General features: G+C 63.5%; 50 protein-coding genes (2 of these 50 only partly in view). 29 read left to right on the forward strand and 21 right to left on the reverse strand.

What is annotated here, in order from left to right; all coding sequences use genetic code 11:
* Nucleotides 1-164, forward strand: the 3' end of a protein-coding gene (locus A6B35_RS06430) for an ABC transporter ATP-binding protein (protein WP_006205286.1). The gene continues 904 nt to the left of window position 1, outside the view; only the last 164 of its 1,068 coding nucleotides appear in the window; the start codon falls outside the window, past its left edge; its stop codon occupies nt 162-164.
* Between the two features lies 1 nt (nt 165).
* On the opposite strand, the gene A6B35_RS06435 is transcribed toward A6B35_RS06430, so the two are convergent.
* Entirely contained in the window at nt 166-1,017 is an 852-nt protein-coding gene (locus A6B35_RS06435) for a TIGR01459 family HAD-type hydrolase (protein ID WP_006205284.1), read from the reverse strand.
* Complete coding sequence (locus tag A6B35_RS06440; protein WP_040583730.1) at nt 1,014-2,288, reverse strand: FGGY-family carbohydrate kinase; 1,275 nt, start codon at nt 2,286-2,288, stop codon at nt 1,014-1,016. The genes A6B35_RS06435 and A6B35_RS06440 overlap by 4 nt, the downstream gene beginning before the upstream one ends.
* Before the next feature lie 194 nt (nt 2,289-2,482).
* On the opposite strand from A6B35_RS06440, the gene A6B35_RS06445 reads away from it, so the two are divergent.
* The 5 genes from A6B35_RS06445 (at nt 2,483) to A6B35_RS06465 (ending at nt 7,408) form a co-directional block, all read left to right on the forward strand.
* Nucleotides 2,483-3,259 carry a DeoR/GlpR family DNA-binding transcription regulator gene (locus A6B35_RS06445; RefSeq protein ID WP_006205281.1) on the forward strand — a complete coding sequence of 259 codons (777 nt, stop codon included), beginning with the start codon at nt 2,483-2,485 and terminating at the stop codon, nt 3,257-3,259.
* On the forward strand, nt 3,256-4,596 hold the full coding sequence (locus A6B35_RS06450; RefSeq protein ID WP_006205280.1) for an FGGY-family carbohydrate kinase: 1,341 nt from the start codon (nt 3,256-3,258) through the stop codon (nt 4,594-4,596). The genes A6B35_RS06445 and A6B35_RS06450 overlap by 4 nt, the downstream gene beginning before the upstream one ends.
* Nucleotides 4,597-4,677: 81 nt before the next feature.
* A complete protein-coding gene (locus A6B35_RS06455; protein WP_006205279.1) occupies nt 4,678-5,163 on the forward strand; it encodes a hypothetical protein in 486 nt (161 codons plus the stop codon).
* Nucleotides 5,164-5,371: 208 nt separating this feature from the next.
* Nucleotides 5,372-6,811, forward strand: coding sequence for an aldehyde dehydrogenase family protein (locus tag A6B35_RS06460; protein WP_006205278.1), 1,440 nt, complete (start codon nt 5,372-5,374; stop codon nt 6,809-6,811).
* 15 nt (nt 6,812-6,826) lie between these two features.
* Nucleotides 6,827-7,408, forward strand: coding sequence for a DUF1349 domain-containing protein (locus tag A6B35_RS06465; RefSeq protein ID WP_006205277.1), 582 nt, complete (start codon nt 6,827-6,829; stop codon nt 7,406-7,408).
* Nucleotides 7,409-7,497: 89 nt separating this feature from the next.
* Here A6B35_RS06465 and A6B35_RS06470 read toward each other — a convergent pair whose 3' ends face one another.
* The 5 genes from A6B35_RS06470 to A6B35_RS06490 form a co-directional block, all read right to left on the reverse strand.
* Nucleotides 7,498-9,066, reverse strand: a complete 1,569-nt coding sequence (locus A6B35_RS06470; RefSeq protein WP_006205276.1) for a glycosyltransferase — start codon at nt 9,064-9,066, stop codon at nt 7,498-7,500.
* Nucleotides 9,067-9,207: 141 nt separating this feature from the next.
* Nucleotides 9,208-10,353 (reverse strand): glycosyltransferase family 4 protein, encoded by a 1,146-nt coding sequence (locus tag A6B35_RS06475; protein WP_006205275.1) that lies wholly within the window; start codon nt 10,351-10,353, stop codon nt 9,208-9,210.
* A gap of 277 nt (nt 10,354-10,630) precedes the next feature.
* On the reverse strand, nt 10,631-11,383 hold the full coding sequence (locus A6B35_RS06480; RefSeq protein ID WP_040583717.1) for an SDR family NAD(P)-dependent oxidoreductase: 753 nt from the start codon (nt 11,381-11,383) through the stop codon (nt 10,631-10,633).
* A gap of 107 nt (nt 11,384-11,490) precedes the next feature.
* On the reverse strand, nt 11,491-12,420 hold the full coding sequence (locus A6B35_RS06485) for a TIR domain-containing protein (protein WP_006205273.1): 930 nt from the start codon (nt 12,418-12,420) through the stop codon (nt 11,491-11,493).
* 118 nt (nt 12,421-12,538) lie between these two features.
* Nucleotides 12,539-13,321, reverse strand: a complete 783-nt coding sequence (locus A6B35_RS06490; RefSeq protein WP_006205272.1) for a helix-turn-helix transcriptional regulator — start codon at nt 13,319-13,321, stop codon at nt 12,539-12,541.
* A 184-nt stretch (nt 13,322-13,505) separates the two neighbouring features.
* Here A6B35_RS06490 and A6B35_RS06495 point away from each other — a divergent pair, with 184 nt between their 5' ends.
* The 5 genes from A6B35_RS06495 to A6B35_RS06515 all read left to right on the forward strand — a co-directional run bounded on the left by A6B35_RS06495 (nt 13,506) and on the right by A6B35_RS06515 (nt 20,723).
* Nucleotides 13,506-15,593 (forward strand): hydantoinase/oxoprolinase family protein, encoded by a 2,088-nt coding sequence (locus tag A6B35_RS06495; RefSeq protein ID WP_050900859.1) that lies wholly within the window; start codon nt 13,506-13,508, stop codon nt 15,591-15,593.
* Between the two features lie 13 nt (nt 15,594-15,606).
* Nucleotides 15,607-17,811, forward strand: coding sequence for a hydantoinase B/oxoprolinase family protein (locus A6B35_RS06500; protein ID WP_006205270.1), 2,205 nt, complete (start codon nt 15,607-15,609; stop codon nt 17,809-17,811).
* Nucleotides 17,808-18,299 carry an acetone carboxylase subunit gamma gene (locus tag A6B35_RS06505; RefSeq protein ID WP_006205269.1) on the forward strand — a complete coding sequence of 164 codons (492 nt, stop codon included), beginning with the start codon at nt 17,808-17,810 and terminating at the stop codon, nt 18,297-18,299. Before A6B35_RS06500 ends, A6B35_RS06505 begins: the two co-directional genes overlap by 4 nt.
* A 64-nt stretch (nt 18,300-18,363) precedes the next feature.
* The gene (locus tag A6B35_RS06510; RefSeq protein WP_006205268.1) at nt 18,364-19,191 is read left to right on the forward strand and encodes an SDR family NAD(P)-dependent oxidoreductase; all 828 of its coding nucleotides are present in this window, start codon (nt 18,364-18,366) and stop codon (nt 19,189-19,191) included.
* A gap of 248 nt (nt 19,192-19,439) precedes the next feature.
* Entirely contained in the window at nt 19,440-20,723 is a 1,284-nt protein-coding gene (locus tag A6B35_RS06515; RefSeq protein ID WP_006205267.1) for an O-antigen ligase family protein, read from the forward strand.
* Nucleotides 20,724-20,811: 88 nt separating this feature from the next.
* On the opposite strand, the gene A6B35_RS06520 is transcribed toward A6B35_RS06515, so the two are convergent.
* The 3 genes from A6B35_RS06520 to A6B35_RS06530 all read right to left on the reverse strand — a co-directional run bounded on the left by A6B35_RS06520 (nt 20,812) and on the right by A6B35_RS06530 (nt 24,127).
* Nucleotides 20,812-21,900: an acyltransferase family protein gene (locus tag A6B35_RS06520; protein WP_006205266.1), complete on the reverse strand. Its 1,089-nt coding sequence runs from the start codon at nt 21,898-21,900 to the stop codon at nt 20,812-20,814.
* Nucleotides 21,901-22,091: 191 nt separating this feature from the next.
* Complete coding sequence (locus A6B35_RS06525) at nt 22,092-23,255, reverse strand: polysaccharide biosynthesis/export family protein (protein ID WP_100084835.1); 1,164 nt, start codon at nt 23,253-23,255, stop codon at nt 22,092-22,094.
* A gap of 194 nt (nt 23,256-23,449) precedes the next feature.
* Nucleotides 23,450-24,127, reverse strand: a complete 678-nt coding sequence (locus A6B35_RS06530) for a sugar transferase (protein WP_006205264.1) — start codon at nt 24,125-24,127, stop codon at nt 23,450-23,452.
* A 608-nt stretch (nt 24,128-24,735) separates the two neighbouring features.
* On the opposite strand from A6B35_RS06530, the gene A6B35_RS06535 reads away from it, so the two are divergent.
* Nucleotides 24,736-25,008, forward strand: coding sequence for an exopolysaccharide production repressor protein (locus A6B35_RS06535; RefSeq protein ID WP_040583724.1), 273 nt, complete (start codon nt 24,736-24,738; stop codon nt 25,006-25,008).
* A gap of 50 nt (nt 25,009-25,058) precedes the next feature.
* Here A6B35_RS06535 and A6B35_RS06540 read toward each other — a convergent pair whose 3' ends face one another.
* The 6 genes from A6B35_RS06540 to A6B35_RS34290 form a co-directional block, all read right to left on the reverse strand.
* A complete protein-coding gene (locus A6B35_RS06540) occupies nt 25,059-26,930 on the reverse strand; it encodes an ABC transporter ATP-binding protein (protein WP_006205262.1) in 1,872 nt (623 codons plus the stop codon).
* 8 nt (nt 26,931-26,938) lie between these two features.
* Nucleotides 26,939-27,931 carry a phosphoenolpyruvate carboxykinase (ATP) gene (locus A6B35_RS06545; protein ID WP_006205261.1) on the reverse strand — a complete coding sequence of 331 codons (993 nt, stop codon included), beginning with the start codon at nt 27,929-27,931 and terminating at the stop codon, nt 26,939-26,941.
* Nucleotides 27,928-29,859 (reverse strand): lasso peptide isopeptide bond-forming cyclase, encoded by a 1,932-nt coding sequence (locus A6B35_RS06550; protein WP_006205260.1) that lies wholly within the window; start codon nt 29,857-29,859, stop codon nt 27,928-27,930. The genes A6B35_RS06545 and A6B35_RS06550 overlap by 4 nt, the downstream gene beginning before the upstream one ends.
* 3 nt (nt 29,860-29,862) lie before the next feature.
* Complete coding sequence (locus A6B35_RS06555) at nt 29,863-30,279, reverse strand: lasso peptide biosynthesis B2 protein (protein WP_063825595.1); 417 nt, start codon at nt 30,277-30,279, stop codon at nt 29,863-29,865.
* The gene (locus tag A6B35_RS06560; protein WP_006205258.1) at nt 30,263-30,562 is read right to left on the reverse strand and encodes a PqqD family protein; all 300 of its coding nucleotides are present in this window, start codon (nt 30,560-30,562) and stop codon (nt 30,263-30,265) included. Before A6B35_RS06560 ends, A6B35_RS06555 begins: the two co-directional genes overlap by 17 nt.
* A 134-nt stretch (nt 30,563-30,696) precedes the next feature.
* On the reverse strand, nt 30,697-30,849 hold the full coding sequence (locus A6B35_RS34290; RefSeq protein WP_006205257.1) for a lasso peptide: 153 nt from the start codon (nt 30,847-30,849) through the stop codon (nt 30,697-30,699).
* A gap of 509 nt (nt 30,850-31,358) precedes the next feature.
* Here A6B35_RS34290 and A6B35_RS06565 point away from each other — a divergent pair.
* The 8 genes from A6B35_RS06565 (at nt 31,359) to A6B35_RS06600 (ending at nt 39,678) form a co-directional block, all read left to right on the forward strand.
* Nucleotides 31,359-32,507, forward strand: coding sequence for a nucleotidyltransferase family protein (locus A6B35_RS06565; protein ID WP_006205256.1), 1,149 nt, complete (start codon nt 31,359-31,361; stop codon nt 32,505-32,507).
* Nucleotides 32,508-32,576: 69 nt separating this feature from the next.
* Entirely contained in the window at nt 32,577-33,599 is a 1,023-nt protein-coding gene (locus A6B35_RS06570) for a glycosyltransferase family 2 protein (protein ID WP_006205255.1), read from the forward strand.
* A 125-nt stretch (nt 33,600-33,724) separates the two neighbouring features.
* Nucleotides 33,725-34,108 (forward strand): hypothetical protein, encoded by a 384-nt coding sequence (locus A6B35_RS06575; protein ID WP_006205254.1) that lies wholly within the window; start codon nt 33,725-33,727, stop codon nt 34,106-34,108.
* Between the two features lie 97 nt (nt 34,109-34,205).
* Nucleotides 34,206-35,072 (forward strand): endo-1,3-1,4-beta-glycanase ExoK, encoded by an 867-nt coding sequence (exoK, locus tag A6B35_RS06580; RefSeq protein ID WP_006205253.1) that lies wholly within the window; start codon nt 34,206-34,208, stop codon nt 35,070-35,072.
* Nucleotides 35,073-35,205: 133 nt separating this feature from the next.
* Nucleotides 35,206-36,537, forward strand: coding sequence for a UDP-glucose dehydrogenase family protein (locus A6B35_RS06585; RefSeq protein WP_006205252.1), 1,332 nt, complete (start codon nt 35,206-35,208; stop codon nt 36,535-36,537).
* An 81-nt stretch (nt 36,538-36,618) separates the two neighbouring features.
* Nucleotides 36,619-38,061, forward strand: a complete 1,443-nt coding sequence (locus tag A6B35_RS06590; protein WP_006205251.1) for a GMC oxidoreductase — start codon at nt 36,619-36,621, stop codon at nt 38,059-38,061.
* A 13-nt stretch (nt 38,062-38,074) separates the two neighbouring features.
* Nucleotides 38,075-38,524, forward strand: coding sequence for a hypothetical protein (locus A6B35_RS06595; RefSeq protein WP_006205250.1), 450 nt, complete (start codon nt 38,075-38,077; stop codon nt 38,522-38,524).
* 71 nt (nt 38,525-38,595) lie between these two features.
* Nucleotides 38,596-39,678, forward strand: coding sequence for a glycosyltransferase (locus A6B35_RS06600; protein ID WP_006205249.1), 1,083 nt, complete (start codon nt 38,596-38,598; stop codon nt 39,676-39,678).
* A 60-nt stretch (nt 39,679-39,738) separates the two neighbouring features.
* On the opposite strand, the gene A6B35_RS06605 is transcribed toward A6B35_RS06600, so the two are convergent.
* Together A6B35_RS06605 and A6B35_RS06610 are read right to left on the reverse strand one after the other, a co-directional pair.
* Nucleotides 39,739-40,761, reverse strand: a complete 1,023-nt coding sequence (locus tag A6B35_RS06605; RefSeq protein WP_040583719.1) for a phosphoribosyltransferase — start codon at nt 40,759-40,761, stop codon at nt 39,739-39,741.
* 31 nt (nt 40,762-40,792) lie between these two features.
* The gene (locus tag A6B35_RS06610; protein WP_006205247.1) at nt 40,793-42,289 is read right to left on the reverse strand and encodes a lipopolysaccharide biosynthesis protein; all 1,497 of its coding nucleotides are present in this window, start codon (nt 42,287-42,289) and stop codon (nt 40,793-40,795) included.
* Between the two features lie 191 nt (nt 42,290-42,480).
* Here A6B35_RS06610 and A6B35_RS06615 point away from each other — a divergent pair, with 191 nt between their 5' ends.
* The 6 genes from A6B35_RS06615 (at nt 42,481) to A6B35_RS06640 (ending at nt 50,091) form a co-directional block, all read left to right on the forward strand.
* Nucleotides 42,481-43,653, forward strand: a complete 1,173-nt coding sequence (locus A6B35_RS06615; protein ID WP_040583714.1) for a glycosyltransferase family protein — start codon at nt 42,481-42,483, stop codon at nt 43,651-43,653.
* Between the two features lie 37 nt (nt 43,654-43,690).
* Nucleotides 43,691-44,692 (forward strand): glycosyltransferase family 2 protein, encoded by a 1,002-nt coding sequence (locus tag A6B35_RS06620; RefSeq protein ID WP_006205245.1) that lies wholly within the window; start codon nt 43,691-43,693, stop codon nt 44,690-44,692.
* Nucleotides 44,692-45,633, forward strand: a complete 942-nt coding sequence (locus A6B35_RS06625) for a glycosyltransferase family 2 protein (protein WP_006205244.1) — start codon at nt 44,692-44,694, stop codon at nt 45,631-45,633. Before A6B35_RS06620 ends, A6B35_RS06625 begins: the two co-directional genes overlap by 1 nt.
* Entirely contained in the window at nt 45,623-46,573 is a 951-nt protein-coding gene (locus A6B35_RS06630; RefSeq protein WP_006205243.1) for a glycosyltransferase family 2 protein, read from the forward strand. The genes A6B35_RS06625 and A6B35_RS06630 overlap by 11 nt, the downstream gene beginning before the upstream one ends.
* 72 nt (nt 46,574-46,645) lie before the next feature.
* Complete coding sequence (gene galU, locus A6B35_RS06635) at nt 46,646-47,542, forward strand: UTP--glucose-1-phosphate uridylyltransferase GalU (protein WP_006205242.1); 897 nt, start codon at nt 46,646-46,648, stop codon at nt 47,540-47,542.
* A 164-nt stretch (nt 47,543-47,706) separates the two neighbouring features.
* Nucleotides 47,707-50,091, forward strand: coding sequence for a polysaccharide biosynthesis tyrosine autokinase (locus A6B35_RS06640; protein WP_065518158.1), 2,385 nt, complete (start codon nt 47,707-47,709; stop codon nt 50,089-50,091).
* Between the two features lie 122 nt (nt 50,092-50,213).
* Here the strand turns inward: A6B35_RS06640 and A6B35_RS06645 are convergent, their stop codons facing one another.
* The 3 genes from A6B35_RS06645 to A6B35_RS06655 all read right to left on the reverse strand — a co-directional run bounded on the left by A6B35_RS06645 (nt 50,214) and on the right by A6B35_RS06655 (nt 54,301).
* Nucleotides 50,214-50,978, reverse strand: coding sequence for a metallophosphoesterase family protein (locus A6B35_RS06645; RefSeq protein ID WP_006206924.1), 765 nt, complete (start codon nt 50,976-50,978; stop codon nt 50,214-50,216).
* Between the two features lie 151 nt (nt 50,979-51,129).
* Nucleotides 51,130-52,209: an acyltransferase family protein gene (locus tag A6B35_RS06650; RefSeq protein WP_006206923.1), complete on the reverse strand. Its 1,080-nt coding sequence runs from the start codon at nt 52,207-52,209 to the stop codon at nt 51,130-51,132.
* 184 nt (nt 52,210-52,393) lie between these two features.
* Entirely contained in the window at nt 52,394-54,301 is a 1,908-nt protein-coding gene (locus A6B35_RS06655; RefSeq protein WP_006206922.1) for a propionyl-CoA synthetase, read from the reverse strand.
* A gap of 804 nt (nt 54,302-55,105) precedes the next feature.
* On the opposite strand from A6B35_RS06655, the gene A6B35_RS06660 reads away from it, so the two are divergent.
* The 3 genes in view from A6B35_RS06660 to A6B35_RS06670 are tightly spaced (each overlapping or abutting the next) and all read left to right on the forward strand, a layout consistent with a single transcriptional unit that may run on beyond the window.
* Complete coding sequence (locus A6B35_RS06660) at nt 55,106-55,393, forward strand: PqqD family protein (protein WP_006206920.1); 288 nt, start codon at nt 55,106-55,108, stop codon at nt 55,391-55,393.
* Complete coding sequence (locus A6B35_RS06665) at nt 55,393-55,818, forward strand: lasso peptide biosynthesis B2 protein (protein ID WP_040584357.1); 426 nt, start codon at nt 55,393-55,395, stop codon at nt 55,816-55,818. Before A6B35_RS06660 ends, A6B35_RS06665 begins: the two co-directional genes overlap by 1 nt.
* A protein-coding gene (locus tag A6B35_RS06670; protein WP_006206918.1) for a phosphoenolpyruvate carboxykinase (ATP) crosses the window boundary here: on the forward strand, nt 55,815-56,781 show its 5' portion. Its footprint extends 20 nt past the window's final position; only the first 967 of its 987 coding nucleotides appear in the window; the start codon lies at nt 55,815-55,817; its stop codon lies beyond the right edge, outside the window. The genes A6B35_RS06665 and A6B35_RS06670 overlap by 4 nt, the downstream gene beginning before the upstream one ends.

Genomic DNA, 56,781 nt, shown 5'->3' on the forward strand with positions numbered 1-56,781 from the left:
CGCTCGGCCTGTCGACACAGTTCTATGTCAAGCTCGCCAACCAGCAGGTCTGCGTGTTCGTCATGGGGCGCAGCAATGTCCGGCCAGGCGACATGGTGCGGCTTGGCGCCGATCCGACGGCGCTGCATCTCTTCGATCCCGCAAGCGGCAATCGCATAGGATAGGTCAGCGCAGGCGGAACGCGTTTAGCGTGTAATCCGGATAGGCGCCTTCCCGGTCGAAAACCCCGGCCAGGTCGGCGATGTCAGCCAGTATGCCCGACAACACCAGCGCGGTGGCGACGTCCACGCCGCTGCCGCCGGCGATATCATGCTCGACGCTGTCGCCGACGCAGACCACGCTGGCTCGGTCCGGATTGCCGGCCAGCGCCAGCGCCGCATCGTAGATCGCGGGATAGGGCTTGCCGATGCGGGTGACGCTGCCGCCGAGGCCCTCGTAAAGATCGGCAAGCTCGCCGGCGCCGAAGCGCGGTCCGACCGCCGTCAGCATGATCCTGTCGGGATTGGTGCAGAAACACGTCACCTGTTTCGCCGCCGCCGGGCCGAGCAGCTTCCGATAGTGGTCGAGATCGTAGCGGTCGCCTTCGCTGGCCGAGATCAGCACCAGTTCGGCATCGTCGCCGCTGTCGGTCAGGGTCAGGGGCAGGCCGTCGATCGCCGAGCGGTCGCTATCGCGGCTGATCAGCAGGCATCTCGTGCCTGGGCGCAGTTTTCCGGATGCGGCCATGGCGTGAAAGGCGCGCCACGCCACCTCGCCAGATGAGACAAAATGATCCCAGCTTCCTGCTTCGAAGCCGAGTTTCAGTAGGCGCCGCTCGTTGGGTTCCGCCCGTTTGCCGGAATTCGAGATCAGGACCACTGTCTTGCCGACGCGCTTCAGCGCCGACAGCGCTTCCACAGCGCCCGAATAGGGTTGCTGGCCATCATGCAGCACACCGAACTGGTCGAGCAGGAACACCTCGTAGCGCTCGGCCAGCGCTCCGATCCCGTCGAGGTGTTTTGCCTGTTTTGTGCTCACAACAACCCCGCCTCGCTTGCGCCCATCAGCGCCAGCCGCGCCGTGCCGGCGGCGGCCTCGTCGGAAAACGCGGCTAATAAATCGACCCCGAGTTTGCGCTGGCGGATCGCCGTCCAGGCGGCATTGGCGGCACCACCGCCGACGCTTCGGACCGAGGTCAGTTTCGGCGCGCCGAGCTCGGCAAGCCTCTGATAGCCGAGCGCCTCGATTGCCGCGATGCCTTCCAGCATGGCCTTCAGATAGTCGGCTTCGGACTGAGGTCGCGGTTCGAGGCGCGGCGGCAGCGCCGGATCGGCGATCGGAAAACGTTCGCCGGCCGTGCCGAGCGGATAGTAGTCGAGGCCGGTATCCGTCATCGGGTCGATCGCTGCACTCAGTTCGATGATGCGCGCGAGCGAAAAATGCTTGGCCAGAACCTTGCCGCCGGAATTCGACGCACCGCCGGCTAGCCAGGCATCGCCCAGCCGATGGCTGTAGATGCCGTAGCGCGGCGCCGAGATCGGCCGGTCGGACAGGATCTTGATGGTCAGCGACGAGCCGAGCGCCGTGACTCCGTCCCCGGCTTCGATGGCGCCCGTGGCCAGGAACGAGGCGCAGCCATCAGTCGTTCCGGCAACCACGGCCACGTCAGGCGACAGACCGAACAGGTCGGCGGCGCTTGGCGTGAGCCTGCCAGTCACGCTGCCTGGCGCGACGACATCAGGCAGCTGCTCCATGCGCATGCCGGTGGCCGCGATCCAGTCCGGCCAGCGGCGGGCCTCGACGTCGTAGCCGGTTTTCAACGCATTGTTCTCATCGCTGATGTCGAAGCGGCCGGAAAACTGTCCGGCGATCCAGTCGGCCTGGTGCAGCATTCGAGCGACGCCGGGCAGGCGCTGAAACCACAGCGCCTTGGCGAGGCCCGATGTGGCGCCGTGCGCGGCGCTCGTCTCCGGTGCCTCGCGGGCGACCGCGGCGAGGATGGTGTCGTCCGAAACCTTGTCGTGGTACATCAGCGGCTCGGCCTGTGGCCGCCCCGCACTGTCGACCGGCAGCAGCGTGCCCGACGTGCCGTCGACGGCGATCGAGCGCACCGCCGCGCGATCGATCCCCGCCAGCAGTTCCGCCAGCGCTGACGCGACCGCTTCCCACCACACGGCAGGGTCGCGGCCGTTCGCGCCAAAGCGTTCGAGGGCAACGGTGGACTGCGCTGCAATGGAAAAATCCGGACGCATGGCGACGGCACGCGCACCGGAGGTGCCGATGTCGATGCCTATGGCAAGTGGCATCATGTCATCCGTCCCTTGCTTGCTGCCGACCACGGTCGGGTCGCCCAAATCCCGTCGCTGGCACCTGTGCTGATATCGCAGACGCGAGCGATCTACGTCAACAGTGATCTATCGTCGTCAAATCGACTTTGAAATCCGACTTATTTTGAGTAAGTTAGACCAAATATCGTGCCGGGATGGCATCCCAGGAGCAAAAATTGAGCGACTCCGGCCGCCAGCGTCAGATCGTCGAGTTGTTGCGGGATCGCCCGTTCGCCTCGGTGCGCGAGTTGCAGGAGCGGCTTGGCGTATCGGCCGCGACGGTCAGGCGCGACATAGACAAGATCGCTGAAGCCGGCGAGGCGCGGAAGGTCTATGGCGGCATCTCGGCGCTCGATGGCGTTGCGCAGGCCGGCGTTGCCTACGCCAGGCCTTACGATGAAAACCGGGATCTCGCGGTCGAGGCCAAGCGGCGGATCGCCGCCCTTGCCGCGACCATGGTGAGCGATGGCGACGCGGTCATCGTCCATGGTGGCTCGACCTGCTTCCATCTCGGCGTCAAGCTCGCCGATCGCAACATCCGCCTCTACACCAACTCGATGCCTTTGGCGGCCTATCTCAGCGACCATGGCCATTGCAGCTTGACGATTGCCGGCGGCGACCTGCACCGCGAACCCGGCATCATTCATTCGCTCACCCAGGCCGTGCCCTTCTATGCCTCCAAATTCTTCATCGGCGCGCAAGGCCTCTGCCAGGAAGGCGTGCTGGAATCGCATCCGCTGCTGGTGCGTTCCATCGTCGACCTCAGCCCCTGCGCCGACCAGATCGTGGTGTTGGCCGACAGCCGCAAGCTGTCGATCCACGCGCGCAACGTGGCGCTGCCGCTGTCGCGCATCGGCACGCTGGTGACCGATGACGGCCTCTCCGACGCGGATGCACGCATGCTGGAGGACGCCGGCGTGATGGTGCGGATCGCCCCGGGAGCCATCCAGTGAAGGTGGCGGTGCTCGACTTCGGCAAGACCAATTCCAAGCTGTTCGTCTTCGATCAGGATGGACGAATTCTCGACGAACGCAGGACCAAGCCGGCCTGGGCGCGCAAGGGCGGTTTCAGCGTGCTCGATGAGGCGGCGTTGCATGACTGGGCGGTTCGTGCACTTGCCGACGCTGTCGATCACCACCGCGTCGAGGGGCTGATGGTCTCGGGCCATGGCTGCACCTTCGCTTTGGTCAACGAGACGGCGCTGACGCATCCGATCCTCGACTACGAGCAGGAACCGCCGGCCGACATCGCCGCGCAAATCGATCGCAGCATCCCGGATTTCGCCGAGACCTTCTCGCCGCGCCTGCCGCTCGGCTTCAACTTCGGCCGTCATATGCTGTGGCTGAAGGCGGTCGAGCCGCGCGCCTTCGCGGCCGCGACATCGATCCTCGGCTATCCGCAACATTGGAGCTGGCGCTTCGGCGGCCGGGCGGTCTCGGAAGTCTCCTATCTCGGCTGCCATTCGCATCTGTGGGCGCCGCGCCAGCGCGACTTCTCATCGCTGGTCGACGCCGAAGGCTGGCGCGGCCGGATGCCGGCCTTCGCGCGCGCCGGCACCGTTATCGGCGAGCAGCGGTTCGGCGAAGCCGCGCGGCCGATCGCCATCCACAATGGTGTCCATGACTCGAATGCCGCGCTCCATGCCTATCGACGGCAGCAGCTCGGACCGCTCACCGTCGTATCGACCGGCACCTGGGTCGTCGTGCTCAATCCGGATTGCCCGCTCGAGGTGCTCGACCGTGACCGTGACATGTTGGTCAATGTCGATGTCGATGGCGGCCCGGTGCCGACCATCCGTTTCATGGGCGGACGCGAATTCGCTGTCATCAGCGGCGGCTGGCAAGGCGCGATCTCATCTGGGTCGATCCAGCGGGTAATTGACGCCGGCACCATGGCATTGCCGAGCTTCGCGCCGGGCGGGCCGATGCCCGGTCGTATCGGCGAAGTGATTGGCGGCACGCCGGGCGCCGAGGACCGCGCGGCTGTGGCGCTGCTCTATGTGGCGCTGATGGTCGACCTCTGCCTCGACCTGATCCATTCGAAAAACACCGTCATCGTCGATGGCGGGCTGAACACTGGCGGCCTGCTCGCCAGCGTGTTGGCACAACTGCGTCCCGGCCAGGCCTTCCTGCAAGGCGCGACGCTCGAAGGCAGCGCCACGGGTGCCGCGGCGCTCGCCTTCGAGAGCGCCGGGCGCGACTTTGCCGCGGAAGCGCCGGAACCGGTTCGCGCCTCGCGTTTCGCAGGGCTGGCGGGTTATCGGGACGACTGGCGTGGTCGCGTGACCTGAAGCCTGCGGCCAATTTCAAAACCGTGCGCTAAAATCGTCCTTGTTGATTCGCCCGGATCGGGCTCTTGAACAAGGAACGGCATGAGCAAGGCACTCACCACATTCGCACTGGTCGCGGTGCTCACCGCTCTGCTCATGGCGTTAAGCCTTGCGGTGGCCAGACACGGCTATCCCTACGGCGCGATCGGCGTGAAGCGCCTCGACGGCATTGCCGATGCCGGTTCGTTTCTGCCTTTGGCCGCCGTCTATTTCTTCAGCGCGCTCTTGATGATGATCCTGCCCATCCGCGCCGCCAGCATTGTGCTGACCAATGCCGCCGATGCCCTGTTCTGGGCAGCGATCGCGCTGTTTGCGACCATAGTCGGCTGCCTCGTCGCCCGATGGGCCTTCGGCCAGGGCGGCGTGCTGTGGGCTCTCGTCAACTGGCGGTTCCTGTTTGTTGCGGCCATCGTCGCCGCCCATTTCACCATGAACGAGCTTCGCCGCAACGTCCTGCTGAGAAGCCTGTTCTTCGTCGTATTTGCCGCGGCGACGCTGGCCTGCCTGTTCTGGTCCTTCGCAGTCTGACCGGAACCGATCGCGTTCCTTCCCTCTACGGCGACACGCGCGGGCTTTCCCCGGCGCGCCTCATCGGCTATCGAGGGTCCGATTTGAAACGCCCTCACTCTGTCGCTATTTGTCTGATAAATGACTTGGGCGATGGATGACTGGGTGGTAGATAGGCCGGCAAACGGCCCCACCAGCGAATCTCACTGAATCTCACTAAGGAAAGACCATGACCCTGTTCCGCAAAAACCTCATCGACGGCGAGTGGCTGGGCGAGGCCGGCTCCCGCAACATCAATCCTTCGAACACGGGTGATGTGGTCGGTGAATACGCTTCCGCCGGTCCGGAGCAGGCCAAACAGGCGATTGCCGCGGCGAAAGCCGCCTTTCCGGCCTGGTCGCGTTCGGCGCCTTTGGCCCGCCATGCGGTGCTGAAGAAGGCGTCCGACGAGATCATGGCCCGCAAGGACGAGATCGGCCGCAACCTGGCGCGCGAGGAAGGCAAGACGCTGGCCGAAGGCATTGGCGAGACGATACGCGCTGCCCAGCTTTTTGATTTCTTCGCAGGCGAAACGCTGCGCCTGTCGGGCGAGCTGGTGCCGAGCGTGCGGCCGGGCGTCGGCGTCGAGATCACCCGCGAAGCGGTCGGCGTCGTCGGCATCATCACGCCGTGGAACTTCCCGATCGCCATTCCGGCCTGGAAGATTGCGCCGGCGCTGGCCTATGGCAACACCATCGTCTTCAAACCGGCGGAATTGGTCCCGGAGAGCGCCTGGACCATCGTCGACATCCTGCATCGCGCCGGCCTGCCGAAGGGCGTGCTCAATCTGGTCATGGGCAAGGGCTCGGTGGTCGGCCAGGCCATGCTCGACAGCCCCGACGTCAACGCCATCACCTTCACCGGCTCGGTCGGCACCGGCAAGCGTGTTGCCGCGGCCAGCGTCGAGCACATGCGCAAGTTCCAGCTCGAAATGGGCGGCAAGAACCCGCTCGTCGTGCTCGATGACGCGGATCTCGCCGTTGCGGTCGACTGCGCCATCAACGGCGCCTATTTCTCCACTGGCCAGCGCTGCACGGCCTCTTCCCGCCTGGTCGTCACCGAAGGCATTCACGACCGCTTCGTCGCGGCGCTCAAGGAGCGCATGGAAAAGCTGGTCGTCGGCGACGCGCTGGATGCCAGGACGCAGATCGGACCAGTTGTCGACGCGACGCAGCTGAAGCAGGACGAGGACTACATCGCAATCGGCCGCAACGAAGGCGCCGAGCTTGCCTTCGGCGGCGAGCGGCTCGACGGCGCAACGCCCGGCTTCTATCTGACGCCGGCGCTGTTTACCGGCGCCACCAATGCCATGCGCATCTCGCGCGAGGAGATTTTCGGGCCGGTTGCCAACGTTATCCGCGTCAAGGACTATGACGAGGCGCTTGCCGTGGCCAACGACACGCCTTTCGGCCTGACCTCGGGCATTTGCACGTCGAGCCTCAAGCACGCCACACATTTCAAGCGCAATTCCGAGGCTGGCATGGTGATGGTCAACCTGCCGACGGCGGGCGTCGACTTCCACGTTCCCTTCGGCGGCCGCAAGGGATCGAGCTACGGCCCGCGCGAACAGGGCCGCTATGCCACGGAGTTCTACACCACGGTGAAGACCGCCTATACTTTTGCTGGCTAATCAACGGGTGAGCCAATGACATCCGGCAATGCGGACCTGACCTGGCTCAACCCGCCGCCCCATCATGAATTCGGCGATAATGCCGTGCATGTGCGCACCGGCAAGGAGACCGACTTCTGGCGCGAGACCTTCTACGGCTTCCGGCGCGACAACGGCCATTTCCTGTATCGCCCGGTAACGGGCGATTTCAGCGCCGAGGTCACGGTCAAGGGTGACTATCAGGTGCTCTACGACCAGGCCGGACTGATGGTCCGGCTCAGCGAAACGCACTGGATCAAGGCCGGCATCGAATACACCGACGGGCTGGCCTATTTCTCCGTCGTCGTCACCAACGACACCTCCGATTGGTCGCTGGTCAGCATCCCGGCCAGCCCGGACGGTGTCAGGATCCGCCTGACCCGCCACGCCGAAGCCATCCGTGTCCAGTATCTGGACGCTTCAGATGGCCACTGGAAGCCGGTGCGAATAGCTTATTTCCCGCCCTCGAAGTCGGTCGACGTTGGCATGATGTGCTGCTCGCCGCAGCGCGAAGGCTTTGAGGTCACCTTCGCCGACTTTTCGGTCGGCCCGCCGATCTCGCGAGAGCTGCACGACTGAGGCAAGAGCAATTCCAGGAAGAGTGCGTAGCGGTTTTCCGTTCGGAATTGAGCAAAACAAAAAGTCGGGCGGAGACGGCATCCCCGCGCTCACCACGGCACATGCAGGATCTCAAGCTTGGGAAGACCGATCGGCCTAATGCCCAGATCGTTGGCAAGGGCGCCAAAGCCTTCGGTTTCGATCAGGTCCCGGTACGGAAGCTCGGGAAAACGAAGACCGCCGCGATGCAGCGCGGCATCGACCAGCAACATGGTTCCGCCGACGCCGTCGAGGCCGACCTTCTCGAGATGCCGGACGTCGCTGAGAAGGAGCCGACCCGGTGCGCCGGTGGCAGGCTGGTGAATGCCGTTGCGGATGGCGCGGTAATAGCGATAGTCCTTCATATGGCGGGTTGTGACGAAGCTGTTGTGGTCGAAACTGTCGCCGCCGGCGATCTTCACGCAATTGGGCACCGTGATGCGGTGCCCGGCTCCGATAAGCCGGCTTACAATGTCGGGCGGGAATCGCCAGACGTCGATGTCGATCCACAGCGCCCAGTCATCGTCGGCGTCCAGCCCCTGATCGATCAAGTGATTGCGGACCTTGGCGATGTTGCCGCGCCGGCTGCGCTGCAGCCGCGGCATCGATCGTTTGGAGCGGTCAAGGCTGGCGCTGCCGAGCTGTTTTTGCAGCAGCACGATGCCGCGATACACCCCGGCCAGCGGCGCCACCGCGGCCTGCAGCCGTTCCCAGCTTCCGTCCGAGCTGTCGCCCTCGCAGAAGACGAGCTTGATCCTGTCCTTCGGGTAGTCGAGCTGCTGCAAGGCATCGAGGAAGGGCTGGATATGGTCGGCAGCGTCGCGAAGCGGCACCAGGACGGCGATGTTTGGGCCAGTCGGCGGCGGCGCCGAAAGGGCCGCCTGGCTGACGCCGCGCTTGGCTGTCGTCTCGTCCAGATGGGCGCCGCGCGTCAGCTGGTACCACGACCAGTGGGCGAGGGTGCGAATCCTCTTCGTTAACCCCGGTGCAGGTTCGGGTGTCCACCAGGTGCCGGCCCAGTGATGGATCGACAGCGTCGGCCCTGCGCTGCCGTCTTTGCGCCCTGACGAGTCAAGGGGCGTGAACAGGGCGGACGGATGGATGGCGAAGGCCGTCTGGTCGCCATGGCCGAGCTGCGCCGAGGTGAGCAGGCAAGGCCCTGTCGCATCGAGTGCATCCCTGGCATGGGTCAGTCCGGGCAGCATCGACAGGATCTCGAGCCAGAACGGATGCCGGGGCGGGCTGGCCATCGTTCCGTTGAACAAAAGGTAGGGCAGCCCGCGAAAGTCCGCCTGCACCAGCGTGTGCGTGTCCGGCTCCTTGCAAAGTACGATCCGGTCTTCGCCCATCACGGGATCGAAAGGCGCCACGCATTCGCAGTCGATATCGGCATAGACGCCGCCGAAATGATAGAGCAGCAGATAGCGCCCGGCATCGGCGCGCAGCACGCCATGCGAGTAGCTGCAAAAGGTCGGCAGGAAATCCGGATAGTGCTCGGCGACGAACTCGAGCAGCATCCGGTCGTTCCAGAACATCATCGTCCAGTCGGGATGATGCCGCTTCCAGCTCTCGACATAGGCCTGGAAACGGGCAGGGACGGCGTCGGTCTTCCATGTCTGGTGCAGGATCGGCGGGATCATCGGCAACTCGTCGATCGGTGACTGGGCACAGCTAGAGCAATTCCAGGAAAAGTGTGAAACGGTTTTCCGTCCGGAATTGCGTCAAAACAAAGGGATAGAGCGGTTTTGCGTTTCCGTGAAACGATGACCGCTCTAACCGCGTCACGCATCTTCATCGGCCAGTCCGAGACCGCTATGGACGGCGTCGCGGATGGCCTGCGGCCCGAACCGCGACCAAACCGCTTGATGAGCGCGGGCGCGCTGCCGGGCCATGCGGGCGGGATCCGCGCAGAGCGCGATCGCCATCGCCGCCAGCTCTTCATCCGAAGCTGCCAGCAGCACCTCTTCGTTTTCGACCAGGTCCAGCCCTTCTGCCGCCAGCGGCGTCGCGATGACGGGCACGCCCCACGCCATCGCTTCGAGGATCTTGATGCGTGTGCCGCCGCCCATCGACAGCGGAATGATGCTGAGATGCGCTGCCGACAGCAGCGGCCCGACATCGTCGGGGTTCTCGACCAGCGTTACGCCTTCCAACCCGGCGAGGTCCTGCACGGTCGGCGCAGGCGAGCGGCCGGCGAGAGTGAGTCTCGCTGTCGGCAGCGCCCGGCGGATGCGAGGCAGGATGTCGCGAGCCAATCGTTGGGCTGCATCGATGTTCGGTTCGTATCCAAGATGGCCGACGAGCAGGATGGACGGGAAACCGCCGGAAGGGGCTGCCCTCAGCGCCTCGGGTATGTCCTCGGCCCGCGGGATGCCGTTCGCAACGATATCCACCGGTACCGTGCTCGAGACGAGCGCCTTGAATTTCTCGCGGTCGAGGCGCGAGCAGACCCAGATCCTGTCGACGATCGCGGCCGCCTTTCTTTCGAGGCGCCTGGCGTCAGCTGCGCCGGAGCCCTGGGCGGACCGCAACTGCCCGGCGAGGTCCGACTCGACATTGTGCATGTCGAGGATGAGCTGGCCCGCCAGCGGCCGCAAAGGCCTGAGCAGCCTGAACAGCGGAATGCCCTCGACCAAGATCGTGTCGGGGCGAAATTCGCGAACCAGCGCCTCGAGCCGCGCCAGCGCCGGACGCGGGATCCGGGCCTCGGTCCTGGCCCTCCACAAGCCGAGTGCCCGCGCGCGTGGTTCTCCCTCGGCAGTCAGGGCCGCGACGCGAATGTTGGCTGGGGGCGGTTGCGGCGGACCGGCCGGCGGCCTGACCGAGACGAGGCAGACCGGACCGAGTTCGGCTGCCGCCAGGGCGTTGCCGAAGTTCCTGAGATCGGCGCCCGATGTCGGCGGAAAGGCCGGATCGATGCAAACCACCAGGGTTCGACGTGCCGTTCCGGATGCCGATGCGGCTTGCGGAGCCGCCCGAGCCGGTCGTCCGAAGCGAGTGTGGGGATGATGCTGCAAGGTCTTCCAACTCCGGCCCAACGCCTTGCAGGCGCTGGAGCAATTCCAGGAAAAGTGTGCCACGGTTTTCCGTCCGGAACTGCGCGAAAACAAATGTCGGCGCGTCATATCCGCCGCATTGGCAAACAGGGTACGATATAGCCACGGGAAAATGCAGGCATGCAACCCATATGCGGCTCTGTTCGCCTCAATAGGTGGCGCGGCCGCCGGAAACGTCGAAAACACCACCTGTGGTGAAGGAGCATTCCTCGGAAGCGATCCATGTGATCAGCGCCGCCACCTCCTCGACTTCGCCGAATCGCGCCATCGGGATCTTCGACAGCATGAAGTCGATATGCTGTTGGCTCATCTGGTTGAAGATCGCCGTGCGCACCGCCGCCGGCGTGACGCAATTCACCGTCACCTTGGTCCTGGCCAACTCCTTGCCCAGCGATTTGGTCAGCCCGATCACTCCCGCCTTGGAGGTGCTGTAGGCCGAGGCATTGGGATTGCCCTCCTTGCCGGCGATCGAGGCGATGTTGATGATCCTGCCATAGTCGCGCTCGAGCATATGCGGCACCAGCGCTCTGTTGCAGTAGAAGACGCCGTTGAGATTGATGTCGATGACCCGGCGCCAGTCCTCCACCGAATAGTCCCAGGCCGTCATGTTCGGACCGGTGATGGCGGCACTTGTGACCAGGATGTCGACGGCGCCGAGGGCCTTGATCGTCTCTTGCGCGGTACGCCCGACCGCTTCAGCATCGGCGACGTCGAGGATCGTCCCGTCCAGGCCCGGGATCGCAGCCTTGGCCTGCTCGATCTGGGCCGGATCGCGGTCCCAGATCGAGGCGCGCCCGCCTTCGGCCACGATCCTTTGCGCCACCGCCAGGCCGATGCCTGAGGCGCCGCCGGTGATCACGGCCGATCGTCCGGCAAACCGTCCTGCGAAACGCATCGACATGCGGCACTCCTCCCGATCGGCGGCGAATGTGAAGTCAACGTCCGCCAAGTTCAAGTCGGGATTGGTGCCGCCGATTGGGATCTTGCTGGGCCAGGAGCTGCGCGCCGCTAGCCGTTCTTGATCGATTGCCAATGGCTCAGCTGCTCTGCGATCAACTCCACCCGCCGCTGATTGTCGCGCCCGTCCAGGATCGCCAAATCCTCGGCCTCGGCGCGCAAATAGACGCCGGAGGTGCGCGCGTTGAGTTCCGGCTGCGTTTCCGCGCGCGTTATGAAATAGCCCGACGCGCGATCGGCGGTCTCCAGCCGGATCTCGCCTGTCCCGTGCAGCTGCGGCGCGTTCGCATCCAGGGGCCGTTCTCCGTTCCAATAGTAGAAGATGCCGGAGGGCTCCTTCTTCTCCTTCAACGCTTCGCTCCAGTACCTGGCCGACAGGCTGCCATTCTCCTGCCATGAGCGACCCGTCAGCTCGAGCGCACCGTCGCGGTTTCGCGCGATGCGCAGCAGGCTCACGGCGGACGGCTCCTTCGCGGTGCGCTCCGACAGGGAAAACTGCCACCAAAGACCCTCTATGCGGGCGATGTTGCCCTCATTTTCGATTGCGCTCCGCAGCTTTTGATTGATCGCTCTCATCTCCGCCGCGGTCGCTGCCTCGCCGTACCGTACCGAGGTCAGGCCGAGCAGATCGCTGGGAAGCTTGGCGCCGTTCGCATGGAGGATAAACGTGCGGCGCATCCCGAGGACACCCCCGAAAAGCCCGGCTTCGAAAACCACATTGTCTCGGGGAGAAGCCTGAGCCGATACCGAAGCGGACGATTCCGGCTGGCTCGCGCTCGTCCAGTCGTCCTGGGCGAATACGAAAGCGGCGAAGTCGACCTCGCGGGTAAGCTCGATGAGACGCCCCAGCGTGGTCGTCCCGGGGCTGAAGGAGGTCGTCCAGGGCTCGACTTGCGCGATCTCTTCAAGACCGCGTGTCAGCGCGTCGAGCAGTTTCTTCTGCTTTCCCGACGAGCCCAGGAAGATTCGCGGTTTGGCCATCCGTTCCCTCCAGCTGCGTGTCCGCCTTTGCTGCCGACATGGCCTGCGTGAACGACGGTTCGCCTATTGTATTCATCTCAGGGGAAGCAGCAACGGCGCGAAAGGCGCGATCTCCCGGCTACGCGTTCTCAGTCCGGTGCTGGAAGAACTGCAGGAACAGCTCGCGCTCGGTGGTGATGTCGAGCTTCTCATAGATGCGGCGGCGATGGTTCTTGACCGTGCCGACGGTGATGCCGAGACGCTCGGCGATGTTGGCGGTCGGGTGGCCGGCCAGGATCAGCTGAACGAGTTCCCGCTCGCGCAGCGACAGCTCCGGCCACAGGCTCGCCGGAATACTCGGTTTCTGCTGCGGCGAGGCACCAGGACCGGTCGGCGCCGATGTACGGGAAAAGTTGGCCCCGCGCGCCCTGATGTCGAGCGCATGCAGCGCCTCGAACACCGGTAGCCGTTCCTGCAATTGGGCGATTTCGCTGTCCCTGAACGACGTCGTCGAGCGGTCGAGGAAGATGCCGAGGCACCAGTCGCCGCCATCGGCGAGCAATATGCCGACCTCGTCGCAGATTTCCGACTGCGCCAGGAAGCCGGCTATGTATTGGCCGCGCTTGGCCCTGTCGTCGGCAAACCGCTTTAAAGGCATGATGCCGAGCCGCCGCTCCTGTCGCCATGAGGCATAGAAGGGGTCGAACACATAGTAGCTGGCGAGGTAGCGCCGGACCATCTCGTCGGAGAAGCGGCGGTGCTTGACGAATTCTGGCGTCTTCGTTGCCGAATAGCGGGTGACGGTGACGAGGTCATGCGCGATGTCGGCGCCGATCAGGTCGATCAGGCAGTCGACATGCCGGTCCGTGCCGGTGGCGGCGATCGCCCTGGCCAGCGGCGCCCAGATGTTGCCCATGCGCATGCCCTCTTCTCGGCGATGTCCGCCCGGCCGTCATTGTGTCTTTTGGCATATGGCGCGAGGGCGTCCTTCGAATCTAGCCTTGCGTCATCCTAGACCGAACCCCGAGGCGACCGTGACCCAGCCAAATCCCGCCGGCCCCATCGTCGGCAATCCTATCGTGATCGGTATCGACGCCGGCGGCACCATGACCGACACGATCCTTGTCGATCAGGACGGCCACTTCAAGATCGGCAAGTCGGCGACGACGCCGAAGAACGAAGCCGAGGGTTTTCTCGCTTCGGCGGAAGACGCGGCGGATGCCTGGGGCATCTCGCTCGAAGCGTTGTTTTCCGGCGTCAACGTCGTGCTCTATTCCGGCACCGGCATGCTCAACACGCTCTTGTCGCGCACCGGGCGCCGGCTCGGCCTGATCACCACCAAGGGCCTGGAAGACATGATCCTGATGGGCCGCGGCCTGCAGGCCTGGGCCGACTATTCCTATGCCGACCGGCTGCATGCCGTGACGCATCACCATCCCGATCCGCTGGTGCCGCGCCGCCGCACGCACGGTGTGACCGAGCGCATCGACCAGTTCGGCGACATCGTGCTGCCGCTCTACGAGCATGAGGTTTCCGCCGCCGCGAAAAGGCTGATCGCCGAAAAGGTCGAGGCAATCTGCATCATGACCATCTTCTCGCACGTCAATCCGGTGCACGAGAAGCGCATCGCCGAAATCTGCCGCGCGGAGGTCGAGAAGGCCGGCGCCGACATCCTCGTCTACACCAGCCACGAGGTCCGTCCGGTCATCCGCGAGCAGTCGCGGCTGAACTCGGTGCTGATCGAAGCCTACGCCACCTCGCGCGGCCGCAAGCAGCTGAAAGGCATCGAGGATGTCTCGAAAAAGTACGGCTTCAAATATGGCGTGCAGACGCTGCTCTCCTTCGGTGGCTTGACCTCGATCAACCATCCGCGCCTACACGAGACGATGATCTCCGGTCCGATCGGCGGCATCCTGGGTGCTGCCTATGTCGGCAAGCTGATCGGCAATGATTCGCTGATCTGCTCGGACATGGGCGGCACCTCCTTCGACATGGGCGTTATCACCCGCGGCCAGACGCGGATCGAGAACGAGCCGCTGATGGACCGTTTCAAGCTCAACGTGCCGACGCTGCATCTCGACACGATCGGCGCCGGCGCCGGCATGATCCTCAAGGTCGACCCGCTGACGAAAAAGGTTTCGCTCGGGCCGGAAAGCGCCGGCTCCGATCCCGGCCCGATCTGCTTCGACCGTGGCGGCACCGAACCGACCATCGCCGATTGCGACGCAATCCTCGGCCGGCTGAACCCGCATTATTTCCTCGGCGGCAAGGTCGTACTGCAGGTCGAAAAGGCCCGGCAGGCCTTCGAGGAGAAATGCGCCCGTGTGCTCGGCGTCGGCGTCGAGGAGGCGGCCGAAGGCATGATCGACATGCTGGAGGCCGACGCCAGCAATGCGCTGCGGCGCGTCATCTCCGGCCAGGGCATCCACCCGTCGGAGTTCACGTTGCTGTCGTATGGCGGCTCCGGTCCGTTGCATCTGGCCGGCTGCTCGCGCGGCATCGGCTTCAAGGACATCATCACCTTCCAGTTCGCTGCCGCCTTCTCCGCTTTCGGCTGCACGACGGCCGATTTCATGCGCCGTCATTCGGTGTCGACGCAGCATGACATCCCCTCGCGCGCCGACGAAGCGACGCTTGCGGGCTTTGGTGCCAAGGTCACCACGGTGTGGAACGATCTGACCAAGGCGGCCGTCGATGAGATGATCGCCGACGGCCATGCCCGCGAAAAGATCAAAACCGTGCCGTTCCTGATGATGCGCTACACCGGCCAGCTCGAGGACGTCGAAGTCATGGCGCCGCTTGCCGAGGTCAATTCGGCCGACGATATGCGCAAGGTTCTCGACGAGTTCGAGGCGGTCTACGCCAAGGTCAACCACCGCGTCTCGCGCTATGGCGAGGCCGGCATTACCATCACCGAACTTGGGCTCATCGCCACCGCCGACAAGGTCAAGCCGGTGCTGCTCAAGCGACCGCTCGGCGCCTCCAATCCGGCCTCCGCTCACAAGGGCGTGCGCGAGGCCTATATCGCCGGGCGCTGGCACAAGGCCGATCTCTACGAGATGGACCTGCTTCAGCCCGGCCATGAAGTGATCGGCCCGGCCATTATCGAACATCCTGCCACCACGCTCGTCGTTCATCCGCAAGACCGTGTCTTCGTCGATGAATGGACGCTGCTTCACTATTCCCATGCTTGAGAGGGCGACTGCCATGTTGGACAAACCTGCCTCGGCCCTGCGCCTTCGCGAACGGCTGCTCGATTCCGAGCGGTTGATGGAAGAGACCGGCTGCTATGACGGCATCACCGAGCTCTCGCTGCGCAACCAGGACCCGCTGAAATTCGAAACGCTGCACACCAAGCTGCGCGCCTATTGCGTCTCGGCGCGTGAAATGGCGCGCCGCATCTCGGCTTCGCCCGGCGTGCGCGAGGTCGGCGAAATGGTGGTGGCGATCTATACGCCCGAAGGCGACGCCATCGCGCTGTCCAACGGCATCATGGTGCATGTCCATACGATGAGCCGCTTCATCAAATGGATGATCAAGAACAATTACGAGGACAATCCGCGCATTCGCGAAGGCGACATCTTCGCCAACAACGACGCCTTCATCGGCACCGTGCAGGTGCCTGACGTCATGGACGTAGTGCCGATCTTCCATGAAGGCACGTTGGTCGGCTGGGCCGGTGCTGTCTGCCACGAGCTGGAGGCCGGCGGCATCACGCCCGGCGGCGACGTCTGCCTGGCGCAGGAGCGCTTCACCGAAGGCCTGTTCGTCTGCGCCGAGAAGATCGGCGAGAATGACGAGATCCGCCGTGACTATGTCATCCGCTGCGAGCGCAATCTGCGCATGCCGATCTACTGGGTACTGGACGAGAAGGCCAAGGTCGCCTCCTGCATCGACATGCGCGAGAGCGTCAAGCAGCTGATTTCCGAGATTGGCCTCGACTACTGGATGAAAGTGTCGAAGGAATTCATCGAGGAGGGCCGCCGCGCCCAGCTCGCCCGCACGCGCCAGCTCACCGTGCCCGGCATCTATCGCGGCCACACCTTCTATGGCCACGTCACCGCCGGCAAGCCAGGCTTCCAGCCGCTCGGCGATCCAGACTGGCTCTACAACATCCCGATCGAGATGGAGATCGGCACCGACGGCAAGATCACCATGGACTTCGAGGGCACCCAACCCTGGGGCTACCATTCGATGAACTGCACGCCGGCCGGCATGGATGGCGGCATGTTCGTGACGCTGACCCAGCACATGAATTTCGAAGGCCTGGTCAATGACGGCGCCTGGATGGCGACCGAGCTGAAACTGCCGCATGGCACCTGGACCAATCCCGACAACGAGATGGTGGCGACGGCGACATCATGGGCGCTGCTGCTGCCGGCCTACGGCGTGTTCCAGCGGCTATTGTCGCGCAGCTTCGTCGCGCGCGGCTATGTCGAGGAAGCCTTTGTCGGCCAGGTAAACAGTCCGATGATCGAAATGGGTGGCGAGAGCCAGTACGGCACGCCGTTCGGCATGGCGCATTTCGAATGCGCCGCTGCCGGCTCCGGCGCTCTGGCCATCAAGGACGGGCTCGACACCGCCTATGTCGGCTGGAATCCGGAATCCGACATGGGCAACATCGAGGTCTGGGAACAGTCGATGCCGATGGTCTATATCGGCCGCTCGATCGTGCCGAATTCTGGAGGCGCCGGCAAATATCGCGGCGGCTGTTCGTTCATCTCGACCTGGCTGATCAACAAGACCTCGCACCTCAGGTTGCACACGTCGGAGCATTCCTCGCGCGTGTTCGACAATGGCGGCATGTGCGGCGGCTATCCGGCGCCGACCTGCCAGAAGCATCGCGCCGTGCGCAACTCCAACATTCACGAACTGGCGGCCAAGGGCGAACCGCTGGCGCATGCGCCGGGCACGGACCCGCATGTCTCGGATTACGAGAGGAACATCGGTGGCGACCATGTTGTGGTCGAAGGCCCCTACATCACCGCCCCGCACAAGCAAGGCGACATATTCAGCCATTCCTACAATGGCGGCGGCGGTTATGGCGACGTGCTGGAGCGCGACCCGGTCAAAACGGCTTGGGATGTCGAGAACGGCTTTCTCACCCGTGAGGCGGCGGACCAGGTTTTCGGCATCGTGCTGAAGGACGATGCCGAGGGCTATCCGGTCGCCGATGTCGACGCGACCGTCAAACGCCGGGCCGCCATGCGCAAGGAGCGTCTCGCCAGGGCAATCCCGGTGGCGGACTGGATCGCCGCCGAGCGGGGCCGCGTCGAGAAGGCCGACTTCGCTCCGGAGGTGAGGAAAATGTATGCCAGCGCAATCAAACTTTCGCCGCGCTTCACCAAAGATTTCAGCGATTTCTGGAACGTCGACGCCAGATCGATCTTCACGGCGGGAGCAAAGCCATGACCTCATACAGCAAGGAAATCATCCGCGATCTGGCTAGCGGTCAGCTGCCCTGGCCGCAGACACGGCGCATCATGAGCGCCTACAAGGACGATGACCGCTTCTTCAAGATGGTCGCCGTCCATCAGGACCGCGTCGCCTGGAAGGACCCGATCCTGTTGCCGGTCAGCGATCATCTCTTCATCTGCCAGAGCGGCGATGAGCGCGTGACCCGATGCGAATGTGGCCATTCCTTCGGCGACTACCGCAAGAACTGGAAGCTCAAAGCCGCGATCCATGTCCGCAACACGGAAGAGACGCTGCGCGAGATCTATCCCAACAGCGATCTGCCCGATCCCGCATGGATGGAGATCCGCGAATTCATCTGCCCTGAATGCGGCACGCTGCATGAGGTCGAGGCCGCGGCACCCGGCTATCCGATTGTGCATGATTTCGAGCCTGACCTGGAAGGCTTCTACCGCGATTGGCTTGGCAAGCCGCTGCAGCCTTGACCGGGCCTGTCGCCGGGCCTTGGATGGCGGCTGCTTTGTGGTGTGACTGCGGAGAACCTGTTCGATGACCAATCTCTCGGGCCGCAGTGCCATCGTCACCGGCGGTTTCTCCGGCATGGGCTTCGCGATCGCCACGGCGCTTGCCAGAGCCGGGGCCAACGTGGCCGTCGGCTCCTATGTGGCCGCGCCGGGCACGGGCAGGACCGACGCCGCCTATTATCCGGGCGCCGAGGAGATTGAACGGGTGCGCTCCGCCCTGGCGGCGCATGGCACAAGGGTCTACGCCGCACATCTCGACGTGCGCGACAGCGATCTCAGCAATCGCTTCGTGGCCGAGGCGGAGGCCGCGATCGGGCCGGCCGACATCCTCGTCAATGCCGCCGGCACCACCGCCGAGCAACCGGTCTGCGGCCATTCCGACGAACTCTGGGACAAGATCGTCGACACCAACCTCACCGGCGCCTTCCGCGCCACCCGCGCCGTGCTGCCCGGCATGATCGGGCGCGGCTGGGGCCGTATCGTCAACATCGGCTCGACCGCGGCCTCCGTCGGCTGGAAGGACAATCCGGCCTATTGCGCCTCGAAGGCTGGCCTGCTCGGCCTGACCCGCTGCGTGGCGCTGGAAGGTGCCCCGCACGGCGTCACTTGCGTCATGATCAGCCCGACCTGGGTGGAGACCGAACTGATGCGCCGCAATGTCGCGCAAGTCGTCGAGCGTGAGGGCAAGGGCCGCACGCCGGAGCAAGCCATCGCCGAAATCGCGCGCGGCAACCCGCAACAACGCATGCTGCAGCCGGAAGAGATTGCGGGACTTGCCGTCTTCCTCTGCTCGGAGGCGGCCAGGGGCATCACCATGGAAAACATCCAGGTTACCGGCGGCGCTTTGTGGTAGCTCCGGCTCTCGCCCCCGACCCGGTCCGGCCTTATGGGGCGAGGGCGCCGCATTAACGCCATTCACCTGTTGCATGACAATGCGCAGGTTCTTCCCGTTTTGCCCGCGACAACATTTGTCATTGAGTGAGGGGCGATAGAACGGTAGGTTATGTTGCACTGCACAATGGACGCCCCGGATCGGGGCTCGGCCCAGCCTCTGGCAGGCCCAGCCGTGAAGGCTCAATGGATGAGAGATCCGTTAGCGATATGAAGATTCCAAAATCCTTGCTGATCGATCCGGAGAAGAGCGCCGTCTATGGCACCTTCGCCGTCGCCGTTTCGATCTTTGCCTTCGCCTACTCGACCAATTTCGGCAAGGTTCTCATCCTCGCCTATTATGCGGTCTGGCTTCCGCTCATCCTTGTCGACTACCGGCGGTTTTTACGGCATCTCTCCGACGCCTGGCTGCCGCTGCTGTTTGTCGCCTATGTCTGCTTTTCGGTCTTCTGGTCGCATGCGCCCGGCATAACCGCGCGAGCGTCGCTCCAGTATTTCTCGCATGTGCTCTGCGCCTACATAGCGGCGCGCACGGTCAGTGTCCGCACATTGGTGGTGGGCTCCCTGATCGGGATTTTCTTCGTCCTGCTCTATTCGCTGCGCGTCGGCAATTATGCGCTCGACACCATCGACGGGACCACCAACTTCGTCGGTGCCTTCGGCTCCAAGAACCAGGTCGGCTTCTTCGCTTCGTTCGGCATCTATCTCTGCTTCGTCTTTGTCGTCTTCTACCGGCGCGGCTGGCCAAGCCTGGTCTGGACGGCACCGATCGGCCTGCTGTCGCTTTACATGCTGGCCATCGCCCATTCCGCCACCTCGGTGGCGTCGCTGCCGGCGGGGCTGGCGGTCGTTATCCTGCTTGGCGTGAGCAAGGTGCTGTCACGCCGCTACAGGCGGGTGCTGTTCGCGGTCGGCGCCTGCACGCTGGTCGGGGCGATCATGGCGGCGCTCAATCTTGGCCTTATGGATTTCGTGCTCGGCATCTTCGGCAAGGATTCGACGCTCACCGGGCGTACCTATCTGTGGGAACAGGGCTGGGAGGCCGCCCAGCAATTCCCGGTCCTCGGCTATGGCTATGCCGCCTATTGGGTGCAGGGTTTCGCCGAGGCCGAACGGCTGTGGGCCGAGTTCTACATCACCACCCGCACCGGCTTCCACTTCCACAACACCTATATCGAGACCCTGGTCGAGCTCGGCTTTGTCGGGGTGACGATGATTGCGCTGGTCATCCTGCGCGCCTTCTATGGACACGTGTCGTCGGTCATCTTCCGCGATTGGCGCGCCGATTCGGTCGTCCTCGCCGGCGCGGTCGGCCTCATGCTGCTCCGCTCCTTCTTCGAGGTCGAAATCCTCGGCCCCTATTTCACCGCGTCATTCGTCGTCTACTACGGCCTGTTCAAGCTGCGCGAAGTGCCGGTGGTGCGGCCACAGCGGTCGCGGATCGCCATCCAGGAAGCGAAAACCGCAAGCAGCGGGCCCCACGCAATAGGTTAGAACAATCCTAGGAAAACTGCGTAGCCGTCCGGAATTGGGTCGGCGGGGCCATCAAAAGCCCGAGCCGCTCTAAGCGGCAGGCCGACGCTCAGGCGATGGCGCGAGAACGCTGCATCTGCCGCTGCAGGAAGCGCCGCACCGGCTCGTCATAGAGGCGGGTTGCGATGTCGGCGATGACGATCACGGCAAGCGCCATGACGATGCCGAACCAGGGATGGTTGGCGAACGGATCGATGGAGACGGCCTTGCCCGCTCCCGCGATGATCATCAGCATCGGCGTGTGGATGATGTAGATCGGGTAGGAGATCCGTCCGAGCCAGCCATAGAGCCTGGCAAGGCCTGGACGGGTCGGCGCTACGGCGCCAACCGTGACCAGGAGTGGAAACAACAGCACGACGCAGATGAGATCGTAGGGCGCGCGGCCGGCGCCTGCCGGCGCGATGGCAAAGACCACCAGTGTCAGGATCATCGCCATCTCGACCCAGTAGCCTTTCTGCAGGAACCCGAGACTCCCCTGGATGCTCCCCATCGACCGGCAAAGCAGCACGCCCAGAAAGAACGAGAAGCTGACGCGCGGCAGGCCGCTGGCGATTGTCTGTCCGGTCATGCCGAAATCGAGCGTGCCGGCCAGCACCGCAGCAAGGATCAGCAGCGCCAGGCTGCCGGCGAGCAGCACCACCAGCGCCCTTTTCGACAGCACGAAGAACAAGAGCACATAGGCAATATTCACCAGCAGCTCGAAAAACAGCGACCAGGAGGCGGGATTGAGCGGAAAGATGGTGTGATAGGCATCGCCGACCAGCGGAATGAACAGCATGCCCGTCGTCAGCATGACGGCAATGTCGGAGACCGGCAGATACTCGGCCGGAATCAGCCTGTTCTTGATCACCAGATAGAAAAAGCCGAGCAGCGTGCCGGCAAGGTAGAGCGGGTAGAGGCGGATCAGCCGGATCAGCAGGAAGCTGCCGACGCTCATCCCGGTTTCGATCTTCCTGTCATAGGCGTGTGCAATGACGAAGCCGCTGAGCAGGAAGAACAGGTCGACCGCAAGGTAGCTCGAAGGCAGCACCTTGCCGTCGGAGATGAATGGCGAGAAGTGGTAGAGCATGACGCTGATCGCCGCCACGCCGCGCATTGCGTCGAGATTGAGGTACACGTGACGGGGTGCCGGCTGCATTATGGGCCTTCATCAGCGGATCGCTGCGCGACGTCTGCAGCGGCTCTCCTGCACCCGGCTGGGCGGCACTCGATGCTGCCTTCTCAACTCCTGCCGGCCGGCGTCGATGACGCCGGGCCGTTTACCTACCGGCTGACGATTGTCATGCCTACTGGCTGACCATTGTCATGCCAGGCTGATCATTGTCATGCCTATTGGCTGGCCATCGGCGCCAGCTTGACCTTGATCACGTCCCCCGGCAGCACCAGCGTGTCCTCCTTGGCGGCGATCTCGCTCGTCTTGCCGTCGACAACGCGCACCAGCGAATAGAGGAGGGCCGGTTCTTCGCCGCTCGTGATTGCAGCCGTCGTTGCCGGATCCGTTGCCTGGGCCATCAGGCCTTTTTGCATGCCCACCCTGAGCGCAGCCTCGTTCAGATCGGCTTCGGTCTGCTGCCGGTCGGCGGCGAGCTTCGAGCTCAGGGTATTTTGGGCATCGATCGCATCCTGCGTCGCCTTGCTGATCGACTGCTTGGCGGTGAGGATGGCCGTTTCGTAGTCCAGGATCTTGCCCTGCAGGTCGGCGACGGATTGCTGCGAATCCAGCAGTCGCGAATTGGCGACCAGACCCTTTTGAGCCAGCGGGCCGATGTTGCTGAGCTGCTTCTGCGCCAGATCGACCTGCTTCTGCTGGTTCTCGATCTTCTGCTGCAGCGATTCGATTTCGGACTGCAAAACGCTCTTCAGCTCGTCGAGCGCCTGCAGCTTCAGCTTCAGAGCCTTCTGGTCGGAGGTGAGAATGGTCATCTCGTCGGCAACGATGGCCTGCAACCGCGGATCGCCCTCGACCTCCTTCGGCACGTCGAAGGTGGTCTTGCCGACCAGATCGGCATCGATGCGGGCGCGTTTGACCACCAGCCGAACCCGCTGGTCGTCGTAAATGTCAAAGTTGCCCTTGGCGGTGACCAGGTCCTTGCCGAGCTGGGAGCCGAGATCGGTATTGCGTCTTATGCCCCCGGCAACGCTGATCGCCTTGAGCACCGTCAATTCTGGGACGTAAGGAAACTGACCAGGCGACTGCACTTCGCCCGAAATGTAGAACGGCCGGAACTGCACCATTTCCACGGATGCTTCCGGCTTGTCCGCAAGCGCCAGCTTACGCTGCAGGGCTTCGCTGATCGTTGCCGCGATCTCGGCGGTGGTCTTGCCGGCGGCGGGCAATTCGCCTGCGAAAGGCACAGAGAGCGTTCCGCCGGGGCCGACCGAATAGTCGCCGTTGACCGCCGACCAGTCCCGGAACGTGCCTTCGACTGTCTGCCATTCCGCGATGCGGATGTTGAGCTTGTCCTGCGGTCCAAGCTGGTAGTCGCCGGCCATGGCCGGGACCGAAAGCGAGAGCGCCAGGCAGGCTGCGATGAGCCGTACCGGCGCCGTGGATCTGCTGCGAAGAAGTCCGACGATGTCTGTTTTCAACTGAACGTTTCCGATCCGCTTTGCCCCCACCGCCCAATGAGTTCGCTGCTGGCCGAAGACAGCCGCCTCAATGCAAGACCGGCTGTGCGAGACTGACTCTAGTAGGAGCCGCGCGACATCCACACCGCAGGCACGGTCTTGAAGATGATGCGAACGTCCTCGAACAACGACCAGTTCTCGACATAGTGGCGATCGAACGCCACGCGAGTGTCATAAGAGACGTCGTTGCGGCCGCTGACCTGCCACAGCCCGGTCAGGCCGGGGCGCGACTTCAGATAGTAGACTGCGGCGCTACCGTAGATTTCCAGTTCATCGCGCACGACGGGTCGAGGTCCGACGAGGCTCATATCGCCCTGCAGGATGTTGATGATCTGCGGCAATTCATCGAGGCTGAGCTTCCTCAGTACCGCTCCGACGCGCGTCACGCGCGGGTCGTTCTTCAGCTTGCGCGTCGCGATCCATTCGGCATTCGCCTCCGGATTGGCGGCAAGATAAGCGGCAAGCACGCGCTCGCCGTCCGGAACCATGGTGCGGAACTTGAGGCAGGGGAACACCCGGCCGCCGCGACCGATGCGCTTGTGGCCATAGAAGATCGTGCCGCCGTCCGACAGCTTGACCAGGAGGGCCACCATCACGAACAGCGGGCTGAGAAGAATCAGGCCGACCAGTGAGCCGACAATATCGAAACTGCGTTTGAGCAGGCCGCCGATGGGTGGCGGAAAATCAATGCCGACCTGCGAAAACCCCGCATTGGCCGACTTGGCGACGTCCCTCATGCTTAAAGCTCCATACGTTGAACGAATGGTTTACGGCACGATATCAAAAAAATGCTGCAGCGCAACACACAATTTCCCATCACGGTGAAATAGTCACGTCATGAATTGACTAAATAATAAACGCGCTCTGCCCAAAAATTCGCCTTTGTGGCGCGTTTGTGACAATTTGTGAGCAAGTGCTGAAAATGTAGTGCTTTTTTGGGGCCGATTTTGGGCGAATCGTTCTTCGCCGCAGAGCGTGGGGCGTTAAATTGCTTAAGATTCGCTGGATGACCTGAGTTGTTCGCATAAAATACTAATTAACATTGTAGCTTTTACTGAAGTAGAATCCATTTCCTCCTAATCGCTATGGTGCCTGCGTGTGCGTCGCAGCATGACAGAGTCGATCCCGTCGACCCGCTCAAAATTATTTGCGGTTGGCCTTGCCGACAGTTCCCCGCCTTAATAGAGTCGCAAATTGTTCCTGTTAGAGTTTGGATAGGTTGGAAAGGCCGGAAGCAACCGGTCGAAAGTGGGCATAAGAATAAGCTCGCGTGGCGCATGGGGAGATACTCGGGTGGGTAAGTCGTCGCTTTTGCATGCTCGCGTCGGTTGACGGGACGACGGGCATGTCACTACCAAAATTCATCATAGGAATGGTTTTCGCCATCGCGATCGTGGTCGCGTGGTCGTATTTCGATGGCGCTTCGCTGGGCATGACGCTGCTGCGTGCCATCGCTTGCGCCGTCATCATTCAGCTTGGCTACTTTCTGCTGGTCTTCGTCATGGTCGCCAGGAGCGCCCCGACGCCAGCCGAAAAGGCACGCGAAGCCGAAAGAAACCTGGGCCTGGACCAGACGGCCAAGAACGAGAAATTCAGCACCAGGCGAAGCATTCACTGATTCTTGCTTCGCTGCGCCGTGGCCAAATCGTCCTCAGCGCCGAATCGTCCTCAGCGAACGTCGGCGGTCTGTCTCTCGGCCTGTTCGCCTGACAGCATCCTGGACAACCGGCTGCCGGATTTCTGCTTCAACCGCTGATATTGGCCGACCTCGACGATGCGGCCATTCTCGATTGCCACGACCCAGTCGGCGAAGGCGATCATCGACGGCCGGTGCGCAATGGTCAGGATGGTCATCCGGCCGCGCAGCCCATCGATCGACTTGGCGATCAGCGACTGGTTCTGCCAGTCGAGCGCGCTGGTCGCCTCATCGAGGATGAGAAGCGACGGCTTGCGCAACAGCGCGCGCGCCAGCGCAATGCGTTGGCGTTCGCCGCCCGAGAGCCGGACGCCGCGATCGCCGACCACCGTACCCAACCGATGCTCGAGCCGTTCGACGAAGTCGGCGGCGTGCGCCGCCCGCAGGGCCGACCACAGGTCGTCGTCGCCGGCCTGCGGCGCGGCAAGGCGCAAATTCGCGGCGATCGTATCGTGCAGCAGGAACACGTCCTGCGGCACATAAGCCACTTGGTCGCGCCAGCGTCGGCGGTTTTGCGCTCCGATCTCGACGCCGTCGGCGAGGATCTTGCCCTGCGTCGGTTCGAGCAGGCCAAGCAGCATGTCGGCAATCGTGCTCTTGCCCGATCCCGAAGGACCGATGAGGGCCGTGACCTTGCCGGCGGGAAGGCCGAAGGTGATGCCGCTCACCACCGGCTTGCCGCCCCCTTCGCCATCCCTGAGCGCTGGGGAAACGTCACCATAGGCGAACGAAACATCACGTATGTTGAGCCCGGTATCGAGCGCCAGCCTGGCGCCTTCAAAGGATTCACCGTTTGCCGGTTCGCGCTCCGCATCGAAGCGCGTCTGCAGATCGCGCATCGAGGCATAGGCAGGCAGATTGATCAGAACCTGCTGCGCCTGGGTCTGCATGTCCATGAAGCGCGGCGCGATGCGCATGAAAACCAGCAGCAGCACGACGATCTCGGCCAGCGAAAGCTGGAAGCGAACCAGCGCGACATAGATGAACAGGCTGAGCCCGACGACGCTCGCCACCTGGAACAAGGCGGTGCCGATCGTTGAGTTGCGCACATAGCTGATGTTGTCGGCCTTCATCTTTTCGAGGGTCGTCTGCAACTGCGCGAAATAGCTCGCCTCGACATTCAGGCTCTTGGCCACCTTGATGCCGCCCAGGAACTCCGAGACCGTGCGGTATTGATCCTGGCGATTGGTCGTCACCACCCGGCCGAACGCCGTGGCGCGGGTGCGAAAAGGCTGCAGCGCGACGAACATCAGCACGCCGATCACGATGGCGAAGCCTGTCATCACCGGCGAGATGAACAGCGATATGACGAGATAGCCCGCCAGCAGCACGCCGATCTGCGCCAGCATCAGCAGCGAGAAAGCCGCTGCCTGCACGCGGTCTATGTCGCCGGTCAGCGCGTGGTCGAGATCGGAACTGCGCATGCGTGAGAAAATGCCCCAGCGCGCCTTGCCGATGCTCTCGAACAGATTCATGCGCAGACGGTTGATGAAATCGAACAGAAGCCTGGCCATGTAGACGGACTTGAAGCGGTTGAAGGCCGCTTGCAGCGCGACAAGCCCGACCAGCGCGCAAAGCACCGTCGTCAGCTGCAGCGTCCCGTCAGGCACCAGCCAGCGCACGAGGTCGTTGTCCGGCAGTCTGACCGCGAAATTCTGCTCGGAACGCCCCACCAGCTGCAGCAAGGGGATGAGAAGCAGGATCGAGATGCCTTCGGTCAGGCTTCCCAGGATCAGGAAGAGCAAGGCCGTCCAGGTCCGCCGCCCGCCGATCCTGGCGATGACGCCGGCAAATCCGGCGATTTCCCGAAACAGCGACAAACGAAGGACGGATGATGCCGGCATGGATCTGCTCACCGCGCACGATCGTCGGACGCCAGGTCCTTCTCGATGAGGGCCACGGCCTCGCCGATCCGGCCAAGGCCCGTCGGCACTTCGAGGCGGCACACGCCGATACGGCCCGCCAACCCGGCGCAATGGCGAAGGTGCCGGGTGGCGAAATCGCCGACCAGGGCCGGCCGGCCGAAGCGCGTCACGTAGGAGAATCTGATGACGGCCGACAGCGCTGCTATCTCGGGCAGCGGCGATATCGCCGCCTTTTCACCGCGCTCGAGAATGTAGAGCCTCGTCACCGGAACCTTGTCCGGCGAAAATCCGCCATGCAGGCGATGCTGTGCCTTGTCGATCGCCGGATGCACCTGTGGGCGCACCTCCGCTTGCCGGATCGGGATGGCGGCCGCGGCGTCGGCCGCCAGCTTCAGCTGCGGAAAGCCCGGAACGATCATTGGCTCGTCCCGGCTGGACAGGTCGAGCGCCACGACGTCGTCGGTCAGCAATCCGTGTCCGGCGCTGATCATCGCGCCAGCCGTCGTCGATTTGCCGGCGCCCTTGTCGCCCATGAAGATCGCGCTCCTGCCGCCGACGGCAATCGCGCTGGCATGCAGGATGAGCAGGCCGCGCTGGTGCAAAAGCAGCGCCATGACCGGCCCGAGCAGCGGAAAGGCGATCAGTTGGTCATCTATCCCGGGCGCCGGATCAACAATGATCCGGCAGGCGTCGCTGATCAGGAAGGCGCCGACCGCCTGCCATGCCAGATATTGTTGCCTTGGCTCGAAACGGAAAGCGGTTCCGGCCTCGAGCGAGGGTTTTGGATAGTCGATCGGACCGACGGCGATCACGATGTCGGCCGCGGCGGGCGCCGTCGGCTCGAGCTCGGGCAAGGCCAGTTCCGAGCTGATCGTCAGGCCATAGGCCTTGTAGAAGCGGCGCTCTCTGGCAGGATTGCCTTCGACACGCAACCGGGCATGCCCGGGGTCGGCCGCGAGCGACGTGTTCGATCTCGTCATGCTTTGCTCCCACGCATTTGAACTTGCCGTAACCAGAGAGAAAGCGCGATCGAGCGCCAGACACATTGGACATCGGGCAGGCTCGCCTCATCCGGCTGCCGCAGGATCCGCGCATAGGCCGCGCTCACCTCGGGCAGGTTGACATAGGGCGCGATGCGGTCCGCATCCGATACCAGAACCTTGTCGACAAGATCGCGGTGGTTGCCGAGCATGCCGTGCACGAGGTTGGACTTGAAATCGATCTTGTCGCGCCGCCATTGGACCGACGGCGGCAGGATCCCTTCCATGGCCCGGCGCAGCACATGGCGGCCAAAGCCGTTGTGCAATTTCTCTTCGCCCGGCAGCGCCAGGCAGAACTCGACCAGCGGCTTGTCCCAGAACGGGTAGCGCGGCTCCACGCCGAAATTGGCGGCAGCCTTGTCGAGAACCTCGAAGGCGTGCGGCACGACCCCGTTCGACAGGATCCAGCGATGACTAAGCGCTTCACTGGCGCTCACCGTGGACGGCATGTGTCCGGCCCGGTGGAAGCGGTCGACGAGGTCGGTCCGCCTGGCAAGCTCCGGATTGACCAGATGGCGCCAGCTCGGGCCGCGCGGTGCGGCCGGCCTGCTGCGAACCCTGCCCAGGATGCGGCGTGCCGCGTGCCTGAGTTTTGCGATGCGCCAGGCCGGCCCGTAGAGGGTCAGGAACTGGTAGTACAGGCCCAGCATGCTGTCGCCATAGGTGTTCGAGGCACTGCGGATCTCCCGCCACAGCTCGATCCATTTGCCGGCATTGGCAAGCTCGTGCAGATGGCCATGACCTTGGGAGACGACCTCGTCGCCGCCATGGCCGTCCAGCAGCACCTTCATGCCGTTCGCGCCAGCCTCCCTGTAGATGCCTCGCGTCAGCGACAGGCCGGGCGCCAGGAACGTCCCCTCCTGTTCTTCGAGGATGCGTTCGAACTCGGCGAACGGCGCGTAACTGCCGACGGCAATCAGCGTGCCGTCGACCTTCTGCTGGCCGATCACCGCGTCGATGAAAGGTCGCTCGTCCATCGAGGAGCCTCGTTCGAAGATCAGCGAAAAGGTCGGCAATCTGGGCTTTCGCGCCATGGCGTTCTGCAGGCCCGCCACGCAGGCGATCGCGGAAGAATCGAGGCCTCCGCTGAGCATCGCGCCGACCGCAGGCGTCCCTCGCATGCGATTGCGGACCGATTGCGAGAACAGGTGACGAAACTCCTCCGCCGCATCGGACCGCATCGGTCTCGGCGACGGCTCGATCTGCCAATAGCGGCGCAGCACCACTTTACTGTCGCTCACCGTCAGGCTGTGGCGGGCCGGCAGACGGAAGATGTCGGTATAGGGCGTCGACTGCGGATCGTCGGGCAGCCCGGCCAGGAACCCTGAAATCTGATGCTCGCTGAGGCGCGCGCCGGCGCCGCCGACGCCGAGTATCGGGCCAATCTCCGAGGCGAAGATAAAACGCTGGTCATCCGCATGATAGTAGAAGGGCTTCACCCCGAAATGGTCGCGCGCGCAAAACAGCGCCTGGCGCTCGCTGTCCCAGATGGCGAAAGCGAAGTCGCCTTGCAGATAGGTCGGGCAGGCCTCGCCCCAGCGCAGATAGGCGCGCATCAGCAGCGAGCCGTCGGCAAGCGAAGAATCTCTGATGCCGAGCCTGGCCAGCAATTCCTCGCGATTGTCCAGCCGGCAGTCCGCGGTGACGGCAAGCTTGCCGCCGGCCATGGTCAGCGGGCCAGGGCCGGCTTCATCTGTTGTGTTCAGCCAGGCATGGCCAAGGGTTGCGCCAAGGGGTGCAGTCGTGTCCATCCACCACGAACTGCCGTCGCGGGCGCGATGCTGCATCCGCGCCAGCATTTGCTGGATGTCGGCCGCGGCGGTAGGCCTGCCTTGCTGCCTGGGCAGAATTCCGGCGATGCCGCTCATTGGCTACTGGCCGTGATCGACAAGATGGGCGAATCCGTTGATGGAACCGCCAAGGACAATATGGTTGCCGCTAATCAGCCAGGCATGCGCCTTCAATTGCGTGCCCGTATCCCGCTCGATGCCAATGCGGATTTTCGAGCCGTTGCCCTGGCGGGCGAGAATATATTGGCCGGAGATCGCCTGGGTGAGGCAGCTCGCATAGGGAACGAGACGAGCCGCGGCGGCAACGCCCCAGGCGACGCGCCTCAGGTCGCCGATGCCGGCCTCGTGAGGCGCATCGAGCTGCGTCACCCTGCGGCGAAGGCGGTTGTACGAAAACAGCGTCAATCCCAGCCGCACCGCCGCGACCACCAGCAGGCAGTGCGCCAGAAACAGCATCTCCGAGCCACTCAAGGAGAGAACGCTAGACAAGTTCCTCATGGTGGAGCCTCGCAAGCCCTGCCTCGGCCAGGCCTTTCAACAACCCGTCGACGTCGGCCTTGCAACGCTCGGGATCGACGTCGTAGCGCGTGAGCACCGCGCTGCGGATATCCGCGATCGGCCGCGGCTCCTGGATCAGATCCCAGATATAGGCGCCGACGCTGTTCAGGCTGTAATAGATGTTGGATTTCAAATTGAGCAGCGCCAGGCCGTTGCCGAATTCGCAGGCCACGGCATCATTGGTCGCACTCACGCAGTCGCGGTCCGATGGGTTCCAGTTCATTCCAAAACCTCGTTTACAATACGCTACGCTTCGTCATGTTCGGGACCGGTTGGAAAGCCGGAGACTAGCGCCCCCGGCCTCCTTTATCGTTTACGCCCGGAGCCCCAACGTCGCACTCCGGGACGAAATCAAGCTCAGGAGAACGTGAGTTCGCCGATCGGCGTATGCGCGGGGAACGACGCGTCGAGCGCCGTCGAGCCGCCGCCGCCTTGCGTGATGGTCTCGATCGAACCGTGGACCGTCAGGCTAGGCGTTTCGTATTCATGCTTTTCAACATTCTGTTCCATCTTACTCTCCAATATGGACTGGAAACGGCCTGTCGAGTGCCGTCAGCACTTACAATGCTGCAATGCAATAGCTGCATGGCGTCATTATGTGAGTCAAGCCTGATTTACCAACTGTTAATCAATTGTCGGTTGCGCTTGGCTCTGCCTGTGATCAAACCTTCGGCAAACGCATCCTAGCCACGCCTGATAGCGGAATTCAACGACGCTCCAGTGACGCCGAATTAAGCATCTGATTTGATTATGATAAATTTTTTGACTCAAATGCCCGCTTTATAAGCACGAAGAAATTTGTCCGCAAATCGCCCGATTTGGCGTTCATAGCGGCCTTGGTTCGGGCTCGAGATTGGAGTTCCGCTCGATCACGCTCGCATGTTGCAATTAAACGTGGGGTTGCATCAAAATGGGACGCCCAAGGAAAAACTGGACGGCGGAAGCGATTTTGGCGATGCTTTGCTTCGCAGTTGCAATATAAGGCGCCGACCGGAATTTTTGCGGAGACATTGTCAGGAATGGCCGTGCAGGAAGGTTCTTACGAAAGGCTGCGCGCCGCCGACTGCGCCGATGAAGTTGCCTACGTGCAGGCCTGCCTGAGACTGTTCTTCGCTTCCGGACCGGCTGCTGCCGCGGGCGAGGCGCCAGGCCCGGCCATCTCGCTCGCCAGCATCGCCGACATTGTCAGGCTGAACAAGGTTGCGACCTTCGTGCTCAAGGCCTTGTCGCGCGCGCCGGCAACACAAGCGCCGCCCGAACTGCTTGCCTGGCTCGACACCTATCGCAGGCGGACGGTTTCGATGAACTCGTCCTGCATGATGGACTCGATGGCCATTCACCAGGTGCTGCGCGACAGGCAGATCGACTTTGTTTTCCTGAAGGGGCCGTTCCAGCAGCAGCTGCTCTATGGCGACCATTTCATGAAGCCTTCGGGAGATGTCGACCTGCTGGTCTCGCCGGGCGGCTTCTTCAAAGCCCGCGAGGCGCTGCGCTCCATCGGCTATGAGGTTGCTGGCAAGTCCCGATCGGTCTGGTGGCTGCGTTTCCTTGGCGAGCAGCACATGCTCCGCGGCGGCGGATTGAAACAGTCCACGGTCGATCTTCACTACCGCCTGCAGCAGCCGGGATCACCGAGCCCGCGCGATACGGATGGGTTCCTGCGCCGCAAACGCGAGGTCGAGATCGCCGGCACCAGGGTACCGTTCACCTCGGCCTCCGACACGCTGCTCTTGTCCTGCATCAGCGTCGCCAAGGCCTTCTTCAATCGCGAGCCCTGCGCCGGCTATGTCTGCGACATCAGGGCCAGCACTAGCCTGCTGAGCGACGCCGAACAGCAGAGCGTGCTCGCCTACGCGGCCGGGCAGGGGCTGGCGGATACGCTGCTGCTCGGCCTCAGGGCCGCCGACGTGCTTCTTGGCGGCTCGGACACGCTCCTGTCGGAGCGCGCCACCCGCATTCTGTCGCGCATAGAAAATGCCGACCTGCTCCACATGGTGATCGCGCCCTGGCTGTCGTCCTTGCGCTGGCCGCAACGGCGCACCGTGTTGTGGGAATTGTGCGGCCGCGAACCGGTCCGCTATCTGGCCGAGGCCGGCTGGGCGGCATCCGCCGATCTCAGCCGGCGCATTTTCGAAAGGCCGACAGTTAGCGAGGCTGGCAGCCGGTGAACATCGTTTCGGGCGTCAAGGGGCAGAAAATTCGGAGTCACTCGTGCAGTGCAATCGAAAGGTGAATTGATGTCCAACACGCAATCCCGGGTCTGCGTGATCATCGCAGCCCGCAACGCAGCCCGCACCATTCCGGCCGCCATCGCCTCGGCGCTGCGCGAGCCCGAAGCGGCCGAAGTCGTCGTCGTCGACGATGCTTCCACCGATGACACTGCGCAAGTGGCGCGCGCCGCCGACGATGGCAGCGGAAGGCTCTCGGTCATGCGCCTCGACATCAACAAGGGGCCCTCTTTCGCCCGCAACGCGGCGATTGCCGGCTCCACGTCGCCGTTCATCAGCATTCTCGACGCCGACGATTTCTTCCTCGAAGGCCGGTTTCGCAGGCTGTTCGCCAGCGCCGACTGGGACTTCGCCGCCGACAACATCATGCTGATCAGGGACGATGCGGCGACCGATGTCTCGAAGGTGGTCGCTCCGCCATTCTCGGCCGACCCGGAGTTCCTCGATCTCGAAAGGTTCGTCGAAGGCAACATTTCCAGGCGCCGCGTGCAGCGCGGCGAGCTTGGCTTCCTCAAGCCGGTCATCAGTCGGGCCTTTCTCGAGCGCCACGGCCTGCGCTACGACGAAAGCCTACGCCTTGGCGAAGATTACGAGCTCTATGCGCGCGCCGTCGCCCGTGGCGCGCGCTTCAAGGTCATACGCTCCTGCGGCTACGGCGCGATCGTTCGTGCCGATTCGCTGAGCGGCCGCCATCGGACGCTGGATCTGAAGCGTCTGGCCGACGCCGACCTCGCGCTGCTCAAGATCGACAGCCTGCCGGAAACCTCCAAAGCGGTGCTGCGCAAGCACGAACGCCATGTGCGCGACAAATACCGGCTGCGTAACTTCCTCGACGTAAAGGCCGAGCGCGGTCTGGCATCGGCCGCCGCCTACGCCCTGGCCAGCCAGTCGAACCTCATTCCCATCGTTCGCGGCGTCGCCGCCGACAAGCTGGAGGCGCTGTTTCGCCATGCCGGCCTTACCTCGAAACGGCAGAAGGTGCCGCCGATGCGCTTCCTCATGGCGGCCAACGCCGCAACCGCCGAAAACTAGGTTTCGGGCGCTGCGGCAGCGGCCGGAAACTCGAAAAAAACGCCTTTGCCAAACTCCGAGGTTGCCTAGTCGCCCTGGGAATGGCAGTGTATGTTGCGGTGCAGCAATTGTGGAAGGCCAACCGGATGGCTTCGATATTCGGCTTCAGATCCAGGGATCCAGCCCGGGACCGGCAGACCGATCTCCAGCGTTTCGATCGTCTCGCGAGGTTGCTGGATCAGATCGCGACGGAGATCGAGGCGGAGAAGACCGGGCTTGAGAATCGCTATCGGTCAAAGGCGACGAACGCTGCCTTCCTGGTCGAGGCGATGGAGAACGGCTCGGCATCGACGAGCAAGGTGTCCGAAGTCAGCGAACTGACGACATCGATCCTGAATTGCGAGCGGCGCATCGCAGCGCTTGCCCGCCAGAACAGCCTGATGAAGGAACTGCGTCATTCACTCGACGCGATCGTCGAAGAGAATGGTGAGTCTCGTCAAGCCGCCAGTCTGGCGGCACGAGGCAGGTAACGAGGAAGATACAAGGGCGGAGGATCAGCAGCGGCTCGTCATGCGGCGGGCCAATTGGTGACTTTGGGTTGGGCGGACAGCACAAAGGTAAGTTGGTATGAACGCAGATCCCAAGACTATCTCCATCGTCGTGGCCGATGCCACGCCGTCGATGCGGTCGAATCGGCAAGGCAGCTTGTGGCAGCTGTGCATGGCGGGAGCGCTTCTCCTGGCCGCTGCCGCAACGGTGCACCCGGCCCACGCGCAGGACTTGCCGAGCGCACCCTCGTTCGTCGATGATTTCACCAAGTTCGATCAGTCGCGCTGGTACATATCCGACGGCTGGTCGAACGGCCCCCACCAGAACTGTACCTGGTCGAAGAGCCTGGTCAGCCTGTCCGACGGCGCACTGACGTTGGGCTTCGAGAAGCGCCAGACCAAGGATCGCGCTTTCGCCTGCGGCGAGATCCAGACCAAGAAGCGCTACGGCTACGGAACCTACGAGGCGCGCATGAAAACGGACACCGGGTCCGGTCTGAATGCCGCGTTCTTCTCCTACATCGGTCCCCAGGACAAGCAGCCATGGGACGAGATCGACTTCGAGGTTCTGACCAAGGACACCTCCAAGGTGCAGGTCAACACTTACATTTCCGGCAAGCCGAAGAACGAAAAGCTCGCCGATGTCGAAGGCGGCACCGACAAGGGTTTCAACGACTACGGCTTCGTCTGGGAGAAGGAGCGGCTGCGCTTCTACGTCAACGGCAAGCTCGTCCAGGAAGTGACGAACCCGGCGGAGTTGCCGACCCACTCGCAAAAGATATTCTTCAGCCTCTGGGGCAGCGAGAAGCTGACCAGCTGGATGGGCCCCTTCTCGGATCCGGGCCGCAAGGTCACGATGCAGGTGGAGCGCGTCGCATTCACTGCGCTTGGCCAGCCCTGCCAGTTCCCGGAATCGCTGGCATGCAGCATAAGCAACAGCAACTAGGCATGATCCCGAACCGAATGCAGCAGAAACTGGGAACCGGCTTCGGATCGTGCTCCAATAGGAAACAGGCCCTGGACGGCCTGCCATCTGAACCGGCCGCACCGAAGACGGCCCTGAACAGGAAGCACACCGAATGAACTTGACGGTCTTTGGAATAGGCTATGTTGGTCTCGTGCAGGCCGCCGTGCTCGCGGAAGTCGGGCATCAGGTGGTGTGCGTCGACATCGACGAGAAGAAGGTCGAACGGCTCAACCAGGGCCTTATCCCGATCTTCGAACCTGGGCTCGAAAGCCTCGTCAAGGAGAACCACGCCGCCGGCCGCATCAAATTCACCACCGATGCCAAGGCCGCCGTCAAGCATGGCGAGATCCAGATGATCGCCGTCGGCACGCCGCCCGGCGAGGACGGATCGGCCGACCTCAAATACGTGCTGGCCGTCGCCGAGGCGATCGGCCGCGAGATGGAGGCGCCCAAGATCGTCGTCGGCAAGTCGACGGTGCCGGTCGGCACCTGCGAAAAGATCAAGGCCAGGATCGCCGAAACGCTGAAGAAAAGGGGCCGCGAGGACCTGACCTTCGACGTCGCCTCCAACCCGGAATTCCTCAAGGAGGGTTCCGCGGTGGCCGACTGCATGAAGCCGGACCGCATCATCGTCGGCACCTCGAGCGAGGGTACCGAGGCGGTGATGCGCGAGCTCTACGCTCCGTTCAACCGCAACCACGAGAAGATGATCGTGATGGACGTGCGCAGCGCCGAGTTCACCAAATACGCGGCCAATTGCATGCTGGCCACCAAGATCAGCTTCATGAACGAGATGGCCAATCTGGCCGAGCAGCTTGGCGCGGATATCGAGGAGGTGCGCAAGGGCATCGGCAGCGATCCGCGCATCGGCTACCACTTCATCTATCCGGGTCTCGGCTATGGCGGCTCGTGCTTCCCCAAGGATGTGCGCGCCCTGATCAAGACCGCCGAGGGCGTCAAGTTCGACGCCAAGCTGCTGCGTGCCGTCGAGGAGCGCAACAACGAGCAGAAGTCCGTCCTGTTCGACAAGGTGAACCGCTACTTCAAGGGCAACCTCAAGGGCAAGACCTTCGCCTTGTGGGGCCTGGCCTTCAAGCCGAACACCGACGACATGCGCGAGGCGCCGGCCCGCAACTTGATGGAAGCGCTGTGGAAGGCGGGCGCGAAGGTGCAGGCCTACGATCCCGAGGCGATGCAGGAATGCCAAGCCATCTACGGGCTGCGCGACGATCTGCTGCTCTGCGGCACCAAGGAGGCGGCTCTGCGCGGCGCCGAGGCGCTGATGATCGCCACCGAGTGGAAGAGCTTCCGCGCGCCGTCCTTCGACGCGCTGAAGGATGCGCTGACCACGCCGGTCATCTTCGACGGCCGCAACCTCTACGACCCGAAGGTCATCGCCCGCCACGGCATCGAGTATCACTCGATCGGCAGGGTGGCTGCGTGAAGGCCCGCTCCGAAGGCGGCCTCGACGAACGACAACGAGGCCGCCGGTGAACGCGCTGCTTTCGGGAAAGGATAGGATCTGATGGTGCTGGATATCAGGCCCGAGCAAATCGCCAACGAGCATTTCGATATCATCGCCATCGGCTCCGGTTTTGGTTCGGCCTTCTTCCTGCACGCCTTCGCTAACCGCCGCAAAGCGCGTGTCCTGGTCTTGGAATGGGGCCGGCACAACACGCATGAGTGGCAGCTCGGCCAGAACGCCAACACCGACATCGACGACGAATCGACCTACAAGACCAACTCGGAAAAGCCGTGGAACTACACCATCGGACTGGGCGGCGGCACGAATTGCTGGTTCGCGCAGACGCCGCGCTTCCATCCGAACGACTTCCGGCTGAAGAGCACCTATGGCGTCGGCAATGATTGGCCGATCAGCTATGACGAGCTCGAGCCGTTCTATTGCGACGCCGAGGAGGTCATGTCGATCTCGGGCGATCCCGACATGGCTCAGATGCTGCCGCGCTCGAAACCGTTTCCGCAGCCGCCGCATCGAATGTCGACGCCCGACCGCATGATGAAGGCGGCGCAGCCCGACCAGCACTTCGTCATGCCGACCGCGCGTGCGCGTGTGGCGACCGCACAGCGAAGCTCGTGCTGTGCCAATCTGCGCTGCTGGCTGTGCCCGGCCGATGCCAAGTTCACCGTCAACAATGGCCTGATGCACGTCTTCGAGCATCCGGATGTTTCAGTCTGCCTCAGTTCGGAAGTGCGGCGGCTCGACCATGTCGGCGGCTCCGTCCGCTCGGTGGTGTTCACCCATGGCGGCAAGGAATATTCAGCCAGTGGCGACCTTTTCGTGCTCGGCGCCAATGCGATCCAGAGCCCGGCGATCATGCTACGGTCCGGGCTCGGTGGCGAATTCGTCGGCCTCGGCCTGCACGAATCCTATGGCTGGAACTTCGAGGTCTATCTTGACGGCGTCGACAATTTCGACGGCAGCACCATCACCACCGGCCTGAATTTCGGGCTCTATGACGGTCCCCACCGCGCCGAGCACGCGGCGGCGCTGGTCTATTTCGAGAACCGCTGGCAGCATGGCATGCGGGCCGAGAAGGGCCGGCTGCGGCAGACGCTGCCGCTGGTCATCGTCACCGAAAACCTGCTCGATCCGGAAAACCGCGTCATCCTCGACAAGGATGAGAACGCCTTCGTCAGTTTCAAGGGAGCGTCGGACTATGCCGTCAACGGCATGGCCAAGGCGCTGGAAAGGCTGCCGGAGCTGCTTAAGCCGCTGCCGGTCGAAAAGCTGTTCGATCGCGGCATCCGGCCGACCGAATCGCATGTGCAGGGCACGTTGCGGATGGGCACTGGCCCTGCGGATTCGGTCGTCGACCGCGACATGATCCACCACCAGCTGAGGAACCTCGTCGTTGTCGGCACGAGCACCTATCCCAGTTGCTCCTGCGTCAATCCAAGCCTGACGGCGGCGGCTCTGTCGCTAAGGGCGGCGAGCCGGATCGCATGAAGGGAGCTCTGCAATGATGAAGATCACGCGACGCTCTGCTCTCGCCCTGGTCGCCGGCGGGCTTGCTTCCACCGGCATTGCCTACGCCGCCGTGTCCTCGTTCTCGGACGAGGACCTGGTGCGCGTCACGCTGGAAAGATATCTCGGTCCGCTGAACATGCGCATCGAGCACCTGCAGCAGTTCGTGCTGGAATTCCGCAACCGGAATCCCTGGATATTTCCGAACGAAAAGCTGAGCGATGCGGTCACTCTGGTCGAGGAGCTCAAACTGGGCGCCGTACGCCGGCTGCTGCCGCATGAAAAGCGGGAAGATTTGGTGCATTTCGACCGCTGGGTCATCGCCGAATTCCATGTGCTGACCGACTACGCATGGCGCAGCTCGCCGAACGACCCGATCCGGTTTACCGGCTGGCAGTCCTGTACCAATCCGTTCGCAAATCTGGAGCCGCCGAGAGTCGCTTGAGGCGAAGGCAAGACGCTGGTCCTGGCCAGCGTCCGAACGAAACACGAGAATGCGACAAGGAGCCCGATCTCATGAAAGTCCTTTTTGCAGGTGGCAACGGCTACACGCCGCAATTCAGCGGCGGCGTCCAGTCCAGCACCCATCATCTGGCCGAGCAATTGATCGAGCATGGCCATGAGGCGTCGGTGCTTGCCGCGCTCTTCGGCCAGGGCGTCTTCGGCTACAAGGCGCGCGCCAAGATGAAGCTCTTGCGGCAACGTGCCGTCATCGACTCCTATCCGGGCTATCCGGTGGTGCGGGCCTGGTTTCCCTGGGAGGCTGCCGGCTTTGCCGTGAAGAAGCTGAGGCCGGACGTCGCCGTGGTTCAGTGCCACAAGTCGGTTCCGATCGGCAAGGCGCTGGAGACGGAAGGCGTTCCGCTGGTCGTCTATCTCAGGAATGTCGAATTCCATGAATTGGGTGGCGACCTGCGTGAATTGCGTTCGGCTCTCTACATCGCCAACTCCGAATTCACGGCGCACACCTACAAGCAGAAATTCGACATCGATTCGACGGTCATTCCGCCGACCATCAATCCCGGCTTCTACAGCACGCCGACGACAGGCGAATACGTCACGCTGATCAATCCTTACGAGGAAAAGGGCTTCGACCTGGCGGTGCGCATTGCCGCCGCCTGCCCCGAAATCCCGTTCCTGTTCGTCGAAAGCTGGAAGCTCGACGACGATCATCGGGCCCGCATCGAACAGACGATCGCGCCATACCGCAATGTCAAGCTGGAGAGCCGTACCAGCGACATGAAGACGGTCTATGGCCGCACCAAGATCCTGCTCGCGCCCAGCAAGTGGGAGGAGGCCTGGGGCCGGGTGGCGTCGGAAGCCCATTGCAGCGGCATTCCCGTCGTCGGCTCGCGGCGCGGCGGCCTGCCCGAAGCCATCGGCTCGGGCGGCGTGGTGCTGGACTATGACGGTCCGCTCGACGATTGGGTGGCGGCGATCAAACTGCTGTGGAACGATGCCCAGGAGTATGCGCGGCTTTCCGCGGCGGCGCGTACATTCTCGGAGCGCCCGGCTTTGGACCCGCAGCGTCAATTCGCCACGTTCTTCTCGTTGCTCGACAAGGCGGCGGCACAACGAACTACACGCCAAGCTGCGTGAGCTTTGCGATGCAGCGCCCGTCGTGGCGCTGCATCCCTGTTCCCGGCGTTACTGGCGGGGTCAGGCCGGTCGCTTGACCCGGCTCTTCAGCGTCTCGTAGCCGCGTTCGCCAAGCAGCGTGCGCGCCACTTTCTTGACCACAGTCTTGCGCCCTTCGGGCGAATTGACCTGACGCAGCCTGGCCGGCAGGTTGCGCGCCGCCTGGTTGAGCGCCGGTAGCGACAGCGCGTCGGGATAGGTCACCAAATGGGTTTCCACGCACAGCACCGGCTTGCCGGAAAGCTTGGCGATCTTGAGCGCCTGCTGATGCTCGCTTTCGATGAACAGGATCGCATCGGTCTTGGCGTAGAAATCGGCCTTGAAACTGCCATGCACGCCGAGCCGCTGCCGTTCCGCCTTGCTCGGCAGGTCGAGCATGATCAGTTTGTTGTATTTGACGTCGTGCTTGTCGAGCCAGGCCTCGGTGAGCTTGCGGTATTTCTCCAGTCGGCTGGTGACCAGCCAACCGATCTTGCGGGTCGGCGCAAAGAGCGGCCGCGCCTCGGCGAGGAATTTCTCATAGGCCGGGCCGTCGTCATTTTCCGCCTCGGTCGGATCGAGGCAAAGCACGCCGTCGATATCGACGCAGCTTTGCTCGAGGAACTTGTGGTGCATGAAATTCCACTGGAACATCCTGGGGTGCGGCACCACTTCGAAGACGACGTCGGTCTCCTGATGCTGCGACAGGAGCCCGAACACCGCCGCAAAAATGAAGTCCGCCTTGATGCCGGCGGCCTCGATCCGGTTGCGCGCGTCACGCATGGCGTTGCCGCCGCTGACGCTGTCGTCGATCACCAGGATCTTGCGCATGTCGGAGGCCTGCCGGTCGAGCGCGGCGCGGCGCTTGGTGATGCCCGAGGAGTAGATCTTGCCGGCGATGAAGCTGTCGAGGTCGGTCATCGGGATGTTCGACGCAAGGCTGACCAGCGTGGCGGCGAGAATGCCGCTTCTCGGCACGCCGACCACCAGGTCGATGTCGCGAGGCAGCCGGTGAAGGTTGCTGACGATGGCGTCGTTCATGTCGGAAATCGATCGGTAGTGCATGGTCTGGGTCGGATCCTCGAGTGTGCGCATGTTATTTTGCTCCGCTGGGCACAGCCGCCGGCGCCCGCATCGGCACCAGCTTCAAGGCCTCGCGCAAGGCTTCGCGGCCGGCGGCGAAGCAAAGCGAAACCAGGATGGTGGTGACATAGGACAGCACCACCGCGCCGGCCATGGCGACGATATGCTGTTGTGGCAGGAACGGCTTGGCGAACCACACGGCGGCCAGAGCCAGGTGCGCGCCAAGCACGAAGGGGGTTGCCGCGCGCAGCACATGGTGTGCCTTCAGCGGCCCGGTCTTGCCGATATAGAGCCACAGGAAAGGCGTTCTCATGTATTCGCTGACCGCATAGGCGATCGCCACGCCGAGCGCGCCATAGGGCAGTCCGATGAGGAAGGCCAGCACCGAGGTCACCGCCGTCACGATGCCCCAGCGCATGAAATCGCCCGAGCGGCCCTGGCTGACGAACAGCCAGCCCGCGGGATTGTTGAGCGGCTGCAGCAGCCCGGCAAAGCCGAGCGCCAGGAAGATCGGGGCGCTCTGCCGCCACTGCTCGCCGAGCACGAAGGGGATCAGCACGTCGGACATGGCGGTGGCGAAGGCGACGCCCGGCAGCGCAACCAGCAGGATCAGCGGCATGACGCGCAGATAGGCGCTGCGGTAGCGGTCGGGCTCGTCCTTCAGCCTGGAAAGGGCCGGCACCATGACCTTGGAGAGCGGGTTGGTGATCTGGCTGAGCGGGAACAGCAGCAGCTTGTAGGCGCGGTCATAGAGGCCGAGCTGGGCTTCGCCCCAATATTTGCCGATCAGCACATTGTCGAGGTTGCGGGCAAAGAAGTTGGCGAAGTTGAAGCCGGTGATTCCGGCACCGAAATTGAGCAGTTGGCCAATGCCCTCGACCTTGCGCGGCATGCCTGGCCGCCATCTGGAGCTGACCCAATAGCAAAGTGTCGGCAGCACCGCTCCGGTCAGCGTGCCGGCAAACAGCGCCCAGTAGGAACGGTCGATGAAGGTCCAGGCGATCGAAACGGCAAGACCCGTGACGGCGCTGGCGACGTCGATGATCGCCAGGCGGGTGAACTGCATGCGGCGCGTCAAAAGCGCCAGGTGCTGGGCGCCGAGGCCATAGGCCATGATCTGCAGCCCCAGTGCCGCCACCAGGCCCGAAACGCGCGGTTCGCCGTAGAAGGCGGCGACCAAAGGTGCGGCGCCAGCCAGCACGCAGGCAAGGACGGCACTGACCGCGACATTGATCCAGAAGAGGGAATTGACCTCGTCGTGACGGATGCCGGTTTTCTGGATCGTCGCCTGGGTCAGGCCGAAATCCTGGAACAGCGCGATAAAGGCAAGCACTGGCGCACACATCGCCACGACGCCGAAATCCTGCGGCGACAAGAGCCGCGACAGCACGATGACGGAGATGATCTGCGTCGCGACGCGCACGGATTGCGCCATGGCCGTGACGATGGCACCGCGCCCGACCGATCTGCGGAGAGAGCCCTCTGGCGGATCGAATGCATTGGCTTCCAAATTCAGGATCCCTGATTTTTCGCACCAGCCGTGACATCACGACCGGCAAACCGCCGCCTCGGACAAACTACGGCAATATTTTTGCAGTGCAACAAAAAACATGGATTCTTGCTACGCTGCACCAAAAATGTTGCGATGCAGCAAAAGCTGTACTAGCATCCCTGTGGGTGGGCCAACAGCGGTCGAGTTTCATGCTGCATGTCCTGTACTTGGTACATGACGTTTCCGATCCGGCGGTGCGACGACGGATCATAATGCTCAGAGCAGGCGGCGCCAGGGTTACACTGGCGGGCTTCCGCCGCACCACAGGCCCGGTCACGGAGATCGAGGGACTGCGTCCGATCGACCTCGGCGCGACGCGCGACGGCCGATTCGGCCAGCGTCTGGCGGCGGTCGCCAAGGCGGCGGTCTCTATCGGCTCGAAGCTCGCCACGATGCCGCGGCCCGACCTCATCATAGCTCGTAACCTTGAAATGCTGGCGCTTGCCCGGCGCGCCAAGGCCGTTTTCCAAGGGTCGGTACCGATCGTCTACGAATGCCTCGACATCCATCGCCTGGTGCTTCGCGACGATTTGCTGGGCAAGGCGCTACGCGGCGCGGAACGCTATCTGGCGCGCGACGTGAAGCTCCTGGTGACCAGTTCGCCGGCCTTCATCGCCAATTATTTCAAGCCGTTTGGACAAATCGCCGCACCGGTCGAGCTGGTCGAAAACAAGTATTTCGATGCGGCACCGGTGGTCGCCGATGGCCGGTTGAAAGCGGAAAATCCTGCCGCGCCGCCGTGGCGAATCGGTTGGTTCGGTGCGCTCAGATGCCGCCGCTCGCTGCAGCTGCTGGCAGATTTCACCCGCCGCCTCGACGGACGCTTCGAGGTCATCCTTCGAGGTCGCCCGGCGCTTTCCGAATTTCCCGATTTCCACGCCTTCGTCGAAGCCGAGCCCTATCTCTCCTTCCGCGGCCCCTATCGCAACCCGGAGGACATGGCGGCGATCTACAGCGAGGTGCATTTCTCCTGGGCGATCGATTTCTTCGAGGAAGGCCAGAATTCCGAATGGCTGCTTCCCAACCGCCTCTACGAGGGATGCCGCTTCGGCGCCGTGCCGATCTCGATGGGCAACACCGAAACCGGGCGCTTCCTCAACCAGCAGGACATCGGCGTTCTGTTGCCTCAGGCCGCGCCCGAGGTGCTCGAAACGGCGCTGGGCAGGATGGAAGAGGATCGCTTCCGCAAGCTGAAGGCGCGGGTGCTGGCCCGCAACCCGAGGACCTGGAGCTACGATCGCAGCGATTGCCGGGCCTTTGTCGACAAGCTGCGTGGTCTGGCTGCCGCGCCCGGCCCCTTCGTCACCGAGGCGCTGGCATAGGATGACCGGGAATGGAAACAAGGATGGACGAGGCCTGATGACGCAAACCGAAATGCCCGCATCGAACTTGATCGTCATTCCGTGCCTCAACGAAGCAGCCCATATCGGGGCGCTGCTCGGGCAGCTTCGGCCGGCGGCCGAACGGCTCGGCGCCCGCATCGTCGTTGCCGATGGCGGCAGCACCGACGGTACGCTGGCGATCGTCGAGGCGGTCGCTGCAAAGGATCCGCGCGTCGTCCTGCTCCACAACCCGAAGCGCATCCAGAGCGCCGCACTCAATCTTGCCGTGGCCAGTTTCGGCGATGGTGCTGAATATCTGATCCGCATCGATGCGCATGGCGGCTATCCCGATGACTATTGCGACCGGCTGGTCGAGGAGGCACTGGCCATGGGTGCGGATTCGGTCGTCGTCTCGATGTTGACCAGCGGCACCGGCGCCGTGCAGAAGGCGGTTGCCGCGGCGCAGAACTCGAAGCTCGGCACCGGCGGCTCCAAGCACCGGCATTTATCGGCTGGAGAATGGGTCGACCACGGTCACCACGCATTGATGCGCATATCGGCCTTCAAGGCAGTGGGCGGCTATGACGAGACGTTCAGCCACAATGAGGATGCCGAGTTCGACCACCGGCTTCGCCAGGCCGGCTACCGGATCTGGATGAGCGGCAGGACGCAGATGGTCTACTATCCGCGCTCCTCGCTGAAGAGCCTGTATTTCCAGTATCTCGGCTATGGCCGCGGCCGCGCCAAGAACGTTCTCAAGCATCGCGTGATGCCGAAGGTCCGGCAGATGATACCGCTGCTGGTGTTTCCCGTGGTTCTGCTGGCGCCCTTTTCTCTCGTGTACCTGCTGGCGGCGTTGCCGTTCCTTGTATGGTCGATGGTCTGCATCTTCTATGGCCTCGTGACCGCCATCAGGCGGCGCGATATGGCACTTGCGCTTGTCGGGGTGTCGGCGATGGTCATGCATCTGGGCTGGTCGATGGGCTTCTGGCTGCAGCTTTTCGAGCCGCGACCGCAGACGCAGCACGGGGTGGCGTAATGGGGGCAAAACGCAGCGTCGACATCTGCGTCTGCACGTTCCGGCGGCCCGAGCTTGCCGACACGCTTCGCTCCATCGCCGCCATGGACCGGCCGGAGGGTTTCGAAATCGGCGTCGTTGTCGCCGACAATGACGATGCGCCGAGCGCCCAGCCGCTGGTCAAGGCACTGGCGCAGGAATTGAAGCTGCCGGTCCGCTACCGCCATGCTCCGGCACGCAACATCTCGGTGGCGCGCAACGCCTGTCTCGACGCCAGCGTATCGGACTTTGTCGCCTTCATCGATGACGATGAAACGGCCTCGCCGCAATGGCTCGCCGAGCTGGTCGCCACCGCCGAGGCGAGCGGTGCAGCCGCCGTGCTCGGCCCGGTAAAGGCGCGATACGGCTCGGATGCGCCGGCCTGGATGCGCAAAGGCGATTTCCACTCGACCCTGCCGGTCTGGGTGCATGGCGAAATCCGCACCGGCTACACCTGCAACGTCCTGCTGAGGACAACCGACGCCAGCCTTCGCGACCGCCGCTTCAGCCTGGCGCGCGGCCAGACCGGCGGCGAGGACACCGAATTCTTCGATCATATGGTCAAGGCCGGCGGCCGCATCGCCTTTTCGCCGCGCGCCTTTGTCGACGAGGTGGTGCCGCGCGCCAGGGCCGCATTCGACTGGCTGCGCCGCCGCCGCTTCCGTTTCGGCCAGACCCATGGTCACCTGCTCGGCAACAACGCAACCGGCTCCCGGCGCGCCAGGGAGATCGGCCTCGCCTCGGCAAAGGCGGCCTATTGCTTTGCCATGGCGATCGCGACGGCGGTCAGCCCGGTTCGCCGGAACCGCAGCGTGCTGCGCGGCATCATGCATGTCGGCGTCGTCAGCGGCCTGATAGGCGTTCGCGAAATCCGCCAATACGGACTGCCTTCGCCGCAGGAAGGGGGCAAGCGTGCAGCCTGACGTCAGCTTCGTCATCGCCGCTTACAACGCCGAGGCGACCCTCGACCGGGCGATCGCCAGCGCGATTGCCCAGCGCGACGTCAGCGTCGAGGTCGTCGTCGTCGACGACACCTCGCGCGACAGGACGCTCGAGGTGGCGCGGTCCTACCCACAGGACATCGTGCGCGTCGTCGCTTTGCCCGAAAACCGTGGCCCCGGCGGCGCCAGGAATGCCGGCCTCGAGCTTGCCCGCGGCCGCTGGGTCGCCGTCCTCGATTCCGACGATGCCGTCTATCCCGGCCGGCTCAGCACCATGATCGCGCGAGCGGAAAAGGCCGGCGCCGAGATCGCGATCGACAACCTCCAGGTCGTGCGCGAGGACGGCGTTGCCGAGGACACGATGTTCCCGGCCGCCTATCTGGAGAGCCTGGGCGAAATCTCGCTGGCCGATTACATATCCGGAAACATAGTCTTCGAATCGCGGTTCAACCTCGGTTATCTCAAGCCGATCTTCCAGCGCCGTTTCCTGAACGAGAACGGCCTTCGCTACGATGAAGGTCTGATCATCGGCGAAGACTACATCCTGTTGGCCAGCGCTTTGGCCAAGGGCGGCAGATGCGTGGTCGAGCCGACGACCGGCTACGTCTACCATATTCGCAGCGGCTCCATTTCCCGCGTGCTCGAGCTTCATCACGTCGAAGCGATGCGCAAGGCCGATGCGATCTTTGCCGAGACGCATGCGATGGACCCGGAGGCCGCGGCCGCATTCGCCCGGCGCAGCCGCAGCTTGCGCCGGGCGGCATCGTTCCTGTCTCTGGTTCAACACATCAAGGCGCGGTCCCCGCTCAAGGCGATATGGACGGCGCTCAGCGATCCGGCAGCGGTCAGGCATATGAGCATGCCGATCGCTGTCCGGCTGCGACGGGTTGCGGCACAGTTTGCCGTGGGGGCGGGGAGGTGAAGATGCGGGCACATGAAGGAACTTTCGTGGCCGGCAGGTATTGAAAGTCGATCTCCTCAGAAGGAATTTGCAATGAAGAAAGTCAGGAAGGCAGTCATACCGGTGGCGGGGTTGGGAACGCGGTTCCTCCCGGCGACCAAGTCGATGCCCAAGGAAATGCTGCCGGTGGTCGACAGGCCTGTCGTCCAATATGCGGTGGACGAGGCCTTCGAGGCCGGCATCGAGCACATCGTCTTCGTCACCGGCCGCAACAAGGCGGTCATCGAAGACTATTTCGACCTGCATCCTGAGCTGATCGGAACCCTGGAGCAGACCGGCAAGAAGGCGCAGCTCCAGTCGCTGGAAAGCCTGCTTCCGGTGGCCGGCGCCACCAGCTTCATCCGCCAGCAGTCGCCGCAGGGTCTCGGCCATGCGGTGTGGTGCGCGCGCGAAGTCATCGGCGACGAGCCCTTCGCCCTGCTGCTCCCCGATATGGTGTCCTTCGGCGGGCGCGGATGCCTTGCCGAAACCGTCGATCTCTATGAGCGCACCGGCGGAAACGTCATCGCCGTCGAGCGTTGCGAACCCAGCGAAACCAGCAAATACGGCATCGTCGGCCGCGGCGCTGAGGTCGGCAGCGGCTTCGAGGTGACAGCCATGGTCGAGAAGCCGGCGCCTGCCAATGCGCCGTCGAACTTCTACATCAACGGCCGCTATGTTTTGCAGCCGGAGATTTTCGCGCTGCTCGGCAACCAGCAACGCGGCGCCGGCAATGAGATCCAGCTCACCGACGCCATGGTCCGCCTGGCGCAGTCACAGGCCTTCTTTGCCCAGCCTTTCAACGGCCGCATGTTCGACTGCGGCTCGAAGGAGGGTTTCATCCAGGCCAATGTCGCGTTCGCCCTGGCGCGCGACGACATGAAGGGACCGATCTTCGAAATGCTTCAGGAATTCGTCCGGTCTCATGAGCGCCGGGAAGAAGCCGCATAATGCCCATTTTTTGGGAGTATGCGCGTGTCGATGATGGCGCGACATACGCCGCGCTTGGCCGATCCGGCCAGGCGCCTTCTGGCATGAATGTTGCGTGGTCTTTTCTGGTGACGACGCCAATCTTCGAAGGCCGATAGCGCCTGCAACCTGGAATTGGACCGACGATGAACTATGCCAACTTTCCTCTCGACAAGAGGGTGCCTTTGCCCGGTACAGACGCGGAAAAGGGCGAAGACTTCATCGACATCGAACGCCTGCTCGGCATGGCTGCCCGGCAGGCCAAGGTGGTGGCTGTGTGCGCGATCATCGGTCTGTTCATGGGCGTGCTCTATCTGCAGACCACGCCCAAGCAGTATATGTCGGTTGCCAGCGTGCTGATCGACGAAGGCCTGAACAAGGTCGTCGACGACATCTCGGCGGCGTCGGCCACCATGCAGACCGATGCCTCCCTTCTCAGCCAGATCGAGATACTCACCTCCGCGCGGCTGGCCGCGGTGGTGGTCGACAAGCTGAAGCTCGACCAGAACGAAGAGTTCATGAACCCTCCGACGTCTGCCCTGGCGAAGGGCATCGGCTTCGTGCGCGGGCTGGTTGGCTATTTCCGTGGCAGTTCGGGCCCGGACATCCCCGGCCTCGAAAATGTCGACGCCGCGACGCGCGAGGCCATGATGGTCACCGCCCGCCGCGACTACGCGATCCTCAAGCTGCAGAGCGAGATACTGGCGCAGCGCAACGGCCGCAGCTATGTGATCGACCTTGGCTATCAGTCGACGGACCCGGCGCTGGCGACCGCTATCACCAAGGCCTATTCCGAGGCCTATCTCGCCGACCAGCTCAATGCGAGCTTCGATGCCACCGAACGCGCGGCGGTCTGGCTGCAGGGCCGGTTGACCGAGCTTCGCGAAAGCTCGCAGAAGGCCGCCCTGGCGGTCGAGATGTTCAGGGCCGAGCACGGGCTGTCCGCGGGCAGCGACGGCCAGCTGATCAGTGACAAGCAACTGTCCGACCTGAACAGCCAGCTCATCGTCGCGCAGGCCGACACGGCGCGCGCCAGCGCCCGCTACCAGCAGTACAAGACCATCGTGGACAGCGGCTCGGACAATGCGTTCCAGGACTCCGCCATATCGAGCGACCAACCGGCCAGCTCGGTCATTGCAACGCTCAAAACCCGCTATCTGACCGTCGCCAAGCGGCTGCAGGATGTCGAGGCCAATTTCGGCAAGGATCACCCCCAGGCGGTAGCACTTGCCAAGGAAAAAGCCGATGTGTCGGCGCAGATCTTCGGACAGCTGAAGCAACTGACCGAAAGCTATCGCAACGATTATCAGGTAGCGCAGGCGCGCGAGACCGCGCTCAAGGAGAAGATCGCCACCGCCGCCGGCAAGAGCTCCATCGACAACCAGTCGCAGGTCAAGCTGCGCGATCTCGACCAGCAGGCGACGGCGCTCACCACGCTCTATCAGACATTCCTCAGCCGCTATGAGGAAGCCTCGCAGCAGCAATCCTTCCCGGTCGGCAAGGTCCGCATCATCTCCGATGCGACAATGCCACTGTCGGCGGCGGGCCCGCGCACATCCAAGGTGCTGGCGCTTACGCTCGTGCTTGGCGTGCTGCTGGGGGCCGGATTTGGCGGCCTGAACGAGTTCAACGAACGGTTCTTCAGAACCGGCGAGGACATTCGCGATCGCGTCGGCCTCAAATTCCTCGGCTATCTGCCGACGATCGGCGGCGGCAAGCCCGGCAAGGATGCCAAGCCGGACGATGCAGAGGCCGATGCCAAGATCGCCAGCCTGTCGGCCGCCGAGAAACGGGCGCGCATGCGGGTCAGCATCGACGCTCCCGCCTCGATGTTCGCCGAAACGCTGCGCAACGCCAAGATCGCCTTCGACGTCGTCATGGAAGGGCAAGGCAGCAAGGTCATCGGCGTGATCTCGCTGCTGCCCGGCGAGGGCAAGTCGACGGTCGCGGCCAATCTGGCGGGATTGCTTGCCGCCAACGGCGCCAAGACACTGCTCATCGACGGCGATTTGCGCAACCCCGGCCTCAGCCGCAGCCTCGGCATGGAAACCGAGCAGGGGCTGATGGAAGCTGTCGTCAACGGCCAGACCTGGCAGTCGGTCGGCAAGGTCGACCGGCAGACGAAGCTTGCGATCATCCCGGCCGTCCTGCGCGGCCAGTTCTCGCACACCAGCGAGCTTCTCTCCTCGGCCGGCATGCGGCGCTTCATCGAGAACGCCAAGGAGACGTTCGAATACATCGTCGTCGATCTGCCGCCGCTCGGCCCCGTGGTCGACGCCAAAGCCTTTGCCCCGCTGGCCGACGGTTTCGTGCTGGTCACCGAATGGGGCCGCACGCCGCGCGCGGTGGTGCGCTCGCTGCTGGAATCCGAGCCATACGTCGCCAACAAGATCGTCGGCGCGGTGCTCAACAAGGTCGATCTGAAGAAGCTGGCCAAATACGGATCGCTCGGCGGTTCCGAGAAGTTCTTCGACAAATATTCGACCTACTATCTGGACAAGTCGGAAACGCGCACCAGGGCGGCCGCCTGAAGGCGCCGCCGCTTCGCCGCTTAGAGCAATTCGAGGAAAAGTGCGCAGCGTTTTTCCGCCCGGAATTGCGTAAAAACAAATAGTTAGAGCGATTCGGCGGTTCTATGAAAAGCTGAACCGCTCTAGGAAAATAGCAGCTTGCCGTACTTGCCGGCTATCCTGACGGCGGTCAGCCGTCCGCTCTGAAAAGCGCCGGTGTCGATGCCGAGCCGATGCCCGTCGAGCCTGGGCACGTCGACGATCGTATGTCCGTGCACCACCCATCGGTCGAGCAGATGGACGCTGTCGAGGAAGTCGGAGCGGATGCTGAGCAGGTCGTCTTCGTCCTGCTCGGCGAGATCGATGCCGGGCCTGATGCCGGCGTGGACGAAAACGAATTTCCTCGAGCAGACCATTACCGGCAGCGCGCGCATGAAGCTGACATGGCTGGCAGGAATGACCTCGCGGATACGCCGGTCGACCGCTTCGCTCGAACTATAGAGATTGCCGAGATGCTGCGCATCGATCCCGTAGGAAAACAACGTTTCCAGGCCGCCCGTCGCCAGCCAGGGTTCTCGCGGAAGATAGCCGTCGAGATAGTTCAGCATCATCACCTCGTGGTTTCCCGCCAGGCAGACGCGCAGGAAGCCCCTTGGCGGCGGCGCCGTGAGATGGTCCAGCACGCGTTTGGACTGCGGCCCGCGATCGACATAGTCGCCAAGCATGATGATGATCTTGCGCCCGCGGAAGGGTAGCGCATCGAGAACGATCTTCTGCTCCAGCGAACGGAGTTCGCTGTAACACCCATGCACGTCGCCGATCGCATAGACGACCGTATCCTGCATATCCATCTGCAGCCGTTCGCGCGGCGCGGCGCGCGGCTTTCTCGATCGCTGGAACAGGCTCACGGATTGAGGCTCGGTGCTCGCACAGGTCTTTTGGCGTTAGGGAGCATGTCACACGGGCACGCATGAAGCCTCGATACCATGCTTGGCGCCGGAAATTCCATACCGGCGAGGAACAGTCCCTGTCTTGGTAAACAAGTGCTGGGAGCGGCGTTTATGCCGCCTTGAGCCGGTAGCGGAACACGGTGTGGTCGAGCAGCAGCCGTATGCGTGGTTCGGCCTCTATCGCTACCAGCCAACTCGCGGCGATCATGGTTGCGCCGACAGTAGCGATCGAAAGCAGGTACGGCACGCCGGCGCGGACCAGGGCGCCGAGCATGGCGGCGCCGACGACGTCATGGATGAGATAGAGCGGGTAGGTCATCAGCCCGATCCGGCGCCAGCCTCGCCAGGACAGGTTGAGCTGCAGTGACCATGCCATCAGTGCCGTGGCGACAAGGAATATGAGGATCGGCGGCGCATAAGGCATCGCGGCTTCGACCTTGATGCTGTGCACGTCGACCGAGCTTGCGATCTGCAGCACACCGCCAGCCAGGAACAGCGCCGAGAAACCGAGGCGGGCCCTCGTCACGGCCTTGAACCGCATCAGCCACAACATCACGCCAACCGCGAAAAAGCAGCCATGATGCACCAGCGCTAGCTGGAGCCAGCGCGTCTCGGCGAGATCGGACAAATCGAGGGGATAATAGAGGCACCAGAAGAACGTGCTGATCAGCCCGATCGCGATGGCCACGGTTTCCATCAGGTCGAAGCGGCCGAGCCGCAGCAAGGTCCAGACCACGGCGTAGAAAGCGATTTCGATGCCGAGCGTCCAGTAGACGCTGTCGACCCAGGGATCGAAGGGAACGAACAGGCCGGTGCGAACGAGCCGGATCACCGCATCCGTTGGCCAGCTGAGGTCGACCAGAAGCAGCACCGCAGCGGTAATGGTGGCACACACCCACACCGCCGGCGCCAGGCGCTTCACCCTTGCCTCGAAGAACCGCAACGGCGTCGACTTCTCGGCGCTGAAGGCGATGACGAAGCCGCTGATGACGAAGAACACCTGCACCCCGACCCAGCCGGATCCCAGAAAGTCCATTTCAGGATGCGGCGGGATGCCACCAGTGGCGCGTGCGGAAATACCGCCGGGGAACGCCCAAACCCAGTAGCCGTAGTGGTAGAACATCACGAGGACAGCGGCGAGAAACCGCAATATGTCGACGCCGCCAAATGTAGTCTTTTGCTGAGCCATGCCGTGTCATCGGGTGGCCCCCCACAGCAACACTAGGGTGGATTGCTGCATTGCACAACAGAAGATTGGGCACTGCGGCAATCGCTACGGGGTTGGCTCTGCATGAGGGGCAGCACCGACTTCGACAATGGCCAGCACAATTGGCGAGCCATCATCCATCTCAAGGGACTGCTCCAGGCGGTTGCTAAACCCCTATGCCGCGTCCCTTCAGCGCCGCGGTAATCTCGTCGAGGATGGCCGGATCGTCGATGGTCGCCGGCATCGTCCATTCTTCCTTGTCGGCGATCTTCTGCATCGTGCCGCGCAGGATCTTGCCGGAGCGTGTCTTGGGCAGGCGCTTGATCGTGACCACCGTCTTGAAGGCGGCGACCGGGCCGATTCGTTCGCGCACCAGGGAGACGACCTCGCTCTCGATGGCCCCGGCATCGCGCGAAACACCGGCATTCAAAACGACAAACCCGAGCGGAACCTGGCCCTTCATCTGATCGGCGATGCCGATGACGGCGCATTCGGCAACATCCGGATGCGCTGAAAGCACCTCTTCCATGGCGCCGGTCGACAGCCGGTGGCCGGCGACGTTGATGATGTCGTCGGTGCGGGCCATGACGAACAGATAGCCGTCCTCGTCCATCATGCCGGCGTCGGCCGTCTTGTAGAAGCCGGGGAACTCCTCGAGATAGGCCTGCCGGAACCGGGCGTCCGCATTCCACAGCGTCGGCAGGCAGCCGGCCGGCAGCGGCAGCTTGACCACGACATTGCCCAGAGTACCGCGTGGCACCTCATGGCCGGCATCGTCGAGCACGCGGATGTCGTAGCCCGGCATCGGCACGCCGGGCGAGCCGTATTTCACCGGCAGCAGCCCGAGCCCGGCCGGATTGATGGTCATCGGTGAGCCGGTCTCGGTCTGCCACCAATGGTCGATCACCGGCACGTTCAGTTTCTGCTCCGCCCATTTGATGGTTTCCGGGTCGGCGCGTTCGCCGGCGAGGAACAGCGTGCGGAATTTCGACAGATTGTATTTCGGCACGAATTCGCCCTTGGGGTCTTGCCCCTTGATGGCGCGGAAGGCGGTCGGCGCGGTGAAGAGCGCGACCACGCCATGCTCGGCGATGACCCGCCAATAGGTGCCGGCATCCGGCGTGCCGATCGGTTTGCCCTCGAACAGGACGCTGGTCGAGCCATGCAGCAGCGGGCCGTAGACGATGTAGGAATGGCCGACCACCCAGCCGACATCGGATGCCGCCCAGAACACCTCGCCCGGCTTCACGCCGAACTCGTTTTCCATCGTCCATTTCAGCGCGACCATATGGCCGCCATTGTCGCGCACGATGCCCTTCGGCTGGCCGGTCGTGCCCGACGTGTAGATGATGTAGAGCGGGTCGGTGGCAAGCACCGGGACGCAATCGACATTGGCGCCCGCGGCGCGCTCGCGGGCAACGGCGTCGGCATAGTCGATGTCGTAATGGTCCTTCAGTTCGCAGCGCAGCTGCTCGCGCTGCAGGATCAGGCAGGCGTCCGGCTTATGCCGGGAGAGCTCGATCGCGGTGTCGAGCAGCGGCTTGTAGGCGACGGTGCGTCCAGGCTCCAGGCCGCAGGAGGCCGAAATAATCAGCTTCGGCCGGGCGTCGTCGATGCGGGTGGCAAGTTCGTGCGAGGCAAAGCCGCCGAAGACCACCGAATGCACGGCGCCGATGCGCGCGCAGGCAAGCATGGCGAAGGCCGCTTCCGGCACCATCGGCATGTAGATGATGACGCGGTCGCCCTTGCCGATGCCGCGGTTCTTCAGCACCGACGTCAGCGCGACCACTTCGCGCTTCAGCTCGGCATAGGTGAACTTTTTGACCGTGCCGGTGATGGCGCTGTCGTGGATCAGCGCGATCTGGTCGGCGCGGCCGCCCGCGACGTGACGGTCGACGGCATTGAAGCAGGTGTTGCAGGTGGCGCCGGTGAACCAGCGACCATAGACGCCGGCTTTCGCATCGAAGACGCTGTCAGGCGGCGAATACCAGTCGATCGCCTTGGCCGCCTCGGCCCAGAATTGTTCCGGGTCGCGTTTCCAGCCTTCGTAGACTTCATGGTAGCGTGACGCCATCCAACTTCCTCCCGGGAAAACTTGCCGTCTTGCATTAGCCTATGCCGTTTTTCGAAACCATGTCTTCCCGGAATTTCGTCGATGTCCGATCTCGCCTTGGGAAGGATATCCGGCACCATGGTCTCGGGATCGAGATGCTGCGGCCAAGGACGTCGGCTCCGCCGCGCTGCTCGGGTGATTGCCCGACGGCAAGGCGGCCGTGCTTGCCGTGCTCTACAACGTTTCAGCCAGGGGTTTGAAGGACGCGACCAAAGCTTGATCGCCGTGACCGGGCAGGCACGTTGAGCCAGCCTGGCCATGCGGCCACCAAGCTCACAAGCGCCCCGGAGGCGTTCGTGCCGGTCGATGATTTCAGCGGTTAAAGCGGCAATGCCGCCAGCATCAGGCCGACGCCGCCGGCGATCAATATCGCCGCTGCCAGGGCCTTGCGATGACGTTCGAACGCCGTCGGCGCCCGTTCCCAATTGTAACGCATACCAACTACTCCCCTAAGCCCCGGCGACTTTTTAGCTTACCTTGGGGAACAAAAGCAACTCTCCGGCAGAATCGGCTCGCCGGCTTGACAAAGGCCGCCACTGATCGGCACGTACGATTGTCGATGAATTCGGGGGTTCCAATGAAGAAAACTTACGAAAAGCCTGTGTTGAGCAAGCGCGAAAAACTGTCGAACGTGGCGGCTACGGTTGTCAGCAGGTAGCCGACGCAAGAAGCCGCTTCAGCGATAGAAGCGGCCCGACGATAGACAGCACCCCGCTGACCGCGCTAATTGCTCTCCAGCTAACGTACATGGTCTGGGGAGGGCCCGTGGTCGAAATCGCGTCTGAAATGGTTCTGCGGCTGGCGGACGACGCCTCGGTGCAGCATGTCGGCGACGGCGCCGTCGTGCTTCTGGCGCGCAGCGGCCAGCTCTATACCTGCAACGGCACCACCGAAGCTTTTCTCGACAAGGTCGACGGCGCGCGCAGCCTCGACCAGATCGTCGATCTGCTGTCCGACGAGTTCGAGGTCGACAAGCATATGCTCGACCAGGACATGGCGGCCCTGGCCGCCGAACTGGTGACGGAAGGTATCCTCGCCGATCCGGGGGCGTGATGGCTGACGGCCCGTCCTTGCGCGCGCTGTTTCGCGCCCATCTATGGGCCAGCGCGCGGCTGATGCCGGTGCTGATCGGCCAGCGCGATTTCGAGACCGTGCTGAAATGGGCGCCGCTCAGCGCGCCGACCCCCTATCTCGGCCTGCCCTCCGCCTACATCGTCGCCAGCGTCAACCGGACGGTCAGGCATCCCTGGCTGATGCGCGACCGCAGGTGCCTGCGGGAAGGCCTGCTTGCCCATCGCTTCCTGCGCCTTGCCGGCTTCGACCCGGATCTGCGCTTCGGCGTCGACCCGAAGTCGATGCATGCGCCGCGCATGTCGGCGCATTGCTGGGTCTGTCTCGACGGCCGGCCGGTGGTCAGCGACAGCCTGCCCGGCATGGTGGAGATCTATCGTCACCACGCCGAGGGCAAATCCGCTTGAGCGGCTCGGCCGCAGATGCCTGCTATGCCCTTGACCGACAGGTCATCGGCGTCTCGGCCGAACGCGCCGAGCAGTGGCGGGAGTTGGACCGCATGCTCGGCAGCTTGCGCATCACCGGTCCGGTCGAGTCGGGTTTTCACGTCAACGTCCTCGAGACGCTTTCGCTGCCCGAGACGCCGGCCGGGACACTCGCCTTCGACGGCGAGGTGCCCGAGGACGGCCACTGCCGCATGGTCGATGGCGGCGACATCGTCCATCTGATCTTCCCCGGCCGCCAGACGGTCTCGATCCATGCCGGCGAGCGTCGGGCCGAAATCCGCGTCCGCCCGGATGCCAAGATTGCCTGGACGCTGTGGATGCTGGTGCTCGATGCCGCGCTGGATGCCGGCGGCCAGCATATGCTGCACACGGCCGGCCTGACGCTGCCTGACAGCGATGCCCTGGTTCTCATCCATGCGCCCAGCGGCACTGGCAAGACCACGACGTCGCTCGCTCTGGCGTCGCAAGGCTTCGGCCTCTGCTCGGACGATGCCATGATCCTGAATGTGGCGCCGGGCAAGGCCATTGCCTGGGGTCTGCCGCGCCATGTGAAGATCCATCGCAAGACGGCCGAATTGGTCCCGCTCGTCGCGCCCTGCCTCGGCCCCACCTGGGACCGCAATGGCGAACAGGCCGTTTCGCTCGAGCGCCTCGGCGAAATCATCCGCGTCGAAGGCCCCGGTGCCCGGCCGGTCGCGGCACTCCTTCATCTCGCGCGCTCGGCCGATGGCCAGACGCGGCTCGTTGCCATGGCCAGGACCGACGCCATGGTGGCGCTGGCCGCCGACAATGTCAGGACCGGCATGACCGGCCTGCTGCCGCTGCAGAAGCGCCGGCTGGCGACGATCGCCAGGCTGGTCTCGACGGTTCCGACCTTTACCCTGGAGGTGGGCGCACAGCCAGCCGACGCGGCGTCCCTGATCC

It is taken from the genome of Mesorhizobium amorphae CCNWGS0123 (genome assembly GCF_001686985.1).
GTDB lineage: Bacteria > Pseudomonadota > Alphaproteobacteria > Rhizobiales > Rhizobiaceae > Mesorhizobium > Mesorhizobium amorphae.

What these genes read in the sequence shown, in the direction of transcription:
- A6B35_RS06440 (WP_040583730.1), bottom strand. Translation starts at nt 2,288, where the DNA reads ATGATGCCACTTGCCATAGGCATCGACATCGGCACCTCCGGTGCGCGT.
- A6B35_RS06455 (WP_006205279.1), top strand. Translation starts at nt 4,678, where the DNA reads ATGAGCAAGGCACTCACCACATTCGCACTGGTCGCGGTGCTCACCGCT.
- A6B35_RS06460 (WP_006205278.1), top strand. Translation starts at nt 5,372, where the DNA reads ATGACCCTGTTCCGCAAAAACCTCATCGACGGCGAGTGGCTGGGCGAG.
- A6B35_RS06465 (WP_006205277.1), top strand. Translation starts at nt 6,827, where the DNA reads ATGACATCCGGCAATGCGGACCTGACCTGGCTCAACCCGCCGCCCCAT.
- A6B35_RS06470 (WP_006205276.1), bottom strand. Translation starts at nt 9,066, where the DNA reads ATGATCCCGCCGATCCTGCACCAGACATGGAAGACCGACGCCGTCCCT.
- A6B35_RS06480 (WP_040583717.1), bottom strand. Translation starts at nt 11,383, where the DNA reads ATGTCGATGCGTTTCGCAGGACGGTTTGCCGGACGATCGGCCGTGATC.
- A6B35_RS06485 (WP_006205273.1), bottom strand. Translation starts at nt 12,420, where the DNA reads ATGGCCAAACCGCGAATCTTCCTGGGCTCGTCGGGAAAGCAGAAGAAA.
- A6B35_RS06490 (WP_006205272.1), bottom strand. Translation starts at nt 13,321, where the DNA reads ATGCGCATGGGCAACATCTGGGCGCCGCTGGCCAGGGCGATCGCCGCC.
- A6B35_RS06495 (WP_050900859.1), top strand. Translation starts at nt 13,506, where the DNA reads ATGACCGACACGATCCTTGTCGATCAGGACGGCCACTTCAAGATCGGC.
- A6B35_RS06500 (WP_006205270.1), top strand. Translation starts at nt 15,607, where the DNA reads ATGTTGGACAAACCTGCCTCGGCCCTGCGCCTTCGCGAACGGCTGCTC.
- A6B35_RS06505 (WP_006205269.1), top strand. Translation starts at nt 17,808, where the DNA reads ATGACCTCATACAGCAAGGAAATCATCCGCGATCTGGCTAGCGGTCAG.
- A6B35_RS06510 (WP_006205268.1), top strand. Translation starts at nt 18,364, where the DNA reads ATGACCAATCTCTCGGGCCGCAGTGCCATCGTCACCGGCGGTTTCTCC.
- A6B35_RS06515 (WP_006205267.1), top strand. Translation starts at nt 19,440, where the DNA reads ATGAAGATTCCAAAATCCTTGCTGATCGATCCGGAGAAGAGCGCCGTC.
- A6B35_RS06520 (WP_006205266.1), bottom strand. Translation starts at nt 21,900, where the DNA reads ATGCAGCCGGCACCCCGTCACGTGTACCTCAATCTCGACGCAATGCGC.
- A6B35_RS06525 (WP_100084835.1), bottom strand. Translation starts at nt 23,255, where the DNA reads ATGGCCGGCGACTACCAGCTTGGACCGCAGGACAAGCTCAACATCCGC.
- A6B35_RS06530 (WP_006205264.1), bottom strand. Translation starts at nt 24,127, where the DNA reads ATGAGGGACGTCGCCAAGTCGGCCAATGCGGGGTTTTCGCAGGTCGGC.
- A6B35_RS06535 (WP_040583724.1), top strand. Translation starts at nt 24,736, where the DNA reads ATGTCACTACCAAAATTCATCATAGGAATGGTTTTCGCCATCGCGATC.
- A6B35_RS06540 (WP_006205262.1), bottom strand. Translation starts at nt 26,930, where the DNA reads ATGCCGGCATCATCCGTCCTTCGTTTGTCGCTGTTTCGGGAAATCGCC.
- A6B35_RS06545 (WP_006205261.1), bottom strand. Translation starts at nt 27,931, where the DNA reads ATGACGAGATCGAACACGTCGCTCGCGGCCGACCCCGGGCATGCCCGG.
- A6B35_RS06550 (WP_006205260.1), bottom strand. Translation starts at nt 29,859, where the DNA reads ATGAGCGGCATCGCCGGAATTCTGCCCAGGCAGCAAGGCAGGCCTACC.
- A6B35_RS06555 (WP_063825595.1), bottom strand. Translation starts at nt 30,279, where the DNA reads ATGAGGAACTTGTCTAGCGTTCTCTCCTTGAGTGGCTCGGAGATGCTG.
- A6B35_RS06560 (WP_006205258.1), bottom strand. Translation starts at nt 30,562, where the DNA reads ATGAACTGGAACCCATCGGACCGCGACTGCGTGAGTGCGACCAATGAT.
- A6B35_RS34290 (WP_006205257.1), bottom strand. Translation starts at nt 30,849, where the DNA reads ATGGAACAGAATGTTGAAAAGCATGAATACGAAACGCCTAGCCTGACG.
- A6B35_RS06565 (WP_006205256.1), top strand. Translation starts at nt 31,359, where the DNA reads ATGGCCGTGCAGGAAGGTTCTTACGAAAGGCTGCGCGCCGCCGACTGC.
- A6B35_RS06570 (WP_006205255.1), top strand. Translation starts at nt 32,577, where the DNA reads ATGTCCAACACGCAATCCCGGGTCTGCGTGATCATCGCAGCCCGCAAC.
- A6B35_RS06575 (WP_006205254.1), top strand. Translation starts at nt 33,725, where the DNA reads ATGGCTTCGATATTCGGCTTCAGATCCAGGGATCCAGCCCGGGACCGG.
- exoK (WP_006205253.1), top strand. Translation starts at nt 34,206, where the DNA reads ATGAACGCAGATCCCAAGACTATCTCCATCGTCGTGGCCGATGCCACG.
- A6B35_RS06585 (WP_006205252.1), top strand. Translation starts at nt 35,206, where the DNA reads ATGAACTTGACGGTCTTTGGAATAGGCTATGTTGGTCTCGTGCAGGCC.
- A6B35_RS06590 (WP_006205251.1), top strand. Translation starts at nt 36,619, where the DNA reads ATGGTGCTGGATATCAGGCCCGAGCAAATCGCCAACGAGCATTTCGAT.
- A6B35_RS06595 (WP_006205250.1), top strand. Translation starts at nt 38,075, where the DNA reads ATGATGAAGATCACGCGACGCTCTGCTCTCGCCCTGGTCGCCGGCGGG.
- A6B35_RS06600 (WP_006205249.1), top strand. Translation starts at nt 38,596, where the DNA reads ATGAAAGTCCTTTTTGCAGGTGGCAACGGCTACACGCCGCAATTCAGC.
- A6B35_RS06605 (WP_040583719.1), bottom strand. Translation starts at nt 40,761, where the DNA reads ATGCACTACCGATCGATTTCCGACATGAACGACGCCATCGTCAGCAAC.
- A6B35_RS06615 (WP_040583714.1), top strand. Translation starts at nt 42,481, where the DNA reads ATGCTGCATGTCCTGTACTTGGTACATGACGTTTCCGATCCGGCGGTG.
- A6B35_RS06620 (WP_006205245.1), top strand. Translation starts at nt 43,691, where the DNA reads ATGACGCAAACCGAAATGCCCGCATCGAACTTGATCGTCATTCCGTGC.
- A6B35_RS06625 (WP_006205244.1), top strand. Translation starts at nt 44,692, where the DNA reads ATGGGGGCAAAACGCAGCGTCGACATCTGCGTCTGCACGTTCCGGCGG.
- galU (WP_006205242.1), top strand. Translation starts at nt 46,646, where the DNA reads ATGAAGAAAGTCAGGAAGGCAGTCATACCGGTGGCGGGGTTGGGAACG.
- A6B35_RS06640 (WP_065518158.1), top strand. Translation starts at nt 47,707, where the DNA reads ATGAACTATGCCAACTTTCCTCTCGACAAGAGGGTGCCTTTGCCCGGT.
- A6B35_RS06650 (WP_006206923.1), bottom strand. Translation starts at nt 52,209, where the DNA reads ATGGCTCAGCAAAAGACTACATTTGGCGGCGTCGACATATTGCGGTTT.
- A6B35_RS06655 (WP_006206922.1), bottom strand. Translation starts at nt 54,301, where the DNA reads ATGGCGTCACGCTACCATGAAGTCTACGAAGGCTGGAAACGCGACCCG.
- A6B35_RS06665 (WP_040584357.1), top strand. Translation starts at nt 55,393, where the DNA reads ATGGCTGACGGCCCGTCCTTGCGCGCGCTGTTTCGCGCCCATCTATGG.